We start from the raw sequence: 56,963 nt of genomic DNA on the forward strand, positions 1-56,963 counted from the left end.
CCCCGCTCCCCGCTCCCCGCGTCCCGCGGGCCGGCCCACCGGCACGGCCCGCGTCTCCGCGACGCTCCGCGCCGGTACCCGCTGGGCCATCGTCGCCCCGTCGGCGTCCGGGATCCTCATCCGCCGCCCCAGCCCGCGCAGCTCCTGCGGCAACTCCTCCCGCAACTCGTCCGGCCGCTCCTCCCACTGCTCCTTCCGGCGGTCCTCCGGTAGCTCGTCCGAGTGCTTCTCGCCCATGCCCCCACCCCCTCCCCGCCCTCCCCGCTGCCCGGCAGGATCTGCCCCGGCTTCCGCAGCCCCCGGCTCAGCCGGGACCTCACCGTGCCCCGCGGCCACCCCGGCGCCTCCGCCGTCTCCGCCTCGTCCCTCTCCGGCGGACAGCGGTACGTGACGACCCGGCGCTGATCCCCCGTTCGGCTCGCCCAGCGCCGCCGGCGGCAGCGCCCGCCGCTCCTCCGCCAGTGCCGCCCCCGCCGGATCGGCCGATTCCGGTACCACCGGCCCGGCGCCGGGCAGCGCCGCCTCCCGCCCCGCCGAGGCCCGGAGCCGCCCTGCGGAGCGAACTGTGTTTCTCATCTCATTCGCGACAATCCGGAGCAACCACGGCCGGGAGGCCGAGCCCTCCCTGAAGCGTCCCAGCGACGGGTACGCCTTGGAGGAGGCCGCCTGCACCACGTGCTTCGCGTCCGCACCGGCTCCGAGGGCCACCGCCGCCCTGAGCGCGATTCCCGTGCGGGCGCGCACCAGTTCCGCGTACGCCTCGGGCCCCCCGGACCGTACGCGCGCGATCGCCGCGGCATCGTCGATGCCGGTGCGGCCCCCTCCAGAGTCCCCTCCCGCGTCCTCACCCTCTTGATGCACCGGAGAACCGAGTCGGGTTCCACACCTGAGAGAATGAGTTCATGGCCTCTGATCGTCCTCGCGTGCTCTCCGGCATCCAGCCCACCGCAGGCTCGTTCCACCTCGGCAACTACCTTGGCGCCGTGCGCCAGTGGGTCGCCCTGCAGGAATCGCACGACGCCTTCTACATGGTCGTCGACCTGCATGCGATCACCGTTCCGCAGGACCCCGTCGCACTGCGCGCGAACACCCGTCTCGCCGCGGCCCAGCTGCTGGCCGCCGGCCTCGACCCGGACCGCTGCACGCTCTTCGTCCAGAGCCACGTGCCCGAGCACGCCCAGCTCGGCTGGGTCATGAACTGCCTCACCGGGTTCGGCGAGGCCTCCCGCATGACGCAGTTCAAGGACAAGTCCGCCAAGCAGGGCGTCGACCGCGCCACCGTCGGCCTCTTCACGTACCCGGTCCTCCAGGTCGCGGACATCCTGCTCTACCAGGCCGACCAGGTCCCGGTCGGCGAGGACCAGCGCCAGCACATCGAGCTGACCCGCGACCTCGCCGAGCGCTTCAACGGCCGCTTCGGCGAGACGTTCACCGTCCCGGCGCCGTACATCCTCAAGGAGACCGGCAAGATCTTCGATCTCCAGGACCCGGCGATCAAGATGAGCAAGTCGGCCTCGACGCCGAAGGGCCTGGTCAACCTGCTCGACGAGCCCAAGGCGACCGCCAAGAAGATCAAGAGCGCGGTCACGGACACGGACACCGTGATCCGGTACGACGCCGTGGAGAAGCCGGGCGTCAGCAACCTCCTCTCCATCTACTCCACGCTCACCGGCGAGACCGTCGCCGAGCTGGAGAAGAAGTACGAGGGCAAGATGTACGGCGCGCTCAAGACGGACCTCGCCGAGGTGATGGTGGAGTTCGTCACGCCGTTCCGGACCCGTACCCAGGAATATCTGGGGGACCCGGAGACGCTGGACTCGATCCTGGCCAAGGGCGCCGAGAAGGCCCGTACGGTCGCCGCGGAGACCCTCGCCCAGGCCTACGAGAAGCTCGGTCTGCTGCCCGCCAAGCACTGAGCGCGAGCGGCCGGTCCGGACCGGGACCAGGGTCCGGACCAGTGCCCCGACCAAGGACCCTGGCCACGAGGGCGGCGCTCCCGCCACACTGCACACAGGCAACAGCACCGCACAGCACCACCGCCACAGGACGTACAGGACGACGACGGAGGAGAACGACGTGGGGACCGTAACGCTCGGCGTTTCGATCGCGGTCCCGGAGCCGTACGGCAGCCTGCTCCAGGAGCGGCGCGTGAGCTTCGGGGACCCCGCCGCACACGGCATCCCCACGCACGTCACCCTCCTGCCGCCCACCGGGATCGACGCGGAGCTGCTGCCCGCCGTCGACACGCACCTCGCGCAGGTCGCGTCGTCCGGGCGCGCCTTCCCGATGCGCCTGTCGGGTACGGGTACGTTCCGCCCGCTCTCCCCGGTCGTCTTCGTGCAGGTCGTCGAGGGCGCGTCGGCCTGCTCCTGGCTCCAGAAGCGGGTCAGGGACGCGTCGGGCCCGCTCGTGCGCGAGCTCCAGTTCCCGTACCACCCGCACGTCACGGTCGCCCACGGCATCTCCGAAGAGGGCATGGACCGGGCGTACGAGGAGCTCTCCGAGTACGAGGCGCAGTGGACCTGCGCCGGTTTCGCGCTGTACGAGCAGGGCGCGGACGGCGTGTGGCGCAAGCTCCGCGAGTACGCCTTCGGGGGCCGTGCCGCGAGCGTGGTGCCGGCCCAGAACTCGCCCGTGGACCAGCCCGCGGCGCCTTCGCTGCGGTCCTGACCCCCGCCCCCGGGGAAAAGGTCCGCGGACGGGCCGGCGGCCGCCGGAACAGCGACAGCACCCTGCCGACGCTGCCCTCGGCGCAGGCAGGCGAAAGCGCGCTGTTTCCCGTCGCGGAGGGTAGACGCACGTCATGGACTGGCTGAAGAACCTGCCCGTCGTCGGCCCGTTCGTGACACGGCTGGCGGTCACCCACGCATGGCGTACGTACGAGACGCTCGACCGCGTCCACTGGACCCGGCTGGCCGCCGCGATCACCTTCATCAGCTTCCTCGCGCTCTTCCCGCTGATCACCGTCACCGCCTCGATCGGCGCGGCCCTGCTCTCCGACGGGCAGCTGCGCCGCATGGAGAGCAAGCTCGCCGAGCAGGTGCCCGGCATCTCCGAGCAGCTCGACCTCGCCTCCCTCGTCCAGAACGCGGGCACCATCGGCCTCGTCGCCGGTGCCCTGCTGCTCTTCACCGGCATCGGCTGGGTCGGCTCGCTGAGGGAGTGCCTCCGGGCCGTGTGGGACCTGGACGACACGGACGAGGGCAACCTTGTCGTGCGCAAGCTCATGGACGCCGTGGTGCTGTGCGGCCTCGGCGCGATCGGGCTCGCGTCCTGGGCGGCTTCCTCGGTCGGTTCGACGGCGGTCGACTGGACCGCCGAGCGGGCCGGCCTCTCCGAAAACGGCGCGGGCGGCGTGCTGTTGCAGACCGTGGCCCTCGCCCTCGCGGCCGGCGCGGACTTCCTGATCCTGCTGTACGTCCTGACCCTGCTGCCGGGGGTGCACCCGGCCAGGCACCGGCTGATCACGGCGTCACTCATCGGCGCGGTGGGCTTCGAGCTGCTCAAGCTGCTGCTGGGCAGCTACATGAGGGACGTCGCGGCGAAGAGCATGTACGGGGCGTTCGGCGTCCCCGTCGCGCTGCTGCTGTGGATCAACCTCACGGCGAAGCTGCTGCTGTGCTGCGCCGCCTGGACGGCGACGCGGCACGACAGCGAACGTACGGAGGAGGCGGCGGAGGGGGCCGGTACCGGTGACGGCGCCGGTACCGGTGACGGCGCCGGTACCGGTGACGGCGCGCCGGCTAGCGGCGCGGGCGGCGACGCGTCAGGGCGGGCAGCGGCCAGCGCCGGTTCACCAGGAACACCCCGGCGGCCAGCGCCACCAGCGCACCACCCGTGATCGCGAGCGCGGTGCCGACACCACTGGCCCCGCCGTCGGTCGCCGCGAGCCGGGTCGTCGCGTCCTCCGCGGCGACGACGGAGGTCTCCTCACCGCCGACGCCCCCCTTGCTCCCCCGGTCCTCGGCGGGCGGCGCGCCCCGGCCGGTCCTGGCGGACTTCGGCGGCACCAGTTCACCCACCGGGACGACCTTCCCCGAGGCCGCGAAGCCCCAGTCGAGGAGGCGGGCGGCCTCCTTGTAGACGGCGTGGCCCTCGTCGGCGGACGGGTTCATGACGGTGACGAGCAGCACCCTGTCACCGCGTTGCGCGACACCGGTGAACGTCGCTCCCGCGTGCGTGGTGTTGCCGTTCTTGACGCCCGCGATGCCCTTGTACGGGGCGACCCCCAGGTCGCCGGTCAGCAGGCGGTTGGTGTTCTGGATCTCGAAGCTCTCGCGCTTCTTCCCCTTCTTCTTCTCGCCGGGGAACGTGGCCCTCACCGTCGAGCAGTATTCGCGGAAGTCCTTCTTCTGCATGCCGCTGCGGGCGATGAGCGTCAGGTCGTACGCGCTGCTGACCTGCGTCTTCGCGTCGTAACCGTCGGGCGAGACGACGTGGGTGTCGAGGGCCTGGAGCTCCTCGGCGTGCCTCTGCATGTCCTGCGCGGTCTTGGACCAGCCACCGTTCATCTCCGCCAGGACGTGCACGGCGTCGTTGCCGGAGCGCAGGAAGACGCCGAGCCACATGTCGTGGACCGTGTAGGTGTGGTCCTCCTTGAGGCCGACGAGGCTGCTGCCCTCGCCGATGTCCGCCAGTTCCCCGTCCGTCACCTTGTGCACCTGCGTCTTGGGCAGGCGGGGCAGGACCGTGTCCGCGAAGAGCATCTTCATGGTGGACGCGGGGGGCAGCCGCCAGTGGGCGTTGTGCGAGGCGAGCACGTCGCCCGATTCGGCGTCGGCGACGATCCACGACCGGCCGCTCAGCTCCTTCGGGAGGACGGGTGCGCCCGGGCCGAGCACCACCTGCGTACCGGGCTGCCCGAGCTGCGCGCCGCCGACCGTCGACATCAGGGCCGGGGGCTTCGGCTGCTTGGCGCCGGGCTTGTCGTCCGCGGTCGCCGCGTGCGCGGGAAGGGCGGTGAGTGCGGGCAGCAACACGGCGGAGAGGACCGTCAGAGCGGTCTTTTTAACGGCAGGCACGATCGAGAACGTACAGGGCGCCGGCGTGGAGGCGGACATGGCGGGGACACACCGCCGCGGGCTCCGCCGGGCGGGGCCCGCGGCGGTGGCCGGGCGCCCGCCGGGGTCCGCGTCCGCACCCCGGCGGCGGAGGCCGGAGAACGGTGGCGATACTGGGCTCATGAAGCTCAGCCGCCCCGTCTCCTGGTTCCTGCTCGCCTTCGGGGTGTGGAGCTGGTTCATCTGGATCACTTTCGTCAAAAACCTGTGGAAGGACGGCAGCGGGCTCGCCTTCGACGACGCGGGTGACCCGACCACGTACTTCTGGGTGCACCTGCTGCTCGCCGTCACGTCCTTTCTTCTGGGGACGGCGGTCGGGGTGATCGGGTTCCGTGGAGTGCGGGCCCTGCGACGTGAGCGGAGCCGGGGATAACTGTGGGTGCCGTGCTGGGTGTCGTCGTGGGCGTGCTGGTGGTCTTCGGTCTGATGGGTGGGGCGCACTGGTACGTGTGGCGGCGGCTGGTCCGCGACACGACCGCGCCGGGCGGCCTCGCACGGCGGGCGGGCACGGTGGCGGCGGTGGTGCTGCCGCTGCTGGCGGTGGGCGCGCTCGTCTCGGGGCGCGCCGGCGCCCCGTTCCGGGCACAGCAGGTGCTGGCGTGGCCGGGGTTCCTGTGGCTGGCGGTGCTGATGTACCTGCTGCTGGCGCTGGTGGTGGGCGAGGCGGTGCGGCCCCTGCTGCGGTGGGGGCTGGAGCGCAGGGGCGGAGCGTCGCCGGCCGGGGAGGCTTCCGCCGCCCCGTCCCTCCCCGCGACCGGGGGACCGGCCGCCCGGGCCCCCGGCACCGGCCGGATACCGGCCGTGGCGGCGCCGGGCGGCACGGACACGCGCACGGGTACGGAGACGGGTACGGACACGGTGACCGCGTCCGCCTCCGACGGCCTCACCGGCCCGCCGGAGCCCGCCCCCGCCGACGGGACCGACGGGACCGGCGGGACCGGCGGCTCCGGCCCCTCGGAGGACCTCTCACGGCGGCTGTTCGTCTCACGGGTGGTGGGCGCCGGTGCCGCGGTGGCCGCGCTCGGAACCGTCGGGTACGGGACCTACGGGGTGCTGCGCGGTCCGCGGGTGAAGCGGGTCCGGGTGCCGCTGGCCAAACTGCCACGGGGCGCGCACGGGTTCCGGATCGCCGTGGTCAGCGACGTACACCTGGGGCCGATCCTCGGACGCGCGCACACGCAACGGATCGTCGACACCATCAACGCCGTCCAGCCGGACCTGGTGGCGGTCGTCGGTGACCTCGTCGACGGAAGCGTGGCCGACCTGGGGCCCGCGGCCGAGCCGTTGGCGCAGCTCCGGGCCCGGCACGGGGTCTTCTTCGTGACGGGCAATCACGAGTACTTCTCCGGCGCCGGGCAGTGGGTCGAGCACGTGCGCGAACTCGGTCTGCGGCCGCTGGAGAACGACCGCGTCGAGATCGCCGGCTTCGACCTCGCCGGGGTCAACGACGTCGCGGGCGAGGGCGAGGGGCAGGGCCCCGACTTCGTACGGGCGCTGGGGGACCGGGACCGTACCCGCGCCAGCGTCCTGCTCGCGCACCAGCCCGTCGTCATCCACGACGCGGTGGAGCACGGGGTGGACCTGCAGCTGTCCGGGCACACCCACGGCGGCCAGCTCTGGCCCGGCAACCACATCGCCGCCCTGGCCAATCCGACCGTCGCCGGTCTGGAGCGGTACGGGGACACCCAGTTGTACGTCTCGCGGGGCGCGGGCGCGTGGGGTCCGCCCGTCCGGGTCGGCGCGCAGTCCGACATCACGGTGGTCGAACTGGCTTCCCGCCAGGCGTAGCCGCCCGCCGCGACCCGCGACGCCCGGCGTCCCGCCGCCGGTCAGTGCGCCGTGCGGGAGGACGCCTGGGCCATCCCCGGCAGGAAGTCCCTGAACAGCTCGTGCACTTCGCGTACGAGCGGACGCAGCACCCGGAAGCGGGAGAGCGCGACCCCGCGACTGGTGAGGCGGGCGCCGCGTTCGGCGAGGCGGCGGCTGCGCTCCCGGTCCTCGGAGCGGTCGAACACCCAGTACAGGACGAGTCCCATCTGGGAGAGCCACATCAGCTCGGGGAGGATGCCCCGCAGTTCCTCGGCGACCTTGGCCTTCGACCCCGCCAGGACCTCCCGGTGGACGGCGACGGCCGCCTCGCGGGCGTGCTCCGACTCGGGGGAGAAGGGGCTCAGCGGACTCTCGGGGTCCGCGGCGTTCTTGAAGAACTGCGCCGCGAACTCGTGGTACGGCGCGGCGATGTCCAGCCAGGCCTTCAGCACCCCGGCCATCCGCGCCTCCAGCTCCGTCTCCCGGTCCAGCACCGGCCGGACCGCCGCCTGGTGTTCGGCGGCGATCCGGTCGTAGAAGCCCTGGACGAGGTGTTCCTTCGAGCCGAAGTAGTAGTAAGCGTTCCCCACGGAGACGCCCGCCTCCTTGGCGATGGCCCGCATGGTCGTCTTGTCGTAACCGCGCTCCTGGAAGAGCTTGAGGGCGGTTTCGAGGATGAGCGTGCGGGTCTGCTCGCTCTTGGGGGCCTTGTCTTCTTTCACGGTGTCCGAGCCTAGCCGGGGACGGAGCACCGGTCGTCGCAGGGCGGGGTGCCCCGGCCCCGGCCGACGTGGCCCCGCGGTTACGTGGCCGCCGCGAGCATCGTCACCCGTGCGAAGGGCTCCTGCGGGCCCTGGACCGCCTGGTCGACGGCTCAGCGCGTACGCCGGATCCGCGGCGCGCCCGCCACCGACATCACCAGCGAGTCCAGCGTCTCCAGCCGCTCGTCCCCGCTCGCGCACCGTCCGGTGCGGAAGCGGTCGTCCAGGACCTCGTGGACCGAACTGCGGGCGGTGGCGGACATGGGCGGGCCTTCCCGGACAGGTGTCAGACGCTGAGCGAGCGGGCGTAGTTGATCTGGCCCATGACCATGTGGAAGGTGTCGGGGCCGGTGGCCGGGATCATCGTGGAGTGGTGGCGGCCGCCGCTGGTCACCGTGACCTGGATGAAGCCGGTCGTCGTCTTCTCCTTCATCAGGAGGAAGAGCAGACCGAGCAGGCAGAAGAGGAAGAAGACGACGGCCAGCACGATCGCGACCGTCGGCATCTTCTCCTCGGTGCGGGACATGTCGGTGGCCGTCCACACCGCGCCCCTGAGCGGCATCGTGCCGGAAGGGGTGACGATCGAGTCGCTCATGACGGTGATGTCGCCGATCGACATCAACGGCGCGCCCCCCATGTCCGCCGGAGGACCGGTGTACGGCATCGGGGCCCCCGGCAGCGTCGGCTGCTGCGGGTAGCCGTAGCCCTGCGCCTCCTGGGGGTAGCCGTAACCGGGGGTCGGCCCCCACTGGTACTTCCCGTTCGGATCGCCGTCCGCCGCGTACGGATTCGGATTCTGCTCACTCATGGTTCCCCGTGCTCCCCTCGGCCCGCGTCCTGTGCCCCTGAATCCTGACACAAGGCGGCCCCGCCGTCCGGGTGAACCGGAGGGCGGGGCCGCCTCGTGCCCGTACGACCGGGAAGGGTCAGAAGCGACGCGTGATCAGCGCGCGCTTCACTTCCTGGATCGCCTTGGTGATCTCGATGCCGCGCGGGCAGGCGTCCGTGCAGTTGAACGTCGTGCGGCAGCGCCACACGCCGTCCTTGTCGTTCAGGATCTCCAGCCGCTGCTCGCCGGCCTCGTCGCGCGAGTCGAAGATGAAGCGGTGCGCGTTGACGATCGCCGCCGGGCCGAAGTACTGGCCGTCGTTCCAGAACACCGGGCACGAGGACGTGCACGCGGCGCACAGGATGCACTTGGTGGTGTCGTCGAAGCGCTCGCGCTCCTCGGCGGTCTGCAGACGCTCACGCGTCGGCTCGTTGCCCTTGGTGATGAGGAAGGGCATGACGTCGCGGTACGCCTGGAAGAACGGGTCCATGTCGACCACGAGGTCCTTGAGGACCGTGAGGCCCTTTATGGCCTCGATCGTGATCGGCTTCTCCGGGTTGATGTCCTTGATCAGCGTCTTGCAGGCGAGCCTGTTCTTGCCGTTGATCCGCATCGCGTCGGAGCCGCAGATGCCGTGCGCGCACGAGCGACGGAAGGTGAGCGTGCCGTCGGTCTCCCACTTGATCTTGTGGAGACCGTCGAGCACACGCTCCTTCGGGTCGATCTCGATCCGGAAGTCCTGCCACTCGGCCTCGGCCGAGATCTCCGGGTTGAAGCGGCGGATCCGGAAGGTGACCGTGATGTACGGGGAGACGACGGACGCGGGCTGAGCGTCGTCGACCTTGTCCAGGGTCGGAGTAGCCATCAGTACTTACGCTCCATCGGCTGGTAGCGGGTCTGGACGACCGGCTTGTAGTCGAGACGGATCGACTCGGTGCCGTCGTCGCCGACCTCGCGGTACGCCATGGTGTGGCGCATGAAGTTGACGTCGTCGCGGTTCGGGAAGTCCTCGCGGTAGTGACCGCCGCGGGACTCCTTGCGCGCCAGGGCGGACACGGCCATGACCTCGGCCAGGTCGAGCAGGTTGCCCAGCTCGATGGCCTCCAGCAGGTCGGTGTTGAACCGCTTGCCCTTGTCCTGGATCGAGACGTTGAGGTACCGCTCGCGCAGCTCGCCGATCTTCTCGACCGCCGTCTTGATCGTCTGCTCGGTACGGAACACCATCACGTTGGCGTCCATCGTCTCCTGCAGCTCCCGGCGGATGTCGTGGACCCGCTCGCTGCCGGTGTTGCTGCGCAGGCGCTCGACCTGGGCGACGACGAGCGACGCCGGGTCCTCGGGGAGCTCGACGTAGTCGTGCGCCGCCGAGTACTCCGCGGCGGCGATGCCGGCGCGCTTGCCGAAGACGTTGATGTCGAGCAGCGAGTTGGTGCCCAGGCGGTTCGCGCCGTGCACCGAGACGCAGGCGACCTCACCGGCGGCGTACAGGCCCGGAACGACCGTGGTGTTGTCCGCGAGGACCTCGCCCCGGACGTTCGTCGGGATGCCGCCCATGGCGTAGTGCGCGGTCGGCTGGATCGGGATCGGGTCCGTGTAGGGCTCGATGCCCAGGTACGTACGCGCGAACTCGGTGATGTCCGGGAGCTTCGCGTCGAGCTGCTCCGGCGGCAGGTGCGTCAGGTCGAGGAAGACGTGGTCGCCCTCGGGGCCGCAGCCACGGCCTTCGCGGATCTCGGTGTAGATCGACCGCGAGACGACGTCGCGGGACGCGAGGTCCTTCATGACCGGCGCGTACTTCTCCATGAAGCGCTCGCCGTCCTTGTTGCGGAGGATGCCGCCCTCACCGCGGGCGCCCTCCGTCAGCAGGATGCCCATGCGCCAGATGCCCGTCGGGTGGAACTGGAAGAACTCCATGTCCTCCAGCGGCAGCCCGCGGCGGTACGCCGCGGCCTGGCCGTCACCGGTCAGGGTGTGGGCGTTCGACGTCACCTTGAAGAACTTGCCGGTGCCGCCGGAGGCGAAGATGACGGCCTTCGCCTGGAAGACGTGGATCTCGCCGGTCGCCAGCTCGTAGGCGACGACGCCCGCGGACTTGCGGACCCCGTCGACCTCCTGCATGAGCAGGTCGAGGACGTAGAACTCGTTGAAGAACTCCACACCCTCCTTGACGCAGTTCTGGTACAGCGTCTGGAGGATCATGTGGCCGGTGCGGTCCGAGGCGTAGCAGGACCGGCGGACCGGGGCCTCGCCGTGGTTGCGGGAGTGACCGCCGAAGCGGCGCTGGTCGATGGTGCCGTCCGGGGTGCGGTTGAACGGCAGGCCCATCTTCTCCAGGTCGAGAACGGAGTCGATGGCCTCCTTCGCCAGGATCTCGGCGGCGTCCTGGTCGACCAGGTAGTCGCCGCCCTTGATCGTGTCGAAGGTGTGCCACTCCCAGTTGTCCTCCTCCACGTTCGCCAGCGCGGCGGCCATGCCGCCCTGCGCGGCGCCCGTGTGGGAGCGGGTGGGGTAGAGCTTCGTCAGCACGGCGGTGCGGCTGCGCTTCGTCGACTCGATGGCCGCGCGCATGCCCGCGCCACCGGCGCCGACGATGACGGTGTCGTACTTGTGAATCTTCATGGTGGTTGCCTCAGCCCCGGGCCTAGCGGATGTTCGGGTCGAAGGTGAAGATCACCAGCGTGCCCAGAAGGACGGTGAACACCGTGGCGGTGTACAGCAGGTTCTTCAGCCAGAAGCGGGTGTTCGGCCGCTCCGCGTAGTCGTTGATGACGGTACGCAGGCCGTTGGCGCCGTGCAGCATGGCCAGCCACAGCATGAGCAGGTCCCAGGTCTGCCAGAACGGCGAGGCCCAGCGGCCGGCCACGAAGGCGAAGCCGATCTTGGACACGCCGCCGTCCAGCACCAGCTGGATCAGCAGGTGGAAGAGGACCAGGACGACCAGCACGATGCCGGACAGCCGCATGAACAGCCAGCCGTACAGCTCGAAGTTCGTGCGGGTCGACTTGGGCGTCTTCCCGGTACGAGCGCGGGGCGGCTCGATGACGGGAGCGGGGTTGTCCACGTCGTAACGGCTTACGCCTTCGACGGGACCGACTGCGCCAGTGGTCTCGATGGACATGTGCCTCAGCTCCCGAAGACTTCGCGTACGGCGTGGCCGAGCACGGGGTAGAGAGCGCCCGCCATCAGCACGATCCAGATGCCCATCACGGTCCAGAGCATCTGCTTCTGGTAGCGCGTGCCCTTGGACCAGAAGTCCACGGCGATGACACGGAGACCGTTGAGCGCGTGGAAGAGGATGGCGGCGACGAGGCCGTACTCCAGCAATGCCACGAGAGGGGTCTTGTAGGTGGCCACGACATCGTCGTACGCCTCGGGGGAGACGCGGACGAGAGCGGTGTCGAGGACGTGTACGAACAGGAAGAAGAAAATGAGGACGCCGGTGACTCGATGAGCCACCCAGGACCACATACCTTCCCGGCCGCGGTACAGCGTTCCAGCCGGCACGGAAAAACCCTCCGGGAGCGGGGATTGGGGCCATGCCGGCTTCTGTGTCGGTCTGGCCCGGCCGGGTACGGTCCACCGGCCCCGGCCATCGTAGCGACGACTTGTCGGTTCGTTCGCGCGGGGTCCACTGGTGTGATCAAAGTGGCAGCCAAACCGCCACGGACGGGCTATCGGACGGGCTCCGAGCAGCCGGTCTGACGGGCAAGGTCAGGGTTTGGCAGGAAAACTTCAGTTTTCCATGGATCGGAGGCCATACGGGCGAGCCGTCCCCGCGCCGGCCCGCGCAGCTCGTCGGCGGCGACCGCCCGCTCCTCGTCCGGTGCGTTGCCCAGCCGGGAGCGGATCCCGGCCAGCACCTGGTCGAGGCGTTCCTCGGGCGGAAGGTGTCCAGGCGGATCGCGAAGGCGTGGCCGAAGCTGCTCTCGTACGCCGCGTGGGCGGCGCGCAGCGCGGTGTGCGCGGCGGCCGGGGCGTCCTCGTGCGGACCCGCCGAGGATTCGCGGCTCGGCGCCTCGGAGATCTCGTCGAAGGACAGGTCGTACGCCGCCTCGTCGGCCGCGGCGAGCAGCGAGCCGAGATCGGGGTAGGGACGGTGGGCGGCGACGTGCCGCGCCCAGCGCGGACCGGCGCAGCAGGCGAGCAGGGCGGCCTCGGCGGCGCCGGCGGGCGCGGCGTTGAAGCGGCCGAGGCCGACGGGGGTCGCGGGCCCGCGGTGCTGCTGGGGTATGGCCGTACGTCCCGGCGATTCGCTGCACAGCGTGAACCCCTCGGGAGGGGACGGGCGAGAAGGGGGCAGGCGAAAAAGTGGGATGGGCGAGAAGGTGTGGGGCAGACGGGACACGACGCTATCGATGCTCTTCGAACGCTGTCCGACGGATGTGCGAATCTCACCCGAACGGGAGAGTTTAAACACACATACTGGTCTATTGGTGGACGATTGGTGGGCCGATTGGGCATCGTTTGCTAAATGATGTCGCAATTCAGGGGGCCGCTGGCCGTAGCCGCCGCTTCCTTGCTCGTCCCGCTCATCGCCACCGCCGTCCCCCCGGCGTCGTCGGCACCAGCAGAACCAGCAGCGCCGTCCACCGAGGCAGCGCCGTCCACGAAGGCGGCACCGACCGGTAAGGCGGCACCGGCGAAGCCGTCCCCGGAGGCGGGGCCGACCGAGCCGCCCAGCGCCGTCCCTTCCGTACGGGACTACGACGCCGCGACCGGCCCGGGCTGGCAGCTCCAGCGCTCCACGCGTGTCGTCGTGGCGCCGGGCGACAGCGAGCTCGCCGACGAGGGCGAGCTCCTCGCCCGGGAGATGAAGCGCGGCTTCTCGTCCGCCGGGTCCGGCCGCGCCGGGGACATCGAGCTGGCGCTGGCACCCGGCGGCGCCCCCGAGTCGTACACCCTCACCGTCCGTGACGGACGGGTCCGCGTCACCGGAGCCGACGAAGCCGGTGTCTTCTACGGGACCCGCACCGTCAAGCAGGCCCTGCGCGCCGACGGCCGCCTGTCCGAGGGCGTCGTACGCGACAAGCCCGCCAAGCCGCAGCGCGGGCTGATGCTCGACACCGCGCGCAAGCACTACACCGCCGGGTGGATCGAGGACACCGTCCGCGAGATGGGCGACCTCAAGCTCAACCAGCTCGTCCTGCACTTCTCCGACGACCAGGGCTTCCGGATCGCGTCCGACAGCCACCCCGAGATCGTCTCCGAGCAGCACCTCACCAAGGCCGAGGTCCGGCGGATCGTGAAGCTGGCCCGGAGCCGCCACATCGAGGTGATCCCGGAGATCGACTCGCCGGGCCACCTCGGCGCGGTGATGCGCGCGCACCCGGACCTCCAGCTGCGCGACGTCAACGGCGTGGCGGCGCCCGGCGCCGTGGACATCTCCGACCCCGCGTCCGCGCGGATCGTGGACGACCTGCTGAAGGAGTACGCCGGTCTCTTCCCCGGCCGCCACTGGCACCTCGGCGGCGACGAGTACCAGGCGCTGATGAAGCGGGATCCGGAGGCGTCGTACCCGCAGCTCGCCCGCGCGGCCGTCCGTGAGCACGGCCCCGGCGCGAGGATCCAGGACCTGGCCACCAGCTGGCTCAACGACCGCGCCGCGACCCTCCGCCCGCACGGCAGGCACCTCAAGTCGTGGAACGACGGCCTCCACGCAGGCGGCGTCGTCAAGGCCGACCAGGACCGCGAGGTCGAGTACTGGACCGGCAAGGAGATCGGCGCCCGGCAGCCGACGGAGTACCTGAGCGAGGGCCGCAAGCTGGTCAACGCCAACGACGAGTACCTCTACTACGTGCTCGGCGAGCCCAACACCTTCACGTACCCGACCGGCCGCCGCATCTACGAGTCCTGGACCCCCCTGGTCCTGCGCGGCACCGACCCGGTGCCGGCGCGTTACGCGGACCAGGTCCTGGGCGGCCGCCTCGCGGTCTGGGGCGACTTCCCGAACGCCCAGACGCAGGCGGAGGTCGCGCGCGGCATCCACCTCCCGCTGCGCGCCCTCGCCCAGAAGACCTGGGACCCGGACAAGCCCGCGCTGGACTGGGAGGGCTTCAAGGCGTTGGCCGGGCGTACGGGCTGACGGCCTGAGCTGCGCATTTGTGATGGACGGCCCGGCCGGCGGCGGCGTATGTTCCGCAGGCAGCCGCCGGCCGGCGTCCGCACATCCGTCACGCCTCCGGGGAGGGGCGTCCTGACGCTCTTGGGGGGCTGCCCAGCCATGCTGTGCGCGAACTGCGGTACGACCAGGGCCACGGCCGGTGAAGGGCTCTGCGACGGGTGCGTGACCGCCGCCGCCCACGCGCCGCTGCCGCCGCCCGCGCCCGCCGTGCCCGTTTCCGGGCCCGTGGCGGTGCTCCGCTCGCCGGTGGGGCTGTCGTACGCCGTGACGGCGCTGCTGGGCGCCGTCGTCGCGGCCGACTGCTTCGACCTCTTCGCCCTGTTCCGTTCCCGGGGCCAGTGGGCCGAGCTGGCGTCCGAGGGTTTCTCCGCCGTGAGCGACGAGGACATCGACCGGGCCCAGACCCTGCTGGTCTGGGCGTCGCAGGTGGGCGTCCCGCTGGTGCTGGTCACGGGCATCGTCTTCATCGTCTGGTTCTTCCGGGTGCGGCGGAACGCGGGCGTCTTCGCGCCGGACCTCCAGCGCAGAGGGGCCGGCTGGGCGATCGGCTCCTGGTTCGTCCCGATCGGCAACTTCTGGCTGCCGCGGGGGATCGCCGTGGACGTCTGGGCGGCCAGCCGGCGCGACCCGTACGGGCTGGAGAGCGCGAAACGGGAGCCGAAGCTCGTCCTGGACCTGTGGTGGACGGCATGGGTCGCGTCGAAGCTGTACGCCGGGTTCGCCACCTACCGCTACAACAAGGCCGAGGCGCCGGGCGAGATCCGCGACGCCCTCGACCTCCTGATCACCGCCGACCTGATCGACATCGCGGCCGCCGTGCTCGCGATCCTCTTCGTACGCGCGCTGACGCGCATGCAGCACCTCAGGGCGACCACTCCCTCTCCCGTTTCGACTGACATGGCCACACCATGACGTGACGCGGGCAGAATGTGCCGGAGGCGTGGGGAGAGCGGGGCATGGGTTTCTGGGGTTACTTCGTGGTCGGCCGGAGCGGACGGCCGCTCGCGGAGCTGGCGGCGCTCGCGGACGTACGGGAGGGCCTGGTGCTCCACGAGACGCGCGGCGACGGGTGGCAGGTGTGGGTGCGCTCCAGCGAGCCGCAGGCCGGCGACATGGGGGCGCTCGCCCGGGGGGTGTGCGGGGAGACGGGGACGCCCGCGCTGTTCGCGTTCGTCATGGACAGCGACTGCGTGGCCGTGGAGGCGGCGGCCTCCGCGGAGGCCGCCGGTTCCTGGTTCGGCTGCCTGGGGCGCGAGGCGATGGCGGGCCACCTGGGCGCCGACGGGCTGGTACCGGAAGACCTGTTCCTCACGCCGGAGAGAGCCGCGGCGAAAGCGGTGGAGTGGGCGGCCGCGACCGGACGGACCGTGGCCCCGGGCGCGCTGCTCGACGTACTGCGCCAGGAGGCGGACCCTCTGGCCGAAGAGCTCTTCGCGCGCTTCCTGGACCGGCTGGGACTGTGAGCGGATGGTGAGCGGTCAGTGATCATGCAGTGAGCGGGCAGTGACGTAATCGGGGTGCGGTACGCAGACGGAAGGAGAAGGTCCGCACCGAGCGGGCCCTGCAGTGCCGAGGGAGGCACCGTGACCCTGGTGGAACTGATCGGCCGCGCCGACGAACGGAGTCTGGCGGCGAGCGCGGTGGCCTGCCTGGACCGCTGCCTGCCCCTGCTGGAGTACGTCGAGGGTGCCGAGCGCATCGGCCTCGACACGGACGAGGCGCTCAGGCCGCTGTGGGTCGCGGTCGAGGGCGGCGACGCCTGGCTCGGCCGGCTGCGCCGGGTCGCGACCGTGGTGGAGCGGGTCGCGGGGGCGGCCCCCGGCGAACTGGCCGGCTTCGCCAGCCGCATGGCCGCCGCGGTCCCCGCCGCCTACGACGAGCTCGCGCTGCGCGCGTGGGCCGAGGACTGCTCGGCCGCCGTGCTGGAGGTCCACCTGCGGCTGGACGGGGCGGCGCCGGGCGGCCACCAGGCGCGGGTGAAGGCGTACCGCAACGGCGAGACCGACGGCATCGGCCCGCTCACGGCCGGCGAGCTGCGCCGCCAGTTCCAGCTCCTGGACATGCTCTCCGGGGACTCGGGCGGCGGGCTGAATCACGCCCTCCAGCTCTCGAACGAGGGCAAACGCGTGCTGCGGGCCGCGGCCTCGCGCCGGGCCCGCAGCAGCGGCTGACCGGCTCGCTCAGCTCGCCGCGCCCTGGCCGGCGTGCTCGGCCGGCCTGGCGGCCCGGCGGTCGAAGAGGTCCTGCGGGAGCTTCGCCCTCGCGGGGTCGGCGAGGCGGATCGCGAGGAGGACCGCCACCGTGCTGTCCTCGCGCACCACGGTGCAGCGCATCGGGAACTCGCTGCCCTCGGCCTCGGCCGTCATCACCCAGGACACCGGGCCGTCGCCCGCCCCGGGGTGCTCCTCGGCCCTCACCGAGCTGTACGCGATCGTGGCGCCGCCGTTGTTGCCGCTGGTCGGGAAGGCGCCCGCGCAGTCGGTCACGGCCTTGCGGGTGTTGTCGAGCGTCTGCCGGGCGCCCTGGCCCTCGTACGGGAAGAGGCGGTCGATCGAGACGGCCGGGCGCGGCGCCGGAGCCGTAGCCGCGGCCGGCCATGGCGGCGGGCTCGGGGCTGCGGGTCATGTCGGTCGCCGTCATGTCCGCCAGGGGCGCGCACCGGGGCTGGTCCGCCTTCGGGCGGACGGGCGGGGCGGTGTTGTCCTCGGCCGTGCAGCCCTTCGCGTCGGCCGGGGTGACGAGGGCGGCCTTCAGCCGGGGGCCTCGGGCAGGACGGTGCCGGCGGGCCCGGCCGGGCGCTCGGCCGTGGGCCTGCCGTCCTCGGCCGGCGCGGGGTCCGTGCTCGAACAGCCCGTCGTCGGGGCGGCCGGCAGGACGGCGGCGGTGACGGCCGGGGCGAGACGGCGCGAGGCGGGACGGTGCGGGGCGGGACGGCGTAAAGCGGGAGTCTTCATGACTGCCTCCGGTGGGCGAAAAGACCGGGGCCCCTCCTGAGGAGGGGCCCCGGTGGTGTGCGTGGCAGGGGTTACGGGTGGAGCACCTTGCCGATGGCCACGCCCGCGGGGGCGCCCAGCGCCGTGGTGCCGTAGTAGACGCCCGAGGTGGTCACGACGCCCGACGTGCTGCTGTTGTCGAGCTGGAGCACGGTGCCGTTGCCCGCGTCCTCGCCGCTCGCGCCGATCGCCAGGTCCGCCCGGCCGTAACCGGACAGGTCGGTCAGCGAGACCGCCGAGCCGAAGCGGTCATTGGCCTCGGACGCGCCGGAGACGCCCGAGGTGTCCTGGGAGTAGACGGCGGAGTTCGTGCCGGTGGGTCCGGTGGCCGTGCCGCGCAGCAGCAGGGTCGAGCCGGCGTTGGAGTGCGCGATGTCGCTGCGGGTCAGGTCCTCGCCGGGCAGCCCGGCGAGGATGTCGCCGTAGCCGTCGAGGTCGACGTCGCCGATCGAGACGGACGCACCCATCTCGTCCCCGGTCTCGTCGGCGCCCGCGACGTAGGAGGTGCCCTGGTGGACGGTCTTGCTGCCGGTGGCGGTCAGACCGGCCGACGAACCGAACACGACGGTGAGCGCGCCGCCCTTGGCGGTGTGACCCGACTCGGTGGCGGACGGCTGGCCGACGGCGACGTCGGTGTAGCCGTCACCGTTGATGTCGCCCGCGGCCAGCGAACGGCCGCCGCGCGAGGAGAGGATGCCGGCCCGCTGGAGACCGGACGACGAGCCCTTCAGCCACAGCAGGCGGCCGACGCCGGACGGGTCGCGGTAGGAGACCGCCACGTCGGCGTAGCCGTCGCGGTTGAAGTCGCCGCTCGCGGCGGAGGCGTAGGAGACGGCCCCGGTGTACGCCGCCGTGTTCAGGTAACCCTTCTTCGCGGCACCGGACTTGGAGTCCCAGGCCCACCAGCGGCCCGGCTGGCCCGGCGCGACGGAGAAGACGTCGGACCGGCCGTCGGCGTTGAAGTCGCCGGTGGCGACGGTCGTACCGAGGGCCTCGCTCGCGGTGCGGGTGGCCGCGTCGGTCCAGTACGACGTGCCGGAGGTGAGGCCGGGGCCGTACAGGACGGTGACGGAGCCGGTGTTGGCCTGTCCGGTCGTGCCGTTCTCGCCGGGCGCGCCGACGACCAGGTCGGCGAAGCCGTCGCCGTTCACGTCGCCGTACGCCGACGAGGAACCGAAGCGGTCGTCGCTCTCGGAGGAGCCGGGGACGCCGGGACTGCTCTGGCCCAGGGTGCGGCGGGCCCCGGCGACCGGGCCGTCCGTGGAGCCGGGCAGGACGGTGACGGTGCCGTCGCCGCTCGCGACCTTCGGCGTACCGACGGCGAGGTCGGTGACGCCGTCGCGGTTGAAGTCGGTCGTCGGGATCGCGGAGTTGCGGCCCGCGCCGGTGGCGAACTTACGGATGGCGGGGAGCTTGGTGTACAGGTTCGCGCCGGGGCAGGCGGTGGCGAAGCCGTCGCGGTGGCCGGAGACGGTGTTCAGCGTGGCCTTCTGGCCCTTGGTGTACTTGCCGGTGTCGGCGGCCGCTTCCAGCGTGACCGTGCCGGTCGGGCTGACGCCGTACTGACCGAGCTTCCAGGCGGCGACGCGGGCGGCCGAGTCGAGGGCGGCCTGGGTGGGCCTGCCCGTCTCGAAGTTGCCGAGCAGCGCGATGCCGGTGGAGTAGGAGTTGAAGCCGTACGTGTGCGCGCCGAGGACGGGCAGGTCGGTGCCGCCCTCACGGCCCTCGAAGATCTGGCCGCACTTGTCGACGAGGAAGTTGTAGCCGATGTCCTTCCAGCCCTCGTAACCGGGGCGGGGCGTCACGTGGTACGCGTAGATCGCGCGGACCATGGCGGGGGACTCGGCGCAGCTGTAGTTGTTCGAGTCGACCGTGTGGTGGACGAAGACGGCCTGGACCCTGTCGATGTACTCGGGGTCGCTGTAGTTCGTGGCGAGCGACTTGTCCGGGCCCCATCCGGCGCGCAGGGTCATCGGCGGCCGGGTCACGGTGGACGGCGGCGCGGTCGGAACCGTCGGCGTCGGCGACGGCGAGGGGCCGGCGGTGGTCGGCGTGCCCGTGGGGGGCGTCGTGGGGGAGGCCGTGGGGGAGGCCGGCGAGGGCTCGGCCGCCGTGGCGGTGCCCGTGGGCGCCGGGGTGGCGGGCGAGGACTCCGTCGGCGTGTCGCTCGGCACCGGGGCCGTGGTCTCCTCGGCCGCGTACGCCGAGTACGCCGCGGTCTGCGCGTCCGCGCCGGGGGCCCTGGCCTCCTTGGCCGTCACGCCCGGGTCCACCAGGGTCAGTTCGAGCCCCTTGGGCAGACCGGCGGTGGAGGTGCCGTCCGCCCGCAGGATGCGTCCCTCGACGGCGTCGGAGGGTCCGACCCACAGCGGCTCGGACATGCCGGGCAGGTCGGCCCCGGCGTCGCGCTTCTCGGCCAGGTGCTGGTCGAGGTGGACCTCCAGCCACGTGCCCCACTCGCCGGTCTCGCGGTTGCGCGTACGCACCTCCGCCTTGCCGTCGATCTCCGCGTCCGGGTTGGCCCAGGTGACGCCGACCAGGGAGAAGGGCTCGGTGCCGGTGCGCGGCAGCTCGCGCTTCTCGCTGCCGGTTCCCTTGAAGGTGAGGGAGCGGACCTCTGCCTTGCGCGGCTTCGGTCCGTGCTGGGACGGGCCCGTTTCGGGATTGGCTATGGCGACGGTGACCGCCCCTGTACCGCCGAGTACGACCGCGCCGATGGTCAGCCATGCTCGGCGTTTCATGCTCAGCGGTCTGTAGGCGTGCGACTTGCGCGGGCTCAAATCCCTTACCCCTCATGAGAGTTCACTTGAGGCTCACCTCTCGCGGAGGTTGCCTGCTCTACCCAGCGAGCCCTGGCGCGCAAACGTCACCCATGTGGGTGAAGTTGTGGCGCAGATCACTGAGGGGTTGAGGCGCTGAGGTGCTCCGGCGTGGTGGCGGGCGGCAGGGGAGGGGGAGTCCTGCCCCGCGCACTCCTCCGGGAGCGGCGGGGCAGGGGGCGCGTCCGGCTCCGCTACGGGGCCGGCGTCTCGCCGGTGTCGGGGGGTGCGGGGGGCGCGGGGGGCGTGGAAGGCGCGGAGGGGCCGGAGGGGGAGGTCGTCGCGGTCGCCGCGGTGCGGATGGCGGGCAGGTCGGCGTAGAGGTTGCTGCCGGGGCACTCGGTCGGATAGCCGTCCCGGTGCCCGGAGATCCGGTTCATGACGACCTTCTGGCCCAGCTTGTACTTGCCGTTGTCGGCACCGGCGGTCAGGGTCACGGTGCCGCTCGGGTCGTGCCCGTACAGGCCGAGCTTCCAGGCGGCGACCTTGGCGACGGACTCGCGGACGACGGGTGTGGTGGTCGCGGTGTTGTAGTCGCCGAGGACGGAGACGCTGCTCGTGCCGGTGTTGAAGCCGTAGGTGTGCGCGCCCTGGACGGGCTTGTCGACGCCGCCCGCGCGGCCCTCGAAGAGGGTGCCGCACTTGTCGACGAGGAAGTGGTAGCCGATGTCGTTCCAGCCCTGGCTCTTCACGTGATAGACGAAGAGGCCCCGGATGACCGAAGCGGACTCGGCGCAGGTGTAGTCGTTCGACCCGGCCGTGTGGTGGACGAAGACGGCCTCGGTGTCGCCCGTGTACGTCGGAGGGTTCGCCACCAGCGACTCGTCGGCGCCCCAGCCGGCCCGCGAGGTGATGGTCGGCTGTCCCGGTGCGGTGGGTGCCACGGTCGCGGTACGGGGGACGGGCGCCTCGGTGTCCCCGGGGTCGACCAGATCGACGCGCAGGCCGTCCGGCAGGCCCCGCTTGGCGGACACGCGCAGCTGTACGCCGTCGGAGGGGCCGGTCCACAGCGGCTGGGTCCCGGCGCGCAGGCCGGGCCCGGCGTGCTCGGGCCCGCTCTCCGGCGTACGCGCGTCCGTGTCGAGCGCGCGCCAGCCGGACCAGGCTCCCGTGCGGCTGTCCCGGGTGCGGACCTCGGCCGTACCGCCGAGCTCGGCGTAGGGGTCGTCCCAGGTGAGGCCGACCAGACTGAACGGAGGGGTGGTGTGCCGCGGGAGCGCGCGCACGGCCGGGTCGCCGCCGGCCGGGACGGCGAGGGTGTGCAGGACACCGGACGGCTCGGCGGTCTCGGCGGTCGTGACGGGGACGGGCGGGGTCGCGAAGGCGGCGGGGCCGGCGAGGGCGAGCGGGCCGACGGCGAGGGACGACGCGGCGAGCAGCACGGCGGTGCGGCCGAACGCCTTCGGCTTTCCTGCCGAAACCTCTTGGATTGTGGAAATGCCGTTTGTTCGCGTGGAATTCATCGGTGGTGGCACGGGGCTCCGTCTCTCACTCGGCAGACAACTCGGAACCGGGTGGTTATACACCGGGCGAGCGGTGCGTGCGAGCATGCGGAAGAAATAGGTTTATTCGAGTTGGTGGGGCCGTCGTCCTCGGTCTCTGTGCACGCCCGCGGCCGAGTTCCGTGGGTTTCCGCAGCAGCGGAATTCCGCGGCGTGGCTCATGTCGGCCGGGCGTCGGCGCGCGGGTGGGCCCGGGGGTGGTAACGGGCGCTCCCGCGCCCCAGATGTCGCGCCCCGCAAGGGGCGGGACCAGACTGGAAGGAGGCGGAGCCTCCCGGAACCTCCGCGCCGGATCCGCCGTGGAGGAGCCATGAAGTCGACCACGCGGAACGACACTCCTGTCGCGATCGAAGGCGGCGGGGTGGAGCTGCGTATGCAGGAAATCGGGGGCGACATGACGGTCGCTTTCGCGCGGTTTCCCCAGGGCACGGACATGAGGCCGCTCGCCGAGGGACTGCCCGGTGATCTGTGCCAGTGCCCGCATTGGGGTTACCTGTTCAAGGGCCGGTTGAAAATGCGGACCGAGGGCGGCGAAGAGATTTACGAGGCGGGGCAGGCTTTCTACTGGGCGCCCGGTCACGTCCCCGAAGCGCTCGAGGACTGCGAATATCTGGACTTCTCGCCGACGGAGGAGTTCAACGAGGTGATCGACCACCTCAAGTCGCAGATGTGAGTCCGTGCACCGTCCGGATCGCGTCCGTGAGCACGGGCGCGGGGCGTTTCGCCCGGTGACGTGGTCCCCGCCGGAGAGGTTCGCCGGCCGGTTCGAGCCGGGCCGGGCGCGGGAACTGTGACGTTTCCGTGGCTCCGGGCGCAGAACAAGAGGGGGGCATGGGCACGGTGACCAGTGCCGAGTCGGCACGAAGAGGGACGTGTGGCCAGGGGCGGGGAGCGGCGTCGTACACAGGAGTGCGACGCGGAGTTGGGCGCTGCCGTCGAGCGGGCCCAGCAGGGGGACGAGGACGGGTTCGCGGTGGCTTACCGCCTCGTGCACCCGGGGCTGCTCGGATACGTACGGGGGCTGGTCGGGGAGGACGCCGAGGACGTGACGTCCGAGGCGTGGCTGGAGATCGCGCGCGATCTGGGGCGGTTCCGCGGCGACGGGGCGGGATTCCGCGGCTGGGCGGCGACGATCGCCCGTCACCGCGCACTTGATCACTTGCGCAGGCTGAAGCGAAGGCCGCGTACGTCGCTGCTGGAACAGGACGTACTGGAGCTGCCCGCCGGCCAGGACACCGCCGACGACGCGCTCGAAGCACTGTCGACCGGGCGGGCGCTGGAAATGATCGCCACGCTGCCGCGCGAGCAGGCGGAGGCGGTGCTGCTGCGGGTGGTCGTCGGGCTCGACGGCCCGGCGGCGGCCCGGGTGCTGGGCAAGCGCAGCGGATCCGTGCGGACGTCCGCGTACCGCGGGCTGAAGCGGCTGGCCGAGCAGCTGGCGACGGACGGCGGCCGGGCGGGCGCTGTGACGTCTGCGGCGCCGCGCACGCTGAAGGATGAGACATGAGACGGGTATGGGAACAGGCGAGGGCCCGGCGGCGGGCCGAGACTGCCGAGACTGGGACCGGGGAACGGGAAGCGGCGCGCGAGGAGCCGGGCACGCCGGAGGTCGAGGCGCTGCTGGCCGCCGTACGCCGTCCCGCGCCTCGCCGTGGTGAGGAGAGCGCGCAGGCGGCGCTCGCCGCGTACCGGGAGGCACGCGACTCCGGCGTGCACGCCCTCCCGGGGCGCTGGTGGCGGGCGCGCGGGCGTGACGACTGGCGGCCGTCCCGGCGGCGGCGCGGTGCGCTGCCGGTCAGGGCGGCGTTCGCCTCGGCCGCGGCGACGGTGACGCTGGGCGGGATGGCGCTGGCGGCCGGCACGGGGGCGATCCCGGCGCCGTTCGGGAACGGCGGCGGCAGCGGCGGCAGCGCTTCGGGCGGCGGGACCGGCGCCGGAACGGCGGGGACCTACAGCAGCGCGCCGACGGCGCCCGGCGCGGAGCGGGGGAGTGCGGGGGAACCGGCGGGAGGCACGGCGCGCCGCCCTTCGGCCGACATCACCCGCCCGGCGCCCGCGCGCCCGCCCCGGACCCGGGACGACGTGGAGTACTGCGCCGCGTATCCGGCGTCCGACGGGCGTGGGACGGCCTCCCGCCGCGGCGCGCCTTCAGAGCGGCCGGCGGCAGCCGCCGGGCAGTCGGTGGAGGCGTACTGCGAAGACCTGGTGAAGGCCGGAAAGCGGCCGGGGCCGGAACCGGTGGGCAAGAGCTCCTCGAAGGCTTCGAAGGCGCCGAAATCACCGAAATCACCGAAACCGCCGAAATCACCGAAACCGGCGAAGGCATCGAAGCCGTCGAAGGCGGCCGGGGTGCCGAGGACCCCTCAACCCCCGGCGCAGCCGGCCGGTGGCGCCCCGGGCCCCGCGAAGCCTGCGAAACCCTCACATTCCGTGAAGCCCGTGAAGCCCGAAAAGGCAGTGAAATCCAAGGACAAGGGCGAGGTCAAGGGCAAGAGCACGGGCGGCGACGGCCACCGGAGCGGTAACGGCGCCCAACGCAACGGCGAGAGCGGCCCCCGCAAGCGGTGAGCGGTCCGGTGGACGGCCCGGCGGGGTCCGGTGAGCGGCGCCCGCGTGCGGTCCGCCGCCCCGCGTCCCGAGCCCCGGGAGGGCGAAGTGGGGCCGCCGCCGGTCCCGGAAGGACGGCCGGGGCCGCCACCCCCCACAGGAGAGGCCCCGGCCGCCGTCCGCGGACCATGCGGCGGCCCGTACTTCTCTCAGCGCCATGCATGCGTTTTCTGTCACACCGCTCTCTGTCAGCGCCTCGTCGCACGGTGTGCAGGTCGTGGACGCGACCCCGTGCGACGTCGTAGCGTGCTGACTCGCGCTGGGCTGCGCGGCAGCGGTGACCAGCCGCGACTCGGGACAGGTTGAGGGAGTGCTGGGGGACGACGCGGAGCTGACCGCCGCGGTGCTCGCGGCACAGGACGGGGACGAGGACGCTTTCCGGACTGTGTACCGCGCCGTGCACCCGCGGCTGTTGGGCTACATACGGACGCTGGTGGGCGACCCGGAGGCAGAGGACGTCGCCTCCGAGTCGTGGCTCCAGATAGCCCGCGACCTCGACAGGTTCAGCGGAGACGCCGACCGGTTCAGGGGCTGGGCGGCGCGCATAGCGCGCAACCGCGCCCTGGACCACATCCGGATGCGCGGCAGGCGCCCCGCCATCGGCGGCGACGAGACCGAACTCGCCACGAAGCCCGGCGCCTGCGACACCGCCGACGAGGCGATGGAAGCCCTTGCCACCGGCGACGCTCTCGCCCTCATCGCCCAGCTTCCCCAGGACCAGGCCGAGGCCGTCGTCCTGCGCGTGGTCGTCGGGCTCGACGCGAAGAGCGCGGCCCAGACCCTGGGCAAGCGCCCCGGCGCGGTACGGACCGCCGCACACCGGGGGCTGAAGCGGCTGGCCGAGCTGCTGAACGCCGCGGACGGCGGCAGCGGCGACAGCGAGAGTGGTGGCAGTGGTGAGGACCGTGAAGACAGCAGCGGTACGGTTGCGGGTCCGGTCGGCGTACGGCCGGAACTCGGCGCCGTACCGCCCCAGCGGCGCCCGCGACCGGGTCGGGTGACGTCCGCCGGTGTGACGCATACGTGCGTGCGGACGCAGAAGGACATGTGATGGCCGACGAGCGGTACGAGTGGCTCGACAAGGGCGCGGCGGAGCGACTGCTGCGCGGAGAACCCGTCGGGCCCGTCGGCGACCACGCACGCGCCCAGGCCGAGCGCCTCTCCGCCGCCCTGGACGCGGTGGCCCGCGCCGGCGGTCCCGAGAGCGGTGAACTCCCGGGCGAGGCAGCCGCGTTGGCGGCGTTCCGCAAGGCCAGGGCGGCGTCCCCCGAAGTCTTCTCCACGGTACGCGGCGGTCGCAGGGCGCCCGCCCCCGTGCGCTGGGGGCGTCCCGTGCGCGTCGGGCTGGCCGGGGCGCTCGCCGGCGTCGCGCTCGGCGGCGTCGCGGTGGCGGCGGGCACCGGCGTACTGCCGGGCCCCTTCGGGCGTGACACCGATCCGGCGCCCGCGTCCTCCGTGTCCACGGCCGCGACACCGCACCCGGCCTCCCCCGGGACCGCCGACGACGAACCGGGTACCTCCGGCGAGCCCGCGCCGGGCGCCACCGGCACCCCCGGCGGCGCGGACGGGACGCCCGGCAGTGGGACCGGCGACGCGGAGCGGGACGGCAACGGGGAAAGCGGCGGTACGCACGACTCCTCTCCCGGGCCGGACACCGGCACCCCCACCGGCCCGGGCCCGGCCGACGCAGGCGCACCGGGAACAGGTGAAAGCTCCGATCCCGCTTCCCGTCCCGGCTCCGGTCCCGGTTCCGGCGACTGGTACCGCAAGACGGCCAAGGCCTGCCAGGACTACCGCAGCGGCGACCTCGCCCCCGACCGCGCGCGGCGCCTGGAGGCGGCGGCCAAGGGGGCCGACCGGGTGGAGCGGTTCTGCGACCGCCTGCTGAAGGGCGCCGGCGGAGGGGCCGGAGGCGAGGCCGCCGGTGCGGGCGGAACCGAGGGCAGGGACGGCGACGGCGTGGGCGAGGGCCACGGCGACGGAGGTTCCGGCGGTGACACGAACGGAGGTTCCGGCGGTGACACGAACGGCGGTTCCGCCGGTGACACGAACGGCGGGACCGGCGGGAACGGCGGAACCGGCGGCCGCAGCGTCGACGGCGGCCAAGGAGCCCCCGACGGAATCCGCCGCTCCGTTCCGCAGCTCTCCGTCACCCGGCCGGCGTCCCCGGCGCTCACCTCGTCCGTCATCGCAGCCCTCTCGTCGAAACTGCTCTGACCTGCGGTTTCGCGGACTCGCTCACAGTGGTGTGACGTTTTTCCGCCCCGTGACGCAGTAGAGAGTGAGCCGACTGGTCATCGGCAGCGCGACGAGCCGGGGTTCCCCCCGTACCTACGGCTCCGCGCAACAGGCGCGGGCGGGACACGTTCCCCCGGTCCCGTCCGCGCCCCTTCTTCTTCCCCCGCCGCTACCAGTGGACGACGACCTTGTCGCCGTTGCGGACCTGCGCGAACAGGCTTGCGATCTTCGCCTCGTCCCGGACGTTGACGCAGCCGTGCGAGGCGCCGCTGTAGCCGCGGGCCGCGAAGTCCGACGAGTAGTGGACGGCCTGACCGCCGCTGAAGAACAGGGCGTACGGCATGGGGCTGTCGTACAGCGTCGAGACGTGGTGCCGGGACTTCCAGTACACCTCGAACGTCCCCTCACGGGTGGGCGTGTACTCCGAGCCGAACCGCACGTCCATCACGGAGACTGCCCGCCCCTCGACCATCCAGGAAAGGGTCCGGCTGGTCTTGCTGATGCACAGGACCCGGCCCTTCATGCAGCGCGGGTCGGGCTTCGCGACCGGGTCGGCGGCCGGCGGGTGCAGCTCGGCGCGCGTCGGCTCCCTGGTCATCCCGAGGAGCCTGTCCCAGGTGACGGTGTCGGTCGTGCCCGTGCGGGGCAGGCCGCGCCTGTCCTGGAAGGACGAGACGGCGGCGGCGGTGACCGGGCCGTAGTGGCCGGTGGGGGCGCGGTCGAAGTGGGCGATCTGGCGGAGCCTGGCCTGGAGTTCGCGCACCCGGCCGCCTCCGGATCCGCGCGCCATGAGGACCTCGGGCGCCGGCGGTTCCGCTTCCGGCCGGGGCTCGGGTGTCCCGGTCCCGGCCCCGGGCGCCGTCGGCCCGGCGGCCGGTTCCTCCGGCTTCGTCGGCGTCGGCTCCGGCGTCGGTGTCCTCGGCTTCGTCGGCGTCGTGTCGGGCGAAGGCTTCGCCGAAGGCGCGTTGGCGGCCTCGAACGCGGGAGCCGCCGACCTCGGCGCCCCGCCGGCCGCCCCTCCGCCCGCCGCCGGACCCGCCCCCGCCCCGTTCGTCTGCGCCGTGCATCCCGCCGTCACCACCACTACGACGGCGGTCGCCGCCAGTGCCACCGCTCTGCGCACGGCCCTGTCGTTCCGCTGCTTCTCGTCCATCCCCGCCCCCCGGGCATCTCGTAGGTCCCCAGGGAGTGTTTCCCGGTCTGCCCGGTCGCGAAAGCCCCCGCATCATGGAAGCAGCGACGCGGAGCGACGTTGTGAGCAAGGTCCCAGCCTGCGGCCCTCCACCCGCCGCACGCCCACCGCTACAGTCCGTCGCGAGGGTCGGTTCATTACCAGCCAGTACGTTCAGCGGGAGGCACAGCAGATGGCGCGCGAGTCGGAGTCGGGACTGCCTATTGAGCCGGTGTACGGACCGGACGCCCTGGAGGGCTGGGACCCCCGAGAGAAGCTGGGCGAGCCCGGTGCGTACCCCTTCACGCGCGGTGTGTACCCCTCGATGTACACGGGCCGCCCGTGGACCATGCGCCAGTACGCGGGCTTCGGCACGGCCACCGAGTCCAACGCCCGCTACAAGCAGCTGATCGCCAACGGCACGATGGGCCTGTCGGTCGCCTTCGACCTGCCGACCCAGATGGGCCACGACTCCGACGCGGCGATCGCGAGCGGCGAGGTCGGCAAGGTGGGCGTGGCGATCGACTCGATCGACGACATGCGGGTCCTGTTCGGCGGCATCCCGCTGGACAAGGTCTCGACGTCGATGACGATCAACGCGCCCGCCGCGCTGCTCCTGCTGATGTACCAGCTGGTGGGCGAGGAGCAGGGCGTACCGGCCGACAAGCTGACCGGCACGATCCAGAACGACGTCCTCAAGGAGTACATCGCGCGCGGGACGTACATCTTCCCGCCCAAGCCGTCCCTGCGCCTGATCGCGGACATCTTCAAGTACTGCAAGGCCGAGATCCCGAAGTGGAACACGATCTCGATCTCCGGCTACCACATGGCGGAGGCCGGTGCCTCGCCCGCGCAGGAGATCGCGTTCACGCTCGCCGACGGCATCGAGTACGTCCGCACCGCCGTCGCGGCCGGCATGGACGTCGACGACTTCGCCCCCCGCCTCTCCTTCTTCTTCGTCTCGCGCACCACCATCCTCGAAGAGGTCGCCAAGTTCCGCGCCGCGCGCCGCATCTGGGCGAAGGTCATGCGCGAGGAGTTCGGCGCGAAGAACCCCAAGTCGCTGATGCTGCGCTTCCACACGCAGACGGCGGGCGTGCAGCTCACCGCGCAGCAGCCCGAGGTCAACCTGGTGCGCGTCGCCGTCCAGGGCCTGGCCGCCGTCCTCGGCGGAACCCAGTCCCTGCACACCAACTCCTTCGACGAGGCGATCGCCCTCCCCACCGACAAGTCCGCCCGCCTGGCCCTGCGCACGCAGCAGGTCCTCGCGTACGAGACGGACGTCACGGCCACCGTCGACCCCTTCGCCGGCTCGTACGTCATCGAGAAGATGACGGACGAGGTCGAGGCCGCCGCCCTCGAACTGATGGCGAAGGTCGAGGACATGGGCGGCGCGGTCAGCGCGATCGAGCGCGGCTTCCAGAAGAACGAGATCGAGCGCAGCGCGTACCGCATCGCGCTGGAGACGGACGGCGGCGAGCGCGTCGTGGTCGGCGTGAACCGTTTCCAGCTGGAGGAGGAGGAGCCGTACGAGCCGCTGCGCGTCGACCCCGCGATCGAGGCCCAGCAGGCGGAGCGGCTGGCGAAGCTGCGCGCGGAGCGCGACCAGGCGGCGGTGGACGCGGCGCTGGTGGAGCTGAAGAAGGCGGCGGAGGGCACGGACAACGTCCTGTACCCGATGAAGGACGCGCTGCGGGCGCGGGCGACGGTGGGGGAGGTCTGCAACGCGCTGCGGGAGGTGTGGGGGGCGTACGTCCCCACCGACGCGTTCTGAGCGCACCGGATCTGTGGTCACCCGGTCAAGTGATCGGGGGCGGAGTGTCGGCGCCCCCGGTTACTCTCGGTGGAGAGTGATCCCGACAAGGAGGATGCCGTGGCTGTCATGCAACACGAGCTGACGTTGGGCGAAGCCGCCGACCTGCTCTCCCGTGCACTGCCCGGGCACCGCGTGGAGATCCTCCAGGGGAGGCTCATCGTGACACCGCCGCCGGACGGCTCGCATGCACTGTCGTTGACCTGGCTGGTCGTGGCGTTCGACCGTGCCGGGGCGAGGCAGACCGGGCTCAGGTACGTCCAGGGCATCGGCCTGTGGCTGCCCGGCCTGCCCGACGACTACGCGATCCCCGACTTCTCCGTGGTCGACGAGGACTTCCGGGACGCCCTCGTCCAGAAGAACTGCTACGCCCCGGACGTCTTCCGCCTGGTCGTCGAGGTGACCTCCTCGAACTGGACCGACGACCTCGGGACCAAGGTCGAGAGCTACGCCGAGGCCGGGGTCCCGGTCTACATCGTGGCCGACCGCAAGCACGGCGAAGTGCTGCTCCACAGCGATCCGGTGAACGGCAAGTATCCGGCGCCGCAGCGGTACGAGCGGGGGTCCTCGGTCCCCGTCCCCGCCTGTGTCGGCGTCACCCTCGAACTGCCCGTGGACACCCTCCTCGACGGCGACTGACCGGCTCCGAAATGCCCCGGCCGAGTGTCGTACCCCTGTGCCACACTCGGCCCATGCTGGGTGTCACCGACCTTCCGACCTACCTCGCCGGCCTCGTGCTGGCCATTCTGCTGCCGGGGCCGAATTCGCTGTACGTGCTGTCCGTCGCCGCCCGGCGCGGCGTGCGGAACGGGTACGCGGCGGCCGCCGGGGTGTTCTGCGGGGACTCGGTGCTCATGACGCTGTCCGCCGCCGGGGCCGCCTCGCTGCTCCAGGCGAACGCGCTGCTGTTCGGGATCGTGAAGTACCTGGGCGCGGGCTATCTGACCTGGCTGGCGATCGGGATGATCCGCGCGGCCTGGTCGATGTGGCGTACCCGCCACGAGCGCACGGACGACGCCGGGACCGCGGCCGTCGAGGCGGCTCCGACCGCCGAGCGCCCCTTCCGCCGGGCCCTCGCGATCAGCCTGCTCAACCCGAAGACGATCCTCTTCTCCCTCTCCTTCTTCGTGCAGTTCGTCGACCCGGCGTACGCCCACCCCGCGCTCTCGTTCGTCCTGCTGGGGTCCCTCGCCCAGCTCGCGAGCGTGCTCTACCTCTCCGCCCTGATCTTCGGCGGCACCCACCTGGCCGCCGCCTTCCGCCGCCGCAGGCGCCTGTCGGCGGGTGCCACCTCGGCGGCGGGAGTCCTGTTCCTGGGCTTCGCGGCGAAGCTGTCGCTCAGCAGCGTCTGATCGACGCGGAGTCCTACGCTGGGCGCCATGTCGTTCCAGGTGCCGATGAGCGACGTGTTGCGTTCCGCGGTGGGTACGCCCGCCGAGGCCACTGTTCTGGAGAGCGGTCCGCGCTCGCGGGTGTGGCGGGTCGATCTGCGCGGGGGCGACCGGGTGGTCGTCAAGCAGATCGCCGACGTGGGCGAGACGAGGACCGGGCCAGGGCCAGGGCCCGGGGCCGGGTCGGGGTCCGGGACCGGGTCGGGGTCCGGTGCGAGGTCCGCGGGCGACGAGGACGCGCGGTACGCCCGTGAGGTCGCCGCGCTGCGCCTTGCCGCACGGGCCGCCCGGCCCGCCCGCGCTGCTCGCGGTCGACCCGACGGCCCCGGCACTGAGGCTCCGCCGGCTTCCGCCGCGCACACCCGGCCGGGCGCTGTCCGCCAGGGCCCGGCCGGGCACGGCGAGCAATTTGCCGTGCGGACGAGGGGAGTTCACCCGGGAGTCGTGCTGGATTCCTAGGGTGACGCGGACCCGCGACCTGTCAGCGGGGCGGAAAGACCTTGGAGCATCATGACGAAGGCCCGCAACCGATGGCCGAGACCGCGTGACGGGGAGAACCCCGCCACCGCGCCCGACGGCCACGTGTCACCCCATGCGTCGCCCGTGGGAATCACCCCGACCGGACTGGACGAGTGCCTGCGCGCGTGCGCCGTGCACAGCGGCAAGCTGGTCGCCGGACTCGACCGCAGGCGCACGGAACTCGCCGAGAGGCTGCGGCAACTGCTCGCCGTGCAGGCCATGGCGCAGGCGCCGGCGCCGGCGCCGTCCGCCTCCGGTGCCACCGCCCTGATCCGGCGCGCCGCCAAAGGCACGGCCGGCCCCGCCGACACGCTGGGCGCCGAGCTGCTCGACGCGCTGCTCGCCGTCGGCAGCAAGGCGCTGGAGTGCGGTTACGACGACGAGCTGAGACTGGCCCTGCTCATCAGCGACACCGTCCTGACCCTGCGCAGGAACTCCCGGGCCGGCTGGCGGCTGCGCGCCCGGACGCTGGAGGCCGTCGGGGACGAGGCCGCCACCGTCGAGGCGTACGAGCGCTACCTCGCGCTGACGGACGACGACGGCTTCGGGGTGGCCCCCAAGATCGCCGGCATGCGGGAGGGCGGGCGGCGGCAGGACGAGCTGCTGCGGTTGCTGGAGCGCCAGTGCCCCGGGGCCGCGGCGTACTCCGCCGGACCGGCCACCGACGTCTGGGCCGAGGGTCTCGCGCTGCACGCGCGCGGGAACCGGGAGGAGGCCGAACCGCGCCTGGTCGGCGCGTTGCTCGCGATGGAGCACGACGGCAGCCCGGTGCAGGACATCCAGGCGGCCGTGAGCCAGTACCTCGACCTGCGGGTCACCGCGAACGGCGGCGAGGCGGCGGAGCTGAGCGAGCTGATCACGCTCTACGCCGAGCAGCGCCGGAACCGGATGCGCGGGCCGGTCGCCGACCCCACCTTCGGCGGCGTCGACTGGATCACCCTGGGCGAGTTCCGCAACCAGATCGCGGGCAGGTCCATCTGCCTGATAGCCAACTCCCAGCGCGTCGGGCGCGGTTCGCTGGGAGCGGAGATCGACGCGTACGACCTCGTCGTGCGCTTCAACTCGTACAGGATCGACGCGGCCGCGACCGGCAGCCGCACCGACATCCACGCCACCATCCACAAGCACGGCTTCAACTGGGACCGGCCCGTGACGACCAGGCTCGTCTTCGGCGGGGTGTCCGGCGACTGGAAGCACTCGCTGCGCAACCGGCTCGTGCCGGGCGCCCAGAAGTACCTCGGCGACGAGTCGCTGCGCTGGCCGCTGCGCAACGTCGGCAGGGTCGGAACGGACGTGTGGTCGTCCATCCCCACCAGCGGCTTCAACATGCTGTGGCTGCTGGACTTCCTCGACGTCAGCCCGACGCTCGACCTCATCGGCTTCGACTTCTACGAGAGCGGCGCCTACCGCCTCCAGGAGGCGATGCGGATGCCCATCACCTCCGTGCACGAATACACCAGCGAAAAGGCGTGGGTCATGGAACGTGCCCAGAGCGTCAGCGACATGAGGATCTCCCTGCGATGACATCCCCCGCCCCCACCCCCACTCTCACCGGCAAGCGCCGCATCGCCTTCGCCAGCTTCGTCGACGAGAACTACCTGCCCGGCTTCCTCGCACTGCTGCGCAGCCTCGCCCTGTCCAACCCCGGCCTGTGCGAGGACTTCATCGTCCTGCACGACGACCTGAAGCCCTCCTCCGTCGCCCGCATCCACGCCCTGCACCCGCGCGTCGAGCTGCGCCGCGTCGACGCCGCCCGCTACGACACGTACGCCAAGGGCGACCAGGACAACTACCTGGTCCGCAAGGCGTACTTCATCCTCGACGTCTTCCGCATCCGCGACTACGACACCGTGATCACCCTGGACACCGACATGGTGGTCCTCGGCGACCTGGGCGAGCTGCTGAAGCTGCGCGAAGGGCTGGCCGCCGTACCGCAGTTCTTCTACGGGCAGCACAAGCTCAACAGCGGTCTGCTCGTCATCCAGCGCGAATACCTCAGTGACGAGTTCTGCGCGCGCATCGACGCCACCGGCCGCAGCGGCGCGTACGAGCTCGACAAGCACGACCAGGGCATCCTCAACGCCGTGCTCGACGGGGACTTCGTCCAGCTCGACGCCCGTTACAACTTCGTCAAGCGGCGGCTGTCCGGCGACCTCCCGGTGCCCGACGACACCGTGGTCCTGCACTTCACCGGGCGGCACAAGCCCTGGCAGGGCGGTGAGGCGGGGTACGGGAAGGCGGAGGAGCGCTGGCGCGAGTTCGAGCTGTCCGACGCGCAGTTCCACGCCGCCTTCCTGGCGCAGTCCAAGGGCGCGCACCACGACCTGCTCGTCCACTTCGGCACCCCGCACGTCCGGCGCACCGGCGACGTGGAGAGCGCCCGCAAGGTCGCCGCCGCCCACATCGCGGCGGGCGAGTACCAGGAGGCGGTGGACCTGCTCGGGGGCGTCCGCATCCCGCTGGACTCGGCCTGGCCGCACGAGGTGCTGGGCCACGCCCTGATGAGCGTGTCCCGTTACGACGAGGCCCGGGCGCAGCTGCTGCTGGCCACGGCCGCCCCGAACCGGGCCGCCACCGCCTTCGGGCGGCTCGCCCAGATCGCCTGGATCCACGGCGACGACGACGCGGCGCAGCGGTACGCGCTGGACGGGCTCAGGGTCGACCCGACCCACCGGGCGAGCCGGCTGATGCAGCGGCGTACGGAAAATCCGCAGGCTCCGCAGGAGGGGGTGGCGGCCGAGCAGCTCGCGCACGTCGCCTTCTACATGGAGCGCCAGGGCAACGCGGGCGACAAGCTGCTGCCCGAGAGCGTACGGCTGGCCTTCGACGCCGACCCCGGCCCCCGGCGCTGGCACTCCGTCCACGCCCACCGGCTCTTCGACGAGGCCGCCCTGGAGCGCGTCAACGCCCGGCGCGGACTGGTCGTCGGCGGCGGCGGGCTGTTCATCCCGGACACCGCGCCCAACGGCAACAGCGCCTGGCAGTGGAACGTCCCCGACGCGCTGCTGAACCGTATCGACGTCCCCGTCATGGTGTACGCCGTCGGCTTCAACGCCTTCGACGGCCAGTCCTACCGGGCCGGGCGCTTCAACACCGCCCTGCGCACCCTCGTCGAGCGGGCCTCCTTCTTCGGACTCCGCAACCACGGCTCGATCGAGAAGGTGCGCGCGCTGCTCCCCGCCGGGCTGCACGACAAGGTGCGCTTCCAGCCCTGCCCGACGACCGTCACCCGGCAGCTCGTCGACGGCTGGACCGACCCGCCGCACCGCGAGGACACGATCCTCGTCAACGCGGCGTACGACAGGGCCGGCCTGCGCTTCGGGCACGACTACGGCCACTTCCTCGCCGAGATGGCGAAGGCCGTGCGCGCGCTCGGCGCCCACGCCGGGGTGAAGTGCGTGGCGCACTCGCTCGACGACGAGAAGATCGCCTTCGACCTGCGGCGCGAGCACGGCGTCTCGCTGCCCGTGATCCCGATGTACGACTTCGGCAACGACGCGATCAGGGACACGTACGCCCGCACCAAGCTGGTGATCGGGATGCGCGGCCACGCGGGGATGATCCCGTTCGGCTGCGGTACGCCGATCATCAGCCTGATCTCGCACCCGAAGATGGCGTACTTCCTGTCCGACATCGACCGGCCCGAGTGGGGCATCTCCGTACACGACAAGAACCTCGGGGCGGTCCTCACCGAGCGGGCGCTGGGCCTGCTCGACGACCACGCGGCGTCGGTGGCCGACGTGCACGGACGGCAGCAGGAGCTGTGGAAGGTGACCGAGGCGAACGCCGCGGACCTGCGGGTGGTCCTGGGGCGCCGACCGGCTCCCTGAGGGCGGACGGAAGGGGGGCCACCGACCGGTGGCCCCCCCCTTCCGTCCGTCAGCCGGTCGCGGCCCTCCGCAGCGCGGCCCGCTTCAGCGACCGCGCCCTGCGCACCACGCGCCGCAGCGCCGCGTTGCGCGGGATGAAGGCGAACTGCTTGGGGATCGCGCCCGGCAGCGCGAGCGTGGTCAGCCGGCGGCGCTTGAAGTAGCGCCAGGTGCCGCCCCCGAGATGCTGGGCGAGGAAGCGCTCGGCCGCCGGCCGCAGGTCCGCGCGGATCTGCGGCTGCATCGCGAAGCCGACCGCCTCGAGCAGGCCCGCCAGGTCGGGCGGGCCGGTGTGCGCGCCGTCCTCCGCCAGACCGGGGACCAGCGCGTCGACGATCGTGACCGGCACGCGGTTGCTGTTCTGGTACGGCGAGAGGCGTTCCAGGAGCAGGTCCGTGCCGGTACGGGCCACCGGGACCGCGTAGAACGTGCTCGCCGTCAGCAGTGCCGTCGAGAAGCACCCGACCACCAGCGCGGGACGGAAGCGCTGGTACACCACCTCGGCCAGCACCGGACTGTCCAGGACGGTCAGTTCGACGCCCAGCGTCCCCGCCTCGCGCTCCAGCAGGCGCGACCAGCGGGCCGGCGCCGTGGGGTGCGGCTTGAAGACGATCTGCCGGTGGCCCCGGTCGACGGCCCCGCGCAACATCGCCACATGGAGGTCCTCCTCCTCCTCCGCGGTGAGGATCGAGAGCGCGGACAGGTACTGGCCGAGGAGGAGCGCCGAACCGACGGGGAGCGACAACTCCTCTTCCCCGTCGGACAGTTCGCCGAGCACCTTCAGGAAGGACTCCGTCGGTACGACCTCCGGCGGTACGCCGAACTCCCCGAGCAGCAGCGGGGTCAGGCCCGGCACCAGGTCCAGGTGGAGCAGGCGGCGTACGCGCGTGCCGACCAGCGGGTCGATCTTGTTGCGGGTCGGGCCGTAGCTCATCAGCCCGTCGGCGTACACCTCGACGGGCGCGTCCGTGAACAGCTGGGTGAGCGCCAGCGCCGGATTGACCTGGATGGACTCGACGACCAGCTCCACCGTGTCGTCGCCGAGGTCCCACAGCAGCCTCAAGTGGCGTTCCCACAACGGGATGTCGTCGGTGCGCGGCGACCAGGCGCCGGGGTGGAAGGGCGCGAGGGCCTCGTTCCAGGACAGCACCCGGTCGAAGCGGTTCCGCAGCCGCTCGAAGCCCGGCATCTCGTCGAGGGGGGGCGTCGTCTCGGGGGTGGTGGCGTTGTTGCTGACGAGGAGCAGGCGCCGGCCGGCCGGCGCGAAGCAGTCGCTGTCGACGGCGGCGGCGAGCGTCGCGGCGCCGTACAGCGTGGAGGCGAGGAAGATCTGCGTCGTGGCCATCAGGCAGCGGCCTCCGACGAGCCCTGCGCGGCCGGTGCGGTCCGCGCGCCCGCGGGACGGCGCTGGAGGCGGCGCAGCCGTACGGAGCGCTCGGTGTCCATCGAGTCCAGCGCGTCCTTCAGGACGTCCTGCGGCATCCGCCTGAGGGCCGCCGCACTCATCGTCCGCAATTTCCGCGCCACGGCCGGTTCGAACCTCTCGATGCTTCCCAGGTGGTGGGAGATGATGGCGCAGTACGTGCGTACCGCCTTCGGCAGCAGCCGGTCCGCGTCGCGGTCCGCCGCCGTTTCCCCGACGACCTGGTCGAAGGCCCGGACGAAGTCGAGCTGCCGTACGTCACCGATCTGCGTGAGCGACGACGCGACGCCCCGCCGGTAGAAGACGCCCAGCATGCCGAGGACGGCGAAGCTCCCGGCCTCCCGGTGCAGCCGCCAGATCCACGGCCGGTCCTCGGCCGTGCGCAGGCCGTCGGTGAAGTGCAGCAGCCCCCGGTCGGCGAGCCTGCGGTGGTACATGCCGGCCCAGGCGTACGCGTAGTCGACGGAGGTGGAGCGGGTGGCGGGCAGGATCGCCTCGCGCGGCGACATGGCGACGCCGCGCCGGCCGTGCGGGACGCGGTGGACCGTACGCGTACGCCCCGTGCACTGCACGTGGTCGGTGCGGACGAAGTCGCAGCCCAGCTCCTCCATGGCGGCGAGCAGGCGCGCGTAGTGGCCGGGGGCCAGCCAGTCGTCGCCGTCGAGGAAGGTCAGGTACTCGCCGCGCGCCGCGTCGAGACCGGTGTTGCGGGCGGTGGCCAGGCCGCCGTTGCGTTCGTGTCTGACCAGGACCGCCCCCGGGAGCTCGCGCTCGGCACGCCGGAGGATCTCCGGCGTGCCGTCGGTCGAACAGTCGTCGACGAGGATGAATTCGAAGTCCTCGCGGGCGTTCGCGCGCAGGCTTCGAAGGGTGTCTGGGGCGTATGTCTGCACGTTGAAGAACGGCACGACGACAGAGAGCTTGACCACCCCCGCGACGCTAGGGCGCACTGCGGCATTCGCCGCGACCCCCACGGGGATGGCGGGTGAACGAAGAATGGCGGAATGGTTAACCTGCCTGTTTTCCGGGCGCCGACGCCGACCGTCGATGTGCTGTTAACCGTTTGTTGCGGCTGAGTTGGGCCGTCAATCGGAATGCCTCCCTAGTTTCGTCGATGTGCCAGCAAGTACCAGCAAAGCCCTGCGGATCGCCGTGATCGCCGATTCCGACACGCGATGGAAATGGGGGGCGCTCACCGCCCGCCGCATCGCACCGGAAGCCGGAGTCAGCGGATTCCTGCTGCGCGGCCGGGCCACCCCCACCCCCCGTCAGCTCGCCGAGGTCGGCGTGGAGGCCGGGGGCGTGCGGGAGGTGACCGCCGCCGAATTCATCGCCGAGGTCGAGCACGAGGCGTACGACGTCGTCCTGCTCGCCCTCGTCGGCGGCGCCGTGCAGGCGATGCTGCACGGCCTGGCGCCGCTGTGGCCGGGCACCGGCCGCCGGCCCGTCATCGGCACCGGTTACGTCGGCGTCGTCTACGAGAAGCTCGCCGACGGACTGCTGCTGCGCCACGGCGCCGACATCGTCCTCGCCAACTCCCGCCACGACGCGGAGCGTTTCCGCGCGGTGTACGAGGGCGTGGGTGCCGACGCCTCGGCCGTCACGGAGGCCGCGCTGCCCTTCCTGGGCGGCGACCGCCACACCGGTACGGACACCCGCACCGTCGTCTTCGCCGCCCAGCCCTCCGTCCCGCAGTCCCGCGCCGACCGCGCCTACCTGCTGCGCCGCCTCGTCCAGCACGCCCGTCTGCACCCCGGCCGCGAGGTCCTCCTCAAGCTCCGCAGCAGGCCGGGCGAGCACACCACGCACATCGAGGAACTGCCCTACCAGAAGCTCGCGGCCCGCGTCGAAGGCGGGACACCCCCCAACTTCCGCCTCGTGTACGGGCACATGGGCGAGGTCCTGGACCGCGCCGACCTCCTCGTCACGGTCAGCTCGACCGCCGCCCTGGAGTCCCTGCACCGCCGCATCCCGACCGCCGTCCTCACCGACCTGGGCGTGCGCGAGGTCCTCGGCAACCACCACTTCCTCGGCTCCGGCTGCCTCGCCTCCTGGGACCAGCTCGACGCCGGCCACCGGCCGCGGGCCGACGAGGAGTGGCTCGGGCGCCAGGGAGTGGCCGCGGACGGCTCGTACGAGACGGCCTTCGACGCCGTACGCGAACGGGTCGCCGCGCTCCTGGAGCGCCCCGGCCTCCCGCCGGTCGCCCCCTACTACACCTCCGCCACCGCGCCGGGCTACCTCCCCGGCATCCTCGCCCGCCACCGCCTCGACGGCACGCACACCACCGCCGACGTCACCGGCGTACGCCGCGTCCTGCGCGACGCCGTGCGCGAGGCGGCGCGCGGGGCCTATCGCCACGGGGTGCAGCGCGTGGCGCCCGTCATCCGCCGCATGGGAGAACTGTGAACAGCCAGCCCGAGCCCCAGACCGACGCGGCACGGCCCGGACGCCGCGTCCTCGCCGTGATCCCCGCCCGCGGCGGATCCAAGGGCGTACCGGCGAAGAACCTCGCCCCCGTCGGCGGAGTGCCGCTCGTGGCGCGCGCCGTCCGGGCGTGCCGGGGCGCCGCTCACGTCACGGACGTGGTCGTCTCCACGGACGACCCCGCCATCGCGGCGGCGGCGCGCGGCGCGGGCGCCGAGGTGGTGCCGCGTCCGGCCGGCATCGCGGGGGACACGGCGACCAGCGAGGCGGCCGTGCTGCACGCCCTGGACGCCCACGAGGCGCTGCACGGCGCGGTGGTGGACGTGGTGCTGCTGGTGCAGTGCACGAGCCCGTTCCTGACCAGCGAGGACGTCGACGGCGTCTGTGCCGCGGTCGTCGGGGACGGCGCGGACACGGCCCACACGGTGGCCCCCTTCCACGGCTTCGTCTGGCGCGAGTCCGCCGAGTCCGCCGCGCAGGGTGTCAACCACGACAAGAGCTTCCGCCCCCGCCGGCAGGACCGTCCGAGGGACTTCCTGGAGACGGGCGCGGCGTACGCCATGGACGCGGCCGGATTCCGCAAGGCCGGGCACCGCTTCTTCGGGCGCACCGCACTCGTCGTCACGGACCCGGCCCGCGTCCTGGAGATCGACGACCCGCACGACCTGGCCCGCGCCCGCGCCCTCGCGCCGCTCCTCGACCCGCGGGAGACACCGGGCGCCCTCCCCACCCGCGACGACATCGACGCCGTCGTCATCGACTTCGACGGCACCCAGACCGACGACCGGGTGCTGATCGACTCCGAAGGGCGCGAACTCGTCGCCGTGCACCGCGGCGACGGGCTCGGCATCGCAGCCCTGCGCAGGGCGGGACTCAAGCTGCTGATCCTGTCCACGGAACAGAACGCGGTCGTCGCCGCACGGGCCCGCAAGCTGCGCATCCCCGTGCTCCACGGCATCGACCGCAAGGACCTCGCCCTCAAGCAGTGGTGCGAGGAGCAGGGCGTGGCACCCGAGCGGGTGCTCTACGCCGGCAACGACGTCAACGACCTGTCCTGCCTGGCCCTCGTGGGCTGGCCGGTGGCGGTCGCCAACGCCCACGACACGGTGCGCGCGGCGGCGCGCGCCGTGACGACGATCCCGGGCGGCGAGGGCGCGATCCGCGAGATCGCCGCCTGGGTCCTCGGCCCGTCACTCACCACCGACACCGACACCCCCGCCCTCACCCCGTAACCCACCCCCCCCGTAAGGAAAAGATCCACATGAGCACCAGCTCCCGCCTCCGCACCCTCGGCTCCAAGACCGCGGGTCCGGGCCACCCCGTCTACGTCACCGGCGAGATCGGCATCAACCACAACGGCGACATCGAGAACGCCTTCGCGCTCATCGACGCCGCCGCCGACGCCGGCTGCGACGCGGTCAAGTTCCAGAAGCGGACCCCGGAGATCTGCACCCCGCGCGACCAGTGGGACATCGAGCGCGACACCCCGTGGGGCCGGATGACCTACATCGACTACCGCCACCGCGTCGAGTTCGGCGAGGACGAGTACCGCGCCATCGACGAGCACTGCAGGAAGCGCGGCATCGACTGGTTCGCCTCCCCGTGGGACACCGAGGCCGTCGCCTTCCTGGAGAAGTTCGACGTACCGGCCCACAAGGTCGCCTCCGCGTCCCTCACGGACGACGAGCTGCTGCGCGCGCTGCGCGCCACCGGCCGCACGGTCATCCTCTCCACCGGCATGTCGACGCCGCGCCAGATCCGCCACGCCGTGGAGGTGCTGGGCAGCGACAACATCCTGCTCTGCCACGCCACCTCGACGTACCCGGCCAAGGCCGAGGAGCTCAACCTGCGCGTGATCAACACGCTCCAGGCGGAGTACCCCAACGTCCCGATCGGCTACAGCGGCCACGAGACCGGCCTCCAGACGACGCTGGCCGCCGTCGCCCTCGGCGCCGCGTTCGTCGAGCGCCACATCACCCTCGACCGCGCCATGTGGGGCTCCGACCAGGCCGCCTCCGTCGAGCCCGGCGGCCTGTCCCGCCTGGTCCGCGACATCCGCACCATCGAGGCCTCCCTCGGCGACGGCGTCAAGAAGGTGTACGAGTCCGAGCTCGGTCCGATGAAGAAGCTGCGCCGGGTCGCGGGCGTCGTCGCCGAGGGCGCCGACCGCGAGTCCGTCGCGGTCTGACGGACCGAGGTCGAAGTCGCCGTGAACGGCACCCCCGGCCCCCCCGCCACCGAGGTCTCCGAGGCGTCCCGCGCCTCCGAGACCTCCCAAGCCCCCGAAGCCTCCGACGCCTCCGGGACCCTCGCCTTCGTCGAGAGCCCGGTCCAGCTCCTGAACGTCCTGGAGTGGGCCCACACGCAGGCGGATCCCCGGGCACCGGCGCGGCGGCACGACCTCACGGTCGTCGTCCTGTCGCCCACCGACCCCATGACCCGCGGCCAGCTGCGGCGCATGGCGGAGCTCGCCCGCCACGAAGGCATGCGGGTGCGGTGGGAGGAGGCCCGTGGCGGGGCGGGGGCGCCGTTCCAGACCATCGGCGGCCTGGCGTCCGCCCTGCGCCGGGCGCGCCGCGTCGTCATCGGCGACCCGTTCTCGCGGTACGTACAGCTGCTGCTGATGATCACGCGCGCCCGGGACCTGGTCGTCGTCGACGACGGCACGGCCACCATGGAGTTCATCGCCCAGCTCACCGGCGCCGAGCGCCTGGAGCGCTGGCACCGGCGCGGCGGCCGCCGGGCGGCGCGCGACGTCGTCTTCGGGCCGGTCTCGGCGTCGGCGCGCCGCCGCCTCACCCCGTCGCCCACCCGCACCGTCGAGGTCTTCACCTCGATGCCGGTGGAGCGGGCCCCGGGGATCACCGTCACCGCCAACGACTTCGGCTGGACCCGGACCCGCTTCGGGCCGCCCCGGGTCTCGCGCGGGGCGGACCTGGTCGGCACCTCGCTGGTCGAGACGGGCGTCGTCGACCCCGACCGGTACGTCGAGGCGGTCACCACCCTGGCCCGCACCCACGGCGCCACCCGCTACTTCGCCCACCGCCGCGAGAGCACCGACAAGCTGCACCGCCTCGCCGTCGAGACGGGCCTGGAGATCGTCCGCCCCGACCTGCCGCTGGAGCTCATCGCCCGGCGCGGCCCGATCGGCCGTACGATCCTCAGCTTCCCCTCGACCGTCGTGCACACCCTCCCCCTCGCGCTGGCGGGCACGGGCGTACGGGTCGCGGTCTGCGACGTGAACCCGCAGTGGCTGCGGGACACGGCCTCACCCCGCGCCCAGGGCTTCCTGTCGGGCGTCACCACCACGGCCCGCGACGTCCAGCGGCTCCCGGCCCTGGGCTGAATGTCCGGCGGATGTCTGCTTCGCCACATATGTGACCTCGCACACGAAGGAGCGGGTCCGGCGCGCGGGTCGCGGGTCGCGGGACGGCCTCGACACGAGGGTAAAACACCAGCTCGACGGCGCAATGAGAGCGGCGCAGCTTACCCACCCCGGTAGGCTCCCATGCACCGCGCGACCGCTTTTCTTTCCCCTATGCGACTGAAGTTTTGTAGATCACTGGTCACGCACCCCCCTGAGGCGCCTACCCTTTCAGGGATGAGCCAGCTGATCTGCGAGTCCGAAGAAGCAGCACTGCCCGGGATGGTCCCGCTCCCCGGCGCGCTGCCCGAGAGCCTGCGTCTTGAGCTGATCGCCTTCCGCCGCGACCTGCACATGCACCCCGAGCTCGGCAATCAGGAGTTCCGCACCACCGCCGCGATCAAGACCCGCCTGGAGCAGGCAGGTCTGGCGCCGCGCGTGCTGCCCTCGGGGACCGGGCTCATCTGCGACATCGGCACGGAGCCGGCCGGCGCCGCCGGCCGCGACGGCGTACGCCCGATCCTGGCCCTGCGCGCCGACATCGACGCGCTGCCCATCCCGGACACCAAGACGGACGTCCCGTACCGCTCCACCGTCCCCGACCGCGCGCACGCCTGCGGCCACGACGTGCACACCACGGTGGTGCTCGGCGCCGGTCTGGTCCTCGCCGACCTGGCCCGCCAGGGCCTGCTGGCGCAGCCGGTGCGGCTGATCTTCCAGCCCGCCGAGGAGATGATGCCCGGCGGCGCGCTCGGCGTGATCGAGGCCGGCGGTCTCGACGACGTCGGCAGGATCATCGCGGTGCACTGCGACCCCAAGGTCGACGCGGGCCGCATCGGCCTGCGCACCGGCCCGATCACCTCGGCCTGCGACCGGATCGAGATCTCGCTGGACGGCCCCGGCGGCCACACCGCCCGCCCGCACCTCACCACCGACCTGGTCACGGCCGTCGCCCGGGTCGCCACCGACGTCCCGGCGCTGGTCGCCCGCCGCGTCGACGCGCGCGCGGGACTCGCGGTGACCTGGGGCCGCATCGAGTCCGGCCACGCCTGCAACGTCATCCCGCAGCGCGCCGTGCTCGCCGGCACCGTCCGCTGCCTGGACCTCGGCGCCTGGCACGAGGCCCCGGACCTGATCCACGCCGCGATCGACGAGATCGCGACCCTGCACGGCGCCAAGTCGGAGATCAACTACGTCCGCGGCGTCCCGCCGGTCGTGAACGAGCACGCCGTCACCGAGCTGCTCACCGACGCGATGGCCGCCAGGCGCGGACTGCACGCGATCGAGGACACCGAGCAGAGCCTCGGCGGCGAGGACTTCTCCTGGTACCTGGAGCGGGTCCCGGGCGCGATGGCCCGCCTGGGCGTGCGCACCCCGGGCGACACCGCCCGTCACGACCTGCACCGCGGTGACTTCGACGTGGACGAGGCCGCGATCGAGGTCGGCGTCGAGCTCTTCACCGCCGCCGCGCTGCTCGAAGGACACCGTTCGTAACCAGCCACGGCGCCTTTCGTTCACGACGATCCGATAACAGCTGTCGTACGGTCGCTTATCCGGCATCTACGCGCGTTACGATCGCCGCGAAACCAGCGCCGGCAGAGGCGCTTCGGTCAGGTCGAAGGAGCCCTCCCTTGCGCCGCGTAACCAGGATTGCCACGGTGGCCATCGCGTCCACCGCCCTCGCACTGTCCGCCACCGCGTGTGGCAAGACGTCGGACTCCGGTTCCGGCTCGAAGGAAGCCAGCGCCGCCATCGCGTACGACATCGGCGGCCGCGGCGACCAGTCCTTCAACGACGCCGCGTACGCCGGCCTGGAAAAGGCCGAGAAGGACCTCGACATCAAGGGCAACGACCAGGAGCCCTCCGAGGGCGAGTCGGACGCCGACAAGGTCCAGCGCCTCACCGAGCTGGCCCGCACCGGCAACAACCCGGTGATCGGCGTCGGCTTCGCCTACGCGCCGGCCATCAAGAAGGTCGCGCCGAAGTTCCCGAAGACCACCTTCGGCATCATCGACGACACCTCGGTGACCGGCAAGAACATCGCGAACCTGGTCTTCAACGAGGAGCAGGGCTCGTACCTCGCCGGCGTCGCCGCCGCCAAGGCCACCAAGACCAACAAGGTCGGCTTCATCGGTGGTGTCGAGGTCCCGCTGATCAAGAAGTTCGAGGCGGGCTTCGCCCAGGGCGTCAAGGACACCAACCCCCAGGTCGAGGTGCTCGAGCAGTACCTGACCCAGCCGCCGAACTTCGACGGCTTCGCCAAGCCCGACCTCGGCAAGGCCGCCGCCCAGGGCCAGCTCGACAAGGGCGCCGACGTGATCTACCACGCCGCCGGTCTCGCGGGCTCCGGCGCGATCGAGGCCGCCGCCAACAAGGGCAAGTGGGCCATCGGCGTCGACTCGGACCAGTACAAGCAGCCCGGTCTGGCGAAGTACAAGGACAAGATCCTCACTTCGGTGACCAAGGACGTCTCCGACTCGGTCTACAACCTGATCAAGTCGGTCAAGGACGGCAAGCCGCAGTCCGGTGAGGTCCGTTACGGCCTCGCGGAGGACGGGGTCGGCCTGTCCGACTCCAACCCGGCCTACCGGAAGATGACGGACCTCATCGCCGCCGTCGACAAGGCGAAGGCCGACATCGTCGCCGGCAAGATCAAGGTCAAGACCGCGCCGTAGGGCCACCGGCCACGACGTGAGGCCCGGGGGACCGGGGAGGCGGTTTCCGTCGCCTCTCCGGCCCCCCGGGCCGCATACCGCCCGGCTCTTTTTGTCATTCGGCGGAGCTACGCGCGTAGACGCTCTCGTAGCACGATAGTTTCGCCGCGCTCCGCATCCCCGCATTCCCGCATTCCCGCATCCCTGCTTTCCGCCTCCCGCCCCCCGCTCCTTTCCGCCAAGGAGAGTGCGTCATCAACGCGTCCAGCCCGCCCCCCGCCGTAGAACTGCACGGCATCACCAAGCGCTTCCCCGGCGTCGTCGCCAACCACGACATCGACATCACCGTCCGCAAGGGCACCGTGCACGCCCTCGTCGGTGAGAACGGTGCCGGAAAGTCGACCCTGATGAAGATCCTCTACGGCATGCAGAAGCCGGACGAGGGCACCATCACCATCGACGGGGAGCAGGCCACGTTCCACAGCCCCGCCGACGCCATCGCACGCGGCATCGGCATGGTGCACCAGCACTTCATGCTCGCCGACAACCTCACCGTCCTGGAGAACGTCGTCCTCGGCGGCGAGAAGCTGTACGGCATCGGCGACAGGGCCCGCGACAAGATCAAGGAGATCTCGGACGCGTACGGACTGAACGTGCGCCCCGACGCCCTGGTCGAGAACCTCGGTGTGGCCGACCGCCAGCGCGTGGAGATCCTCAAGGTCCTCTACCGCGGCGCCCGCATCCTCATCCTCGACGAGCCGACCGCCGTGCTCGTGCCGCAGGAGGTCGACGCGCTCTTCGCCAACCTCCGCGAGCTCAAGTCCGAGGGCCTGACGGTCATCTTCATCTCGCACAAGCTGGGCGAGGTCCTCTCGGTCGCCGACGACATCACCGTCATCCGGCGCGGCACGACCGTGGGCACCGCCGACCCGGCGAACACCACCCCCAAGCAGCTCGCCGAGCTGATGGTCGGCAGCGAGCTCCCCTCGCCCGAGACCCGCGAGTCGACGGTCACCGACGTACCGATGCTCCGCGTCGACGGCCTCCGGCTCAACGCCGTCGACCCCGACGGCGCCGTGCGCGAGGTGCTCGCCGGGATCTCCCTCACCATCCACAAGGGCGAGGTCCTCGGCATCGCGGGCGTCGAGGGCAACGGCCAGGCCGAGCTCGTCGAGGCGATCATGGGCATGCGCGACCCGGACGGCGGCGTCATCACGCTCGACGACGCCGACATCTCGCACGCGCCCACCCGCAAGCGCCGTGAGGGCGGCATCGGCTACATCCCCGAGGACCGCCACCGGCACGGCCTGCTCCTCGAAGCACCGCTGTGGGAGAACCGCATCCTCGGCCACGTCACCGAGGAGCCCAACTCCAAGCGCGGACTGCTCGACCTGAAGGCGGCCCGCGCCGACACCGAGCGGATCGTGCGCGAGTACGACGTCCGTACGCCCGGCATCGAGGTCACCGCGGCCTCGCTGTCCGGCGGCAACCAGCAGAAGCTGATCGTCGGCCGCGAGATGAGCCACGCCCCCAAGCTGCTCATCGCCGCGCACCCCACGCGCGGCGTGGACGTCGGCGCGCAGGCGCAGATCTGGGACCAGATCCGCGAGGCGCGCCGCGAGGGACTGGCCGTACTGCTGATCTCCGCCGACCTGGACGAGCTGATCGGGCTCTCCGACACCCTGCGGGTCATGTACCGCGGCCGCCTGGTCGCGGACGCCGACCCGGCCACCATCACCCCGGAGGAGCTGGGCTCGGCCATGACCGGTGCCGCCAGCGGTCATCTGGAGCACGCCCCGAAGGACGAGACCTGATGAAGAAATTCGACAAGGACCGGCTGATCCTGGGCCTCGCCGGCCCAGTGCTCGCGCTGGTCGTCGCCATCGCGCTCACCTCGGTGGTGCTGCTCGCCTCGGGCCGCGACCCGATCGAGCCGTACACGCTGATGATCGAGAACGCCGCGTACGCCGACATCCAGGTGCTGATCCTCAACCAGGCCGGCACGTACTACCTGGCGGCGCTCGCCGTGGCCGTCGGGTTCCGGATGAACCTGTTCAACATCGGCGTGGACGGCCAGTACCGGCTCGCCGCGATGACGGCGGCCCTGGTCGGCGCCGGCGTCGAGCTGCCCGGCCCGCTGCACATCGCCCTCATCGTGATCGTCGCGATGCTGACCGGCGCCTTCTGGGCCGGCATCGCGGGCATCCTGCGGACCATCCGGGGCGTGAGCGAGGTCGTCTCCACGATCATGCTCAACGCGATCGCCACCAGCCTCATCGCCTGGCTGATCCTCCCCGACAACTTCGGCTTCCAGCCGGAGGGCTCCAACGACCTCACCACGGGCGAGATCCCGGAGTCCGGCTGGTTCCCGAGCGTGAGCATGGGCGACGGCGGCGAGATCTACGGCTTCACGTTCGTCGCCTTCGCGCTCGGCATCGTCTACTGGTTCGTCCTCAACCGGACCCGCTTCGGCTTCGACCTGCGCGCCACCGGCGCCAGCCAGACCGCCGCCGCGGCCTCCGGCGTCGACGCCAAGAAGATGATCCTGACCGCGATGCTGATCTCGGGCGGGGTCGCCGGCCTGGCCGGAATGCCGACGCTGCTGGGCGACACCCACACCTACAGCCTCAGCTTCCCGACCGGCATCGGCTTCACGGGCATCACCATCGCCCTGCTCGGCCGCAACAACCCGGTCGGCATCCTGTTCAGCGCGCTGCTGATCGCCTTCCTCGACAAGGCGTCCGCCGTACTCGACCAGTACGGCTACGAAAAGGAAATCGCCACGATCATGCAGGGCCTGATCGTGATCGCGGTCGTCGTCAGTTACGAACTCGTCCGCCGCTACGGGCTCCGCCGCCAGCAGCAGAAGGTGGGCGAGGAGCTCGCCGCAGCCGCCCGCAAGAACCGTGAGGAGGTGGCGGCGTAATGAGTACCAGCACTGTCTCCGCCGTGAGCGCGGCGCCGAAGAAGAGCGCCCGCCGCAAACTGTCCGTCCCCGTCATCCTGCTGATCATCGCGGGCGGGCTCGTCCTGGTCTCGCTGGTGCGCCTCATCAGCGGCGCCGACGACCTGACCTCCGTCGGCCAGGTCTCCGGCGCGCTCCAGCTCGCCGTCCCGATCGGCCTCGCCGGTCTCGGCGGCCTGTGGGCCGAGCGCGCGGGCGTCGTCAACATCGGCCTCGAAGGCATGATGATCCTGGGCACCTGGTTCGGCGCGTACGCCGGCTACCAGTGGGGCCCGTGGTCGGGCGTCGCCCTCGGCATCCTCGGCGGCGCGCTCGGCGGTCTGCTGCACGCGGTCATCACCGTCACCTTCGGCGTGAACCACATCGTCTCCGGTGTGGCCATCAACATCCTGGCTGTGGGCGCCACCCGCTACCTCTCCAACTTCACCTTCGACAAGGCCGCGGGCGGTTCCTCCAAGCAGTCCCCGCGCATCGACGAGATCACGAAGATCACCATTCCGGGGCTCTCCGACTGGCTGCGGGACATCCAGGGCAAACACTGGTTCTTCGTCTCGGACGTCGCGGGTGTCCTCGGCGGCCTGCTCACCAACCTCTCCCTGCTGACCGTCGTCGCGCTGCTGCTGATCCCGGCCACCGTCTGGATCCTCTGGCACACGTCCTTCGGCCTGCGCCTGCGCTCCTGCGGCGAGAACCCGGTGGCCGCCGAGTCCCTGGGCGTCAACGTCTACAAGTACAAGTACATCGCCGTCGTCGTCTCCGGCGGACTCGCCGGCCTCGCGGGCGCCTTCCTCGCCATCGTCGCCACCGGCATCTACCAGGAGGGCCAGACCGGCGGCCGCGGCTACATCGGTCTCGCCGCGATGATCTTCGGCAACTGGATGCCGGGCGGAATGGCGCTGGGCGCCGGCCTCTTCGGCTTCACCGACAGCCTCAAGCTGCGCGGCGGCGCCGAGAACGTCCACGCGATGCTGCTCCTGCTGGCGATCCTGCTGCTGATCGTCCTGTTCTGGCAGCTGTACAAGAAGAAGTACGTGCCCGCCGCGGTCTCCGGCGTCGCCGCCGTGGCCCTCTTCACCTGGTACGCGTTCACCGACGAGGTCCCGAGCCAGTTCGTGGACGCCGCGCCGTACATCACCACCCTGCTCGTCCTGGCGCTCTCCGCACAGCGGCTCCGCATGCCCAAGGCCAACGGCATGCCGTACCGCAAGGGCCAGGGCAAGTGACGCGAGGAGCGGCTGCCGTCGACTGGGAGGCCCTGCGGGAGGCGGCGCGCGAGGCCATGTCGCGCGCGTACGCCCCCTACTCGGGCTTCCCGGTCGGCGCCGCGGCCCTCGTCGACGACGGCCGCACCGTCACCGGCTGCAACGTGGAGAACGCCTCCTACGGCCTCTCCCTGTGCGCCGAGTGCGGCCTCGTCTCGCAGCTCAACGCCACCGGCGGCGGCCGCCTGACGCACTTCACCTGCGTCGACGGCCGGGGCGAGATCCTGATGCCGTGCGGCCGCTGCCGGCAGCTGCTGTACGAATTCGGCGGCCCCGCGCTGCTGCTCGACACGTCGGCGGGTATCCGTACCCTCGCCGACATGCTCCCCGACGCCTTCGGCCCCCAGCACCTGGCGCCCGGCACCACGGAAGGAACCCGATAAACCCCATGGACGTCATTTCCGTCATCCGGACCAAGCGCGACAAGGGCGAACTGAGCCCCGAGCAGATCGACTGGGTCATCGACGCCTACACGCGCGGCGAAGTCGCCGACGAGCAGATGTCGGCCCTCGCGATGGCGATCCTGCTCAACGGCATGAACCGGGTCGAGATCGCCCGCTGGACCGCGGCGATGATCAACTCGGGTGAGCGCATGAACTTCGCCCAGCTCTCCCGCCCCACCGCCGACAAGCACTCCACCGGCGGTGTCGGCGACAAGATCACACTGCCGTTGGCCCCCATCGTCGCCGCCTGCGGCGCGGCCGTGCCCCAGCTCTCGGGCCGGGGCCTCGGCCACACCGGCGGCACGCTCGACAAGCTGGAGTCGATCCCCGGCTGGCGCGCGCTGCTCTCCAACGAGGAGATGTTCGGCGTGCTGGAATCCACCGGCGCGGTCATCTGCGCGGCGGGCGACGGCCTGGCCCCGGCGGACAAGAAGCTGTACGCGCTGCGCGACGTCACCGGCACGGTCGAGGCCATCCCGCTGATCGCCTCCTCCATCATGTCGAAGAAGATCGCCGAGGGTACGGGCTCACTCGTCCTGGACGTGAAGGTCGGCTCCGGCGCCTTCATGAAGAACATCGAGGACGCCCGCGAGCTCGCCGCCACCATGGTGGGCCTGGGCACCGACCACGGCGTACGCACGGTGGCCCTCCTCACCGACATGTCGACCCCGCTCGGCCTCACGGCGGGCAACGCCCTCGAAGTCCGCGAATCGGTCGAGGTGCTGGCGGGCGGCGGCCCGCAGGACGTCGTCGACCTCACCCTCGCGCTCGCCCGCGAGATGCTCGACGCGGCCGGACTCAAGGACGCCGACCCGGTCAAGGCGCTCGCCGACGGCTCCGCGATGGACGTCTGGCGCCGTATGGTCGCGGCCCAGGGCGGCGACCCGGACGCGGCCCTCCCGGTCGCCCGCGAGCAGCACGTCGTCCACGCCTCCGAGAGCGGCGTCCTCACCACCCTCGACGCGTACGCCGTCGGTGTCGCCGCCTGGCGCCTGGGCGCCGGCCGCGCGCGCAAGGAGGACCGGGTCCAGGCCGGCGCGGGCATCGAGCTCCACGCCAAGCCGGGCGACAGGATCACCGCGGGCCAGCGCCTGATGACCCTGCACACGGACACCCCGGAGAAGTTCGAGTACGCCCTCGAAGCCCTGAACGGCGGGGTCCTGACCGCCCCCGAGGGTACGGAGTTCACCCCGAACCCGATCGTGCTGGGCCGCATCGCCTGACGGGCGAGGACGGGCACGACCGAGCGGGGCCGGTGGATTCCACCGGCCCCGCTCCTTTCGTCCGCTCACGCGTGGCCGCGTGGCCGCGTCGCCGCGTCGGGAGCGGGCGCCGCGGCGATGGCGCGGCACCCCGCGCCGTTCGGATGCAGACCGTCCTCGAAGACGTATCCGGGGCGCGGCATGTCACGGTCGGCCGGGCCGGACATCGCCCGGTCCGTATCGAGCACCGTGTCGTACGCCCCGCTCGTACGGATCCAGTGGTTGACCGCGTCCCGTACCTTCTCGTCCTCCTCGCCCCACACCGGGAACAGCGCGTCCTTGAGCGGCGAGGACCGTCCCACCGTCGATCCGGTCCGGAACCAGTGGGTGCGGGCCCCGGATCCGGGGCGGGGCGGGCCACCGGAAGGCGGCCACCGATGAGTTACGTCCGCGCCCCGGGTCTGCCTGGTGTGAATGCCATGATGCCGGCCGTCCTCGTCGTCGCCGGCCGGGTGACCCCCGGTGACGTGCCCCGCCTGTGCGGCGAGCTGGACGACCTGCTGCACGCCTCCGGGGCCACCGAGGTGATCTGCGACGTCACCGGACTGGCCGGCCCGGACCTCACCGCCGTCGACGCCCTGGCCCGTCTGCGGCTCACCGCCCGCCGGGCCGGCTGCCGTCTGCGGCTGCGCGGCCCCCGGCCGGACCTGCTGGCGCTGCTGCGTCTCACCGGGCTCGGCGATCTCGTCCGGGCCGGCCCCGCGGGGCCGTAGGCGTTTACCGGGCAGTATTCCTTTCGGCGCGATCACCCGATGGGTTGTTTTCACGAAAGTGGGCGAAACCCGATCCGGCATGTCGCATCGGGGGCACAGCCATATCGGTGCGCGGCTCCAAATGGCCGAACAGGCGAGTTCAAGCGTGATTTTCCCACCGGCTTTCTGACAAAGTTCAAAGCCGAAATCCACGGTTGCTTTCTCGGTCAGTTCTACGGTCCAGGTATGAAGAGAGCCGCACGTGCTGCAAAGAAGTTGGACTGAGCAGAGCCAACTGACAGTTTTTCACCTCGTCCAGCCGGTGGAAGGGGGAGTCGCACGCGTTGTCACCGACCTCGTCAGGGCGCAGACGGGCGCGGGTCTGCGGACCGTCGTCGCCTGCCCGCCGGACGGCGCGCTGGCGTCGGAGGCCGCCGAGGCCGGAGCGCGCGTGCACACCTGGCCCGCCGAACGCGCCCCCGGGCCCCGGCTCGCCAAGGAGGTCATGACCGCCGCCCGGCTGATCCGCGCGTGCCGCCCCCACGTCGTGCACGCCCACAGCGCCAAGGCCGGGCTCGCGGGCAGGCTGGCGGTGCGCGGCCGGGTGCCGACGGTCTTCCAGCCCCACGCCTGGTCCTTCGACGCCGTGCAGGGCCGTGAAGCCGCGCTCGCCCTCGGCTGGGAGCGGTACGCGGCCCGCTGGAGCACCCGGACCCTGTGCGTCAGCGAGACCGAGCGCCGGGCGGGGGAGGAGGCCGGCATCGCCGCCCGCTGGTCGGTGATCCGCAACGGCGTCGACCTCCGCCACTTCCGCCCCGACGAGGGCGCGAGCCGCGCCCCGGCCCGCGCCGCCCTCCCGCTCCTCTCCGGCCTCCCCGCCACCGCCCCCCTCGTCGTCTGCCTCGGCCGCCTGTGCCACCAGAAGGGCCAGGACATCCTGCTGCGGGCCTGGCGGCAGGTGGCCTCTGCGGTGCCCGGCGCCCGGTTGGTCCTGGTCGGCGACGGGCCCGACCGCGAACGCCTGACGGCCCAGGCCCCGCCGGGCGTGCTGTTCGCCGGGGCCAGCCGCGACCCCAGGCCGTGGCTGCACGCGGCGGACGTCGTCGTCCTGCCCTCGCGCTGGGAGGGCATGGCCCTCGCCCCGCTCGAAGCCATGGCCTGCGGCCGGCCCGTCGTGCTGTCCGACGTCAGCGGGGCCAGGGAGAGCCTGCCGCCCGGCCACGAAGCCCACTGCCTCGTACCGCCGCGGGACCCGCGGGCCCTCGCCGCGGCACTGACGAACCTGCTGGCCGACCCCGGGCTCCGGGAGGCCCTGGGCCGCGCGGCCCAGACCCACACCCGGTCGACCCGTGACGTACGCAAGACCGCCGCAGCCGTTTTCGGCCTCTACAGGGAACTTGTCAGCCTGCCCCGACCCGCGATCATGATGAGGAAGCGCACCGAGCGATGACGACGGAGAGTGCATTCGCGCCCGACACCGCCCAGGCCACAGCCGTGCAGCTGACGGCTCCTTCGGTCCATCCGCCGAGGAGGGCGGCACGGCACCGGCCCGCCCCCCTGGCACCACGGAGCCTGCGCCTGCGGGGCCCCCTCGTGGCGGTGCTCGCCGCCGACGTGCTCGCCACGGGCCTCACCCTGGCGCTGATGCCCTGGCCGGTGCTCGCGTGCGTCCCGCTCGCGGTGCTCATGCCGGCGCTGCACACCTGGCGCGGCCTCTACCGCCCCCGTCTGTCCCCCTCGGCTCTCGACGAGTTTCCCCCGCTCCTCCTCCTCGCCCTGGTGCAGTGGTACGCCACCGCGGAAGCCCTCACCGCGTACGACTCCCGGTACGGCGTCGGCTGGACGGACCTGACCTGCGCCGCCGCCGCCCAGGCCCTGCTCGGCTGCGCCGGCCGGTCCACGGTCTACCGGATCCGCCGCCGCGCGGCGGTCCGCCGCCCGCAGTCCGCGCTGATCGTGGGCCGGACCCCGCTCGCCCAGCAGGTCACGGCGGCCCTGCAGGCCCGGGCCGAGTACGGACTGCGCCCGGTCGGCCGCTTCGACCCGGCGGACCAGCCCGCGGACGCCACCCCCGCGGACACGCTCCCCGTCCTCGCCACCCTGGAGGACGTCAGCCGGGCGGTCATCCAGAACTCCGTGCGCCACGCCGTCTTCACCGACCCGCCCCGGTCGGCCCCCGACGCGGCCGCGCTCGTCGAGATCTTCGCCGAGCACGACTGCCGGCTCTGGCTCGTCGACGGCCCGACGACCGGAACAACGGCACCCGACCGCACACCGGACCCCGACCACCTCTGGGGGTTCGCCGTACGACCGCTCCGCACCGGACCGGGCCGGCCCGTGGCACGCGCGGGCAAGCGCGTCATGGACGCCCTCGTGGCCGCCGTCGCCCTTGTCGCGGCGGCACCGGTCATGGCCGTGTGCGCCCTCGCCGTACGCCTCTCCGACGGCCCGGGCGTCATCTTCCGCCAGGAGCGCATCGGCCGTGACGGCCGCCCCTTCACGCTCCTCAAGTTCCGTACGCTCCGCCCGGCCGACGAGCACGAGTCCGCCACCCGCTGGAGCGTGGCCATGGACCACCGCATGAGCGTCACGGGCAACCTCCTCCGCCGCACGTCCCTGGACGAGCTCCCCCAGCTCTGGAACGTGCTGCGCGGCGACATGAGCCTGGTCGGCCCGCGCCCCGAACGCCCGTACTTCGTCACCAAGTTCAGCCACACCTACCCCGGCTACCAGGCCCGTCACCGGATGCCCGTCGGCATCACCGGGCTGGCCCAGGTCAACGGACTGCGCGGCGACACCTCGATCGAGGACCGCGCCCGCTTCGACAACCACTACATCGAGACCTGGTCGCTCTGGCAGGACGTGTGCATCCTCACGCGCACCGCCACTTCCCTGTTCCGGCTCGGAGGCAGCTGAGCATGACCGCCCTGTGGACCGCCGTACCGGCGCCGCACCCGCGCGTCCAGTGGCGGGAACAGCGCTGGTGGCCGGTGCTGCCCCTGCTCGCGACCGTGCTCCTCCTGGCCGTCCCGGTCCAGACGGCGGGAGCCGGAACGTCCGCCAACGTCACCCCGGCGGACATCGCGTCGTGCGTCCTGGTGGCCTTCGCCCTCGGCCGCGTACTGCACCTGCGCCGACGGCCGCTGACACCGGCCGCCGCGCTGGTCCTCGGCCTCCCGACGGCCGGCATCGCCGTGGCGACGTTCACCGCCGCCGACCCGGCCGCCGCCCTCACCGGATTCGTCCGCTACCTCCAGGTCTTCGTCCTCGTCCCCACCGCGGTGGTCCTCCTGGTCCGCACCCCCCGCAACTTCCGCGTCATCGCCGGCTCCCTGATCGCCCTCGCCCTCGTCCAGGGCGCCGTCGGCGTCCACCAGTACGCCACCGGCACGGGCGCGTCGTACCGGGGCGAGGACATCAGAGCGGTGGGCACCTTCGGCCCCACCGACGTCATGGGCATGGCCACGGTGGTCTCGTACGGCCTCCTGGCAGCCCTGGCCCTGGCACTCCGCACGCCCGGGAACGCCCCTCCCTGGCTGCGCCCCGCCGCCACCGCCGCCGCCGCCGCGCTCGTGGTCCCCCTCGCGCTCTCCTTCAGCCGGGGCGCCTGGATCGCCACGCTGGCGGCGGCCGTCGCCATGATCCTCCTCACCGGCCCGCGCCGGGCGGTACGTGCCCTGGCCGTCCTGACCGCCGTCTCGGTCGTCCTCGTCGGCGGCTTCGGCATCGGCTCCGAGATGATCTCGCAGCGCCTCACCAGCATCACCGAGGTGACGGAGACCCCCGACCGCTCGGTCACCGACCGCTACACGATGTGGGCCGCCGCGACGAGCATGTGGGACGACCGGCCCGCCACCGGAGTGGGCCTCAAGGGATTCCCCGTCCACCGGGACGCGCACGCGTCGATCGGCCTGTCCTCCGGCAGCGACACGGCGGGCGCGGGCCAGGAATTCCACAAGCAGGCCCTCCTCTCCCCCCACAACATGTACCTCCTCGTGCTCAGCGAACAGGGCCTGATCGGCATCACCGCGTTCGTGGGCAGCTGGGCGGCGATCCTGGTGGCCGGGGTACGCGGGCTGACCCTCCCCCGCAGGAACAGAAGAGCCACGGACTGCGGCCTGGCCGCGGTGGGCCTGATGACCTGGCAGACCGTCGACTTCCTGTACGCCGACATCGGCGGCCCCTCGACGGTGCTCACCGGGATCGTCCTGGGCCTGGCGGCGTGGTGGGCCCTGGCGCAGCCGGCCGAGGCGACCGCCGCATGACCGACACGGACGAGCAGAGCAAGACACCCCAGGCACCCCGCACCCGCACCGCACCGGACGCCCCCACCGCCGCACCCGCCCCGGTGCCGGGAGGGGCCGCGCCGGGGCGCTCCCCGCAGGGCGTCGAACACAACGAGCCCGAACGAACCGCCCCCCCGGACGTTCGGCGCCCGAGGAGACGCCCCGGCGCGCCATCGACCCCGACGCCTCCGCCCCCGACGCCCCAGAGCCCCGCGGCAGCCTCCGCCCCCGTCCCCCCGAAGCTGGGACGGTTCCTCGCGAGGGCCGCGGCGGTCACCGCCGGACTGACGGCGGCAGGGGCGCTGTTCGGGCTCGTACGGGACCAGGCCATCGCCCACCTCTTCGGCGCGAGCGTGGACAGCGACGCCTTCCTGATCGCCTGGACCGTGCCGGAGATGGCCTCCACGCTCCTGATCGAGGACGCCATGGCGCTCCTCCTGGTCCCCGCCTTCAGCCACGCCCTGGCCCGCCGCGCGGCCCAGCGCACCCAGGACCCGGCCCTTTCGTACGACGCCGTCCGGGCGCTGGTCCTGGCCACCCTGCCCCGGCTGTCGGCCCTGCTGGCCTGCGTCGCCTGCCTGCTGGTCCTGGGAGCCCCCTGGGTCGTGCGGATCCTCGCGCCGGGCTTCAGCGACCCCGCACTGGCCGTCGACTGCACCCGCCTGACGGCCGTGACCGTGCTC

At 72.2% G+C, this 56,963-nt stretch carries 52 protein-coding genes and 3 pseudogenes (1 of these 55 running past the window's edge); 36 read left to right on the forward strand and 19 right to left on the reverse strand.

From position 1 onward, the window contains the following. Positions 1 to 237, reverse strand: a pseudogene (locus tag ABD374_RS00005) (hypothetical protein); the annotation flags it as partial. 11 nt (positions 238 to 248) lie between these two features. After that, positions 249 to 807, reverse strand: a pseudogene (locus ABD374_RS00010) (RNA polymerase sigma factor); the annotation flags it as partial. A 95-nt stretch (positions 808 to 902) separates the two neighbouring features. Here ABD374_RS00010 and trpS point away from each other — a divergent pair. The 3 genes from trpS to ABD374_RS00025 all read left to right on the forward strand — a co-directional run bounded on the left by trpS (position 903) and on the right by ABD374_RS00025 (position 3,841). Next, positions 903 to 1,916 carry a tryptophan--tRNA ligase gene (gene trpS, locus ABD374_RS00015; RefSeq protein WP_344488539.1) on the forward strand — a complete coding sequence of 338 codons (1,014 nt, stop codon included), beginning with the start codon at positions 903 to 905 and terminating at the stop codon, positions 1,914 to 1,916. Between the two features lie 160 nt (positions 1,917 to 2,076). Further along, positions 2,077 to 2,670: a 2'-5' RNA ligase family protein gene (locus ABD374_RS00020; RefSeq protein WP_344488542.1), complete on the forward strand. Its 594-nt coding sequence runs from the start codon at positions 2,077 to 2,079 to the stop codon at positions 2,668 to 2,670. A gap of 133 nt (positions 2,671 to 2,803) precedes the next feature. Continuing rightward, entirely contained in the window at positions 2,804 to 3,841 is a 1,038-nt protein-coding gene (locus ABD374_RS00025) for a YihY/virulence factor BrkB family protein (protein WP_344488545.1), read from the forward strand. Here the strand turns inward: ABD374_RS00025 and ABD374_RS00030 are convergent. Next, positions 3,744 to 5,021, reverse strand: coding sequence for a D-alanyl-D-alanine carboxypeptidase family protein (locus ABD374_RS00030; RefSeq protein WP_344488548.1), 1,278 nt, complete (start codon positions 5,019 to 5,021; stop codon positions 3,744 to 3,746). The genes ABD374_RS00025 and ABD374_RS00030 overlap by 98 nt on opposite strands. 160 nt (positions 5,022 to 5,181) lie before the next feature. Between ABD374_RS00030 and ABD374_RS00035 the strand changes: the two genes are divergently transcribed. Further along, entirely contained in the window at positions 5,182 to 5,433 is a 252-nt protein-coding gene (locus ABD374_RS00035) for an SCO4848 family membrane protein (RefSeq protein ID WP_344488551.1), read from the forward strand. A gap of 53 nt (positions 5,434 to 5,486) precedes the next feature. Beyond that, a complete protein-coding gene (locus ABD374_RS00040) occupies positions 5,487 to 6,848 on the forward strand; it encodes a metallophosphoesterase (protein WP_425577080.1) in 1,362 nt (453 codons plus the stop codon). Positions 6,849 to 6,889: 41 nt separating this feature from the next. Here the strand turns inward: ABD374_RS00040 and ABD374_RS00045 are convergent, their stop codons facing one another. From ABD374_RS00045 to ABD374_RS00080, 8 genes and pseudogenes are all read right to left on the reverse strand, one after another. Beyond that, positions 6,890 to 7,591, reverse strand: coding sequence for a TetR/AcrR family transcriptional regulator (locus ABD374_RS00045; protein WP_344488556.1), 702 nt, complete (start codon positions 7,589 to 7,591; stop codon positions 6,890 to 6,892). A gap of 152 nt (positions 7,592 to 7,743) precedes the next feature. Continuing rightward, positions 7,744 to 7,893: a hypothetical protein gene (locus ABD374_RS00050; RefSeq protein WP_344488559.1), complete on the reverse strand. Its 150-nt coding sequence runs from the start codon at positions 7,891 to 7,893 to the stop codon at positions 7,744 to 7,746. A gap of 23 nt (positions 7,894 to 7,916) precedes the next feature. After that, on the reverse strand, positions 7,917 to 8,438 hold the full coding sequence (locus tag ABD374_RS00055; protein ID WP_344488562.1) for a hypothetical protein: 522 nt from the start codon (positions 8,436 to 8,438) through the stop codon (positions 7,917 to 7,919). A 118-nt stretch (positions 8,439 to 8,556) separates the two neighbouring features. After that, the gene (locus ABD374_RS00060) at positions 8,557 to 9,324 is read right to left on the reverse strand and encodes a succinate dehydrogenase iron-sulfur subunit (RefSeq protein WP_344488564.1); all 768 of its coding nucleotides are present in this window, start codon (positions 9,322 to 9,324) and stop codon (positions 8,557 to 8,559) included. Beyond that, the gene (sdhA, locus tag ABD374_RS00065) at positions 9,324 to 11,078 is read right to left on the reverse strand and encodes a succinate dehydrogenase flavoprotein subunit (RefSeq protein WP_344488566.1); all 1,755 of its coding nucleotides are present in this window, start codon (positions 11,076 to 11,078) and stop codon (positions 9,324 to 9,326) included. Before sdhA ends, ABD374_RS00060 begins: the two co-directional genes overlap by 1 nt. 22 nt (positions 11,079 to 11,100) lie before the next feature. Further along, positions 11,101 to 11,577, reverse strand: coding sequence for a succinate dehydrogenase hydrophobic membrane anchor subunit (locus ABD374_RS00070; protein WP_344488569.1), 477 nt, complete (start codon positions 11,575 to 11,577; stop codon positions 11,101 to 11,103). Between the two features lie 5 nt (positions 11,578 to 11,582). Then, on the reverse strand, positions 11,583 to 11,963 hold the full coding sequence (gene sdhC, locus ABD374_RS00075; RefSeq protein WP_078606921.1) for a succinate dehydrogenase, cytochrome b556 subunit: 381 nt from the start codon (positions 11,961 to 11,963) through the stop codon (positions 11,583 to 11,585). 167 nt (positions 11,964 to 12,130) lie between these two features. After that, positions 12,131 to 12,720: pseudogene (locus ABD374_RS00080) on the reverse strand (2-oxo-4-hydroxy-4-carboxy-5-ureidoimidazoline decarboxylase). A 213-nt stretch (positions 12,721 to 12,933) separates the two neighbouring features. Here ABD374_RS00080 and ABD374_RS00085 point away from each other — a divergent pair. The 4 genes from ABD374_RS00085 to ABD374_RS00100 all read left to right on the forward strand — a co-directional run bounded on the left by ABD374_RS00085 (position 12,934) and on the right by ABD374_RS00100 (position 16,751). Beyond that, positions 12,934 to 14,541 (forward strand): family 20 glycosylhydrolase, encoded by a 1,608-nt coding sequence (locus ABD374_RS00085; protein WP_425577081.1) that lies wholly within the window; start codon positions 12,934 to 12,936, stop codon positions 14,539 to 14,541. Positions 14,542 to 14,679: 138 nt separating this feature from the next. Next, positions 14,680 to 15,492, forward strand: a complete 813-nt coding sequence (locus ABD374_RS00090) for a DUF4328 domain-containing protein (protein ID WP_344488584.1) — start codon at positions 14,680 to 14,682, stop codon at positions 15,490 to 15,492. 44 nt (positions 15,493 to 15,536) lie between these two features. Continuing rightward, entirely contained in the window at positions 15,537 to 16,043 is a 507-nt protein-coding gene (locus ABD374_RS00095; protein ID WP_344488587.1) for a hypothetical protein, read from the forward strand. A 120-nt stretch (positions 16,044 to 16,163) separates the two neighbouring features. Further along, on the forward strand, positions 16,164 to 16,751 hold the full coding sequence (locus tag ABD374_RS00100; RefSeq protein WP_344488590.1) for a hypothetical protein: 588 nt from the start codon (positions 16,164 to 16,166) through the stop codon (positions 16,749 to 16,751). A gap of 9 nt (positions 16,752 to 16,760) precedes the next feature. On the opposite strand, the gene ABD374_RS00105 is transcribed toward ABD374_RS00100, so the two are convergent. The 4 genes from ABD374_RS00105 to ABD374_RS00120 form a co-directional block, all read right to left on the reverse strand. Beyond that, positions 16,761 to 17,066: a hypothetical protein gene (locus ABD374_RS00105; protein WP_344488593.1), complete on the reverse strand. Its 306-nt coding sequence runs from the start codon at positions 17,064 to 17,066 to the stop codon at positions 16,761 to 16,763. A gap of 264 nt (positions 17,067 to 17,330) precedes the next feature. Next, on the reverse strand, positions 17,331 to 17,534 hold the full coding sequence (locus ABD374_RS00110; protein WP_344488596.1) for a hypothetical protein: 204 nt from the start codon (positions 17,532 to 17,534) through the stop codon (positions 17,331 to 17,333). Between the two features lie 71 nt (positions 17,535 to 17,605). Continuing rightward, positions 17,606 to 20,314: an FG-GAP-like repeat-containing protein gene (locus ABD374_RS00115; RefSeq protein ID WP_344488599.1), complete on the reverse strand. Its 2,709-nt coding sequence runs from the start codon at positions 20,312 to 20,314 to the stop codon at positions 17,606 to 17,608. A gap of 272 nt (positions 20,315 to 20,586) precedes the next feature. Continuing rightward, a complete protein-coding gene (locus ABD374_RS00120; protein WP_344488602.1) occupies positions 20,587 to 21,855 on the reverse strand; it encodes an N-acetylmuramoyl-L-alanine amidase in 1,269 nt (422 codons plus the stop codon). A 349-nt stretch (positions 21,856 to 22,204) separates the two neighbouring features. Here ABD374_RS00120 and ABD374_RS00125 point away from each other — a divergent pair, with 349 nt between their 5' ends. The 5 genes from ABD374_RS00125 (at position 22,205) to ABD374_RS00145 (ending at position 26,718) form a co-directional block, all read left to right on the forward strand. Continuing rightward, positions 22,205 to 22,567: a cupin domain-containing protein gene (locus ABD374_RS00125; RefSeq protein WP_344488605.1), complete on the forward strand. Its 363-nt coding sequence runs from the start codon at positions 22,205 to 22,207 to the stop codon at positions 22,565 to 22,567. A gap of 201 nt (positions 22,568 to 22,768) precedes the next feature. Beyond that, the gene (locus ABD374_RS00130) at positions 22,769 to 23,401 is read left to right on the forward strand and encodes an RNA polymerase sigma factor (RefSeq protein ID WP_344488608.1); all 633 of its coding nucleotides are present in this window, start codon (positions 22,769 to 22,771) and stop codon (positions 23,399 to 23,401) included. Then, positions 23,398 to 24,462: a hypothetical protein gene (locus ABD374_RS00135; protein ID WP_344488611.1), complete on the forward strand. Its 1,065-nt coding sequence runs from the start codon at positions 23,398 to 23,400 to the stop codon at positions 24,460 to 24,462. The genes ABD374_RS00130 and ABD374_RS00135 overlap by 4 nt, the downstream gene beginning before the upstream one ends. Before the next feature lie 349 nt (positions 24,463 to 24,811). Next, positions 24,812 to 25,552, forward strand: coding sequence for an RNA polymerase sigma factor (locus tag ABD374_RS00140; protein WP_344488614.1), 741 nt, complete (start codon positions 24,812 to 24,814; stop codon positions 25,550 to 25,552). Further along, positions 25,552 to 26,718: a hypothetical protein gene (locus ABD374_RS00145; RefSeq protein WP_344488617.1), complete on the forward strand. Its 1,167-nt coding sequence runs from the start codon at positions 25,552 to 25,554 to the stop codon at positions 26,716 to 26,718. Before ABD374_RS00140 ends, ABD374_RS00145 begins: the two co-directional genes overlap by 1 nt. Before the next feature lie 190 nt (positions 26,719 to 26,908). Here the strand turns inward: ABD374_RS00145 and ABD374_RS00150 are convergent, their stop codons facing one another. Then, entirely contained in the window at positions 26,909 to 27,892 is a 984-nt protein-coding gene (locus tag ABD374_RS00150) for a L,D-transpeptidase family protein (RefSeq protein ID WP_344488620.1), read from the reverse strand. 211 nt (positions 27,893 to 28,103) lie between these two features. Here ABD374_RS00150 and ABD374_RS00155 point away from each other — a divergent pair, with 211 nt between their 5' ends. From ABD374_RS00155 to ABD374_RS00180, 6 genes are all read left to right on the forward strand, one after another. Beyond that, positions 28,104 to 29,684 carry an acyl-CoA mutase large subunit family protein gene (locus tag ABD374_RS00155; RefSeq protein ID WP_344488623.1) on the forward strand — a complete coding sequence of 527 codons (1,581 nt, stop codon included), beginning with the start codon at positions 28,104 to 28,106 and terminating at the stop codon, positions 29,682 to 29,684. Positions 29,685 to 29,783: 99 nt separating this feature from the next. Beyond that, positions 29,784 to 30,362: a Uma2 family endonuclease gene (locus tag ABD374_RS00160; protein WP_425577079.1), complete on the forward strand. Its 579-nt coding sequence runs from the start codon at positions 29,784 to 29,786 to the stop codon at positions 30,360 to 30,362. 53 nt (positions 30,363 to 30,415) lie between these two features. Then, positions 30,416 to 31,075: a leucine efflux protein LeuE gene (leuE, locus tag ABD374_RS00165; protein WP_344488626.1), complete on the forward strand. Its 660-nt coding sequence runs from the start codon at positions 30,416 to 30,418 to the stop codon at positions 31,073 to 31,075. 27 nt (positions 31,076 to 31,102) lie between these two features. Then, positions 31,103 to 31,573, forward strand: a complete 471-nt coding sequence (locus ABD374_RS00170) for a hypothetical protein (RefSeq protein ID WP_344488629.1) — start codon at positions 31,103 to 31,105, stop codon at positions 31,571 to 31,573. Between the two features lie 144 nt (positions 31,574 to 31,717). Beyond that, positions 31,718 to 33,157 carry a hypothetical protein gene (locus ABD374_RS00175; RefSeq protein ID WP_344488632.1) on the forward strand — a complete coding sequence of 480 codons (1,440 nt, stop codon included), beginning with the start codon at positions 31,718 to 31,720 and terminating at the stop codon, positions 33,155 to 33,157. Continuing rightward, positions 33,154 to 35,463, forward strand: coding sequence for a glycosyltransferase (locus ABD374_RS00180; RefSeq protein ID WP_344488635.1), 2,310 nt, complete (start codon positions 33,154 to 33,156; stop codon positions 35,461 to 35,463). Before ABD374_RS00175 ends, ABD374_RS00180 begins: the two co-directional genes overlap by 4 nt. Positions 35,464 to 35,512: 49 nt before the next feature. On the opposite strand, the gene ABD374_RS00185 is transcribed toward ABD374_RS00180, so the two are convergent. Together ABD374_RS00185 and ABD374_RS00190 are read right to left on the reverse strand one after the other, a co-directional pair. Next, the gene (locus ABD374_RS00185) at positions 35,513 to 36,847 is read right to left on the reverse strand and encodes an alpha-2,8-polysialyltransferase family protein (RefSeq protein ID WP_344488638.1); all 1,335 of its coding nucleotides are present in this window, start codon (positions 36,845 to 36,847) and stop codon (positions 35,513 to 35,515) included. After that, on the reverse strand, positions 36,847 to 37,854 hold the full coding sequence (locus ABD374_RS00190) for a glycosyltransferase family 2 protein (protein ID WP_344488641.1): 1,008 nt from the start codon (positions 37,852 to 37,854) through the stop codon (positions 36,847 to 36,849). Before ABD374_RS00190 ends, ABD374_RS00185 begins: the two co-directional genes overlap by 1 nt. A 187-nt stretch (positions 37,855 to 38,041) precedes the next feature. Between ABD374_RS00190 and ABD374_RS00195 the strand changes: the two genes are divergently transcribed. The 11 genes from ABD374_RS00195 (at position 38,042) to ABD374_RS00245 (ending at position 51,263) form a co-directional block, all read left to right on the forward strand. Continuing rightward, complete coding sequence (locus tag ABD374_RS00195) at positions 38,042 to 39,334, forward strand: DUF6716 putative glycosyltransferase (protein ID WP_344488644.1); 1,293 nt, start codon at positions 38,042 to 38,044, stop codon at positions 39,332 to 39,334. Next, complete coding sequence (locus ABD374_RS00200) at positions 39,331 to 40,584, forward strand: cytidylyltransferase domain-containing protein (protein WP_344488647.1); 1,254 nt, start codon at positions 39,331 to 39,333, stop codon at positions 40,582 to 40,584. The genes ABD374_RS00195 and ABD374_RS00200 overlap by 4 nt, the downstream gene beginning before the upstream one ends. Before the next feature lie 29 nt (positions 40,585 to 40,613). Next, a complete protein-coding gene (locus ABD374_RS00205) occupies positions 40,614 to 41,540 on the forward strand; it encodes an N-acetylneuraminate synthase family protein (protein ID WP_344488650.1) in 927 nt (308 codons plus the stop codon). 21 nt (positions 41,541 to 41,561) lie between these two features. Then, entirely contained in the window at positions 41,562 to 42,698 is a 1,137-nt protein-coding gene (locus ABD374_RS00210) for a hypothetical protein (protein WP_344488653.1), read from the forward strand. A gap of 255 nt (positions 42,699 to 42,953) precedes the next feature. Further along, positions 42,954 to 44,210 (forward strand): amidohydrolase, encoded by a 1,257-nt coding sequence (locus tag ABD374_RS00215; protein WP_344488656.1) that lies wholly within the window; start codon positions 42,954 to 42,956, stop codon positions 44,208 to 44,210. Positions 44,211 to 44,347: 137 nt separating this feature from the next. Beyond that, entirely contained in the window at positions 44,348 to 45,391 is a 1,044-nt protein-coding gene (locus tag ABD374_RS00220) for a BMP family lipoprotein (RefSeq protein ID WP_344488659.1), read from the forward strand. A gap of 266 nt (positions 45,392 to 45,657) precedes the next feature. Continuing rightward, entirely contained in the window at positions 45,658 to 47,184 is a 1,527-nt protein-coding gene (locus ABD374_RS00225; RefSeq protein WP_344488752.1) for an ABC transporter ATP-binding protein, read from the forward strand. Beyond that, a complete protein-coding gene (locus ABD374_RS00230; protein WP_344488662.1) occupies positions 47,184 to 48,296 on the forward strand; it encodes an ABC transporter permease in 1,113 nt (370 codons plus the stop codon). The genes ABD374_RS00225 and ABD374_RS00230 overlap by 1 nt, the downstream gene beginning before the upstream one ends. After that, positions 48,296 to 49,558, forward strand: coding sequence for an ABC transporter permease (locus tag ABD374_RS00235; RefSeq protein WP_344488665.1), 1,263 nt, complete (start codon positions 48,296 to 48,298; stop codon positions 49,556 to 49,558). Before ABD374_RS00230 ends, ABD374_RS00235 begins: the two co-directional genes overlap by 1 nt. Then, positions 49,555 to 49,980: a cytidine deaminase gene (locus tag ABD374_RS00240; RefSeq protein WP_344488668.1), complete on the forward strand. Its 426-nt coding sequence runs from the start codon at positions 49,555 to 49,557 to the stop codon at positions 49,978 to 49,980. The genes ABD374_RS00235 and ABD374_RS00240 overlap by 4 nt, the downstream gene beginning before the upstream one ends. 5 nt (positions 49,981 to 49,985) lie before the next feature. After that, a complete protein-coding gene (locus ABD374_RS00245) occupies positions 49,986 to 51,263 on the forward strand; it encodes a thymidine phosphorylase (RefSeq protein WP_344488671.1) in 1,278 nt (425 codons plus the stop codon). A 65-nt stretch (positions 51,264 to 51,328) separates the two neighbouring features. Here ABD374_RS00245 and ABD374_RS00250 read toward each other — a convergent pair whose 3' ends face one another. Further along, a complete protein-coding gene (locus ABD374_RS00250) occupies positions 51,329 to 51,604 on the reverse strand; it encodes an SGNH/GDSL hydrolase family protein (RefSeq protein WP_344488674.1) in 276 nt (91 codons plus the stop codon). A 75-nt stretch (positions 51,605 to 51,679) separates the two neighbouring features. On the opposite strand from ABD374_RS00250, the gene ABD374_RS00255 reads away from it, so the two are divergent. From ABD374_RS00255 to murJ, 5 genes are all read left to right on the forward strand, one after another. Next, the gene (locus ABD374_RS00255) at positions 51,680 to 52,015 is read left to right on the forward strand and encodes an STAS domain-containing protein (protein ID WP_344488677.1); all 336 of its coding nucleotides are present in this window, start codon (positions 51,680 to 51,682) and stop codon (positions 52,013 to 52,015) included. Positions 52,016 to 52,256: 241 nt separating this feature from the next. After that, a complete protein-coding gene (locus ABD374_RS00260) occupies positions 52,257 to 53,444 on the forward strand; it encodes a glycosyltransferase (RefSeq protein ID WP_344488680.1) in 1,188 nt (395 codons plus the stop codon). After that, positions 53,441 to 54,910 (forward strand): exopolysaccharide biosynthesis polyprenyl glycosylphosphotransferase, encoded by a 1,470-nt coding sequence (locus tag ABD374_RS00265; RefSeq protein WP_344488683.1) that lies wholly within the window; start codon positions 53,441 to 53,443, stop codon positions 54,908 to 54,910. Before ABD374_RS00260 ends, ABD374_RS00265 begins: the two co-directional genes overlap by 4 nt. Positions 54,911 to 54,912: 2 nt before the next feature. Then, a complete protein-coding gene (locus ABD374_RS00270) occupies positions 54,913 to 56,259 on the forward strand; it encodes an O-antigen ligase family protein (protein ID WP_344488686.1) in 1,347 nt (448 codons plus the stop codon). After that, positions 56,256 to 56,963: the beginning of a murein biosynthesis integral membrane protein MurJ gene (gene murJ, locus ABD374_RS00275; protein WP_344488689.1), read on the forward strand. It continues 1,143 nt past the right edge of the window; 708 of the gene's 1,851 nt are visible here — the first part of the coding sequence; its start codon is at positions 56,256 to 56,258; its stop codon lies off the right edge, out of view. The genes ABD374_RS00270 and murJ overlap by 4 nt, the downstream gene beginning before the upstream one ends.

Source organism: Streptomyces enissocaesilis (genome assembly GCF_039533765.1).
GTDB classification, from domain to species: domain Bacteria; phylum Actinomycetota; class Actinomycetes; order Streptomycetales; family Streptomycetaceae; genus Streptomyces; species Streptomyces enissocaesilis.

Bases quoted from the DNA above. Each gene is read 5' to 3' on its own strand.
- ABD374_RS00245 (WP_344488671.1), top strand. From the start codon at position 49,986: ATGGACGTCATTTCCGTCATCCGGACCAAGCGCGACAAGGGCGAACTG.
- ABD374_RS00025 (WP_344488545.1), top strand. From the start codon at position 2,804: ATGGACTGGCTGAAGAACCTGCCCGTCGTCGGCCCGTTCGTGACACGG.
- ABD374_RS00060 (WP_344488564.1), bottom strand. From the start codon at position 9,324: ATGGCTACTCCGACCCTGGACAAGGTCGACGACGCTCAGCCCGCGTCC.
- ABD374_RS00215 (WP_344488656.1), top strand. From the start codon at position 42,954: ATGAGCCAGCTGATCTGCGAGTCCGAAGAAGCAGCACTGCCCGGGATG.
- ABD374_RS00055 (WP_344488562.1), bottom strand. From the start codon at position 8,438: ATGAGTGAGCAGAATCCGAATCCGTACGCGGCGGACGGCGATCCGAAC.
- ABD374_RS00070 (WP_344488569.1), bottom strand. From the start codon at position 11,577: ATGTCCATCGAGACCACTGGCGCAGTCGGTCCCGTCGAAGGCGTAAGC.
- ABD374_RS00145 (WP_344488617.1), top strand. From the start codon at position 25,552: ATGGCCGACGAGCGGTACGAGTGGCTCGACAAGGGCGCGGCGGAGCGA.
- ABD374_RS00170 (WP_344488629.1), top strand. From the start codon at position 31,103: ATGTCGTTCCAGGTGCCGATGAGCGACGTGTTGCGTTCCGCGGTGGGT.
- ABD374_RS00035 (WP_344488551.1), top strand. From the start codon at position 5,182: ATGAAGCTCAGCCGCCCCGTCTCCTGGTTCCTGCTCGCCTTCGGGGTG.
- ABD374_RS00265 (WP_344488683.1), top strand. From the start codon at position 53,441: ATGACGACGGAGAGTGCATTCGCGCCCGACACCGCCCAGGCCACAGCC.
- ABD374_RS00230 (WP_344488662.1), top strand. From the start codon at position 47,184: ATGAAGAAATTCGACAAGGACCGGCTGATCCTGGGCCTCGCCGGCCCA.
- ABD374_RS00235 (WP_344488665.1), top strand. From the start codon at position 48,296: ATGAGTACCAGCACTGTCTCCGCCGTGAGCGCGGCGCCGAAGAAGAGC.
- ABD374_RS00155 (WP_344488623.1), top strand. From the start codon at position 28,104: ATGGCGCGCGAGTCGGAGTCGGGACTGCCTATTGAGCCGGTGTACGGA.
- ABD374_RS00135 (WP_344488611.1), top strand. From the start codon at position 23,398: ATGAGACGGGTATGGGAACAGGCGAGGGCCCGGCGGCGGGCCGAGACT.
- trpS (WP_344488539.1), top strand. From the start codon at position 903: ATGGCCTCTGATCGTCCTCGCGTGCTCTCCGGCATCCAGCCCACCGCA.
- ABD374_RS00090 (WP_344488584.1), top strand. From the start codon at position 14,680: ATGCTGTGCGCGAACTGCGGTACGACCAGGGCCACGGCCGGTGAAGGG.
- ABD374_RS00115 (WP_344488599.1), bottom strand. From the start codon at position 20,314: ATGAAACGCCGAGCATGGCTGACCATCGGCGCGGTCGTACTCGGCGGT.
- ABD374_RS00255 (WP_344488677.1), top strand. From the start codon at position 51,680: ATGAGTTACGTCCGCGCCCCGGGTCTGCCTGGTGTGAATGCCATGATG.
- ABD374_RS00120 (WP_344488602.1), bottom strand. From the start codon at position 21,855: ATGAATTCCACGCGAACAAACGGCATTTCCACAATCCAAGAGGTTTCG.
- ABD374_RS00085 (WP_425577081.1), top strand. From the start codon at position 12,934: ATGTCGCAATTCAGGGGGCCGCTGGCCGTAGCCGCCGCTTCCTTGCTC.
- ABD374_RS00205 (WP_344488650.1), top strand. From the start codon at position 40,614: ATGAGCACCAGCTCCCGCCTCCGCACCCTCGGCTCCAAGACCGCGGGT.
- ABD374_RS00125 (WP_344488605.1), top strand. From the start codon at position 22,205: ATGAAGTCGACCACGCGGAACGACACTCCTGTCGCGATCGAAGGCGGC.
- ABD374_RS00180 (WP_344488635.1), top strand. From the start codon at position 33,154: ATGACATCCCCCGCCCCCACCCCCACTCTCACCGGCAAGCGCCGCATC.
- ABD374_RS00110 (WP_344488596.1), bottom strand. From the start codon at position 17,534: ATGAAGACTCCCGCTTTACGCCGTCCCGCCCCGCACCGTCCCGCCTCG.
- ABD374_RS00095 (WP_344488587.1), top strand. From the start codon at position 15,537: ATGGGTTTCTGGGGTTACTTCGTGGTCGGCCGGAGCGGACGGCCGCTC.
- ABD374_RS00050 (WP_344488559.1), bottom strand. From the start codon at position 7,893: ATGTCCGCCACCGCCCGCAGTTCGGTCCACGAGGTCCTGGACGACCGC.
- ABD374_RS00040 (WP_425577080.1), top strand. From the start codon at position 5,487: ATGGGTGGGGCGCACTGGTACGTGTGGCGGCGGCTGGTCCGCGACACG.
- sdhA (WP_344488566.1), bottom strand. From the start codon at position 11,078: ATGAAGATTCACAAGTACGACACCGTCATCGTCGGCGCCGGTGGCGCG.
- ABD374_RS00270 (WP_344488686.1), top strand. From the start codon at position 54,913: ATGACCGCCCTGTGGACCGCCGTACCGGCGCCGCACCCGCGCGTCCAG.
- ABD374_RS00150 (WP_344488620.1), bottom strand. From the start codon at position 27,892: ATGGACGAGAAGCAGCGGAACGACAGGGCCGTGCGCAGAGCGGTGGCA.
- ABD374_RS00185 (WP_344488638.1), bottom strand. From the start codon at position 36,847: ATGGCCACGACGCAGATCTTCCTCGCCTCCACGCTGTACGGCGCCGCG.
- leuE (WP_344488626.1), top strand. From the start codon at position 30,416: ATGCTGGGTGTCACCGACCTTCCGACCTACCTCGCCGGCCTCGTGCTG.